This is a genomic window from Hydrogenophaga sp. OTU3427 (genome assembly GCF_038440225.1).
Classification (GTDB): domain Bacteria; phylum Pseudomonadota; class Gammaproteobacteria; order Burkholderiales; family Burkholderiaceae_C; genus Hydrogenophaga.
Genome location: NZ_JASATI010000002.1, coordinates 1 through 56,372, shown reverse-complemented (window position 1 = coordinate 56,372; position 56,372 = coordinate 1). Strand labels below are relative to the sequence as shown.

The 56,372-nt window shown below is 66.0% G+C and carries 50 protein-coding genes and 2 pseudogenes (1 of these 52 running past the window's edge); 25 read left to right on the top strand and 27 right to left on the bottom strand.

Annotation, left to right across the window (positions count from 1 at the left end):
- The 5 genes and pseudogenes from AAHB17_RS01430 to AAHB17_RS01410 all read left to right on the top strand — a co-directional run.
- Positions 1–81, top strand: a pseudogene (locus AAHB17_RS01430) (ABC transporter ATP-binding protein) (its annotated part extends 627 nt beyond the left edge of the window); the annotation flags it as partial.
- A gap of 33 nt (positions 82–114) precedes the next feature.
- Positions 115–1,569, top strand: a complete 1,455-nt coding sequence (locus tag AAHB17_RS01425; protein WP_342128636.1) for an aldehyde dehydrogenase — start codon at positions 115–117, stop codon at positions 1,567–1,569.
- Between the two features lie 293 nt (positions 1,570–1,862).
- Positions 1,863–2,627, top strand: coding sequence for a dCTP deaminase (locus tag AAHB17_RS01420; protein WP_446719543.1), 765 nt, complete (start codon positions 1,863–1,865; stop codon positions 2,625–2,627).
- A 4-nt stretch (positions 2,628–2,631) separates the two neighbouring features.
- Complete coding sequence (locus AAHB17_RS01415) at positions 2,632–2,988, top strand: hypothetical protein (RefSeq protein WP_342128634.1); 357 nt, start codon at positions 2,632–2,634, stop codon at positions 2,986–2,988.
- Positions 2,966–3,955 (top strand): oxidoreductase, encoded by a 990-nt coding sequence (locus AAHB17_RS01410; RefSeq protein WP_342128633.1) that lies wholly within the window; start codon positions 2,966–2,968, stop codon positions 3,953–3,955. The genes AAHB17_RS01415 and AAHB17_RS01410 overlap by 23 nt, the downstream gene beginning before the upstream one ends.
- 465 nt (positions 3,956–4,420) lie before the next feature.
- On the opposite strand, the gene AAHB17_RS01405 is transcribed toward AAHB17_RS01410, so the two are convergent.
- Complete coding sequence (locus AAHB17_RS01405) at positions 4,421–5,233, bottom strand: hypothetical protein (RefSeq protein WP_342128632.1); 813 nt, start codon at positions 5,231–5,233, stop codon at positions 4,421–4,423.
- Between the two features lie 20 nt (positions 5,234–5,253).
- On the bottom strand, positions 5,254–6,924 hold the full coding sequence (locus AAHB17_RS01400; RefSeq protein WP_342128631.1) for a hypothetical protein: 1,671 nt from the start codon (positions 6,922–6,924) through the stop codon (positions 5,254–5,256).
- A 532-nt stretch (positions 6,925–7,456) separates the two neighbouring features.
- On the opposite strand from AAHB17_RS01400, the gene AAHB17_RS01395 reads away from it, so the two are divergent.
- A complete protein-coding gene (locus AAHB17_RS01395) occupies positions 7,457–7,933 on the top strand; it encodes a CreA family protein (RefSeq protein WP_342128630.1) in 477 nt (158 codons plus the stop codon).
- Positions 7,934–7,957: 24 nt separating this feature from the next.
- On the top strand, positions 7,958–8,974 hold the full coding sequence (locus AAHB17_RS01390) for a methionine synthase (protein ID WP_342128629.1): 1,017 nt from the start codon (positions 7,958–7,960) through the stop codon (positions 8,972–8,974).
- Positions 8,975–9,065: 91 nt separating this feature from the next.
- Here the strand turns inward: AAHB17_RS01390 and AAHB17_RS01385 are convergent, their stop codons facing one another.
- Positions 9,066–11,006, bottom strand: coding sequence for a methyl-accepting chemotaxis protein (locus AAHB17_RS01385; protein ID WP_342128628.1), 1,941 nt, complete (start codon positions 11,004–11,006; stop codon positions 9,066–9,068).
- Between the two features lie 118 nt (positions 11,007–11,124).
- Positions 11,125–13,446 carry a YgiQ family radical SAM protein gene (locus AAHB17_RS01380; RefSeq protein WP_342128627.1) on the bottom strand — a complete coding sequence of 774 codons (2,322 nt, stop codon included), beginning with the start codon at positions 13,444–13,446 and terminating at the stop codon, positions 11,125–11,127.
- 74 nt (positions 13,447–13,520) lie between these two features.
- Here AAHB17_RS01380 and AAHB17_RS01375 point away from each other — a divergent pair, with 74 nt between their 5' ends.
- The 3 genes from AAHB17_RS01375 (at position 13,521) to AAHB17_RS01365 (ending at position 17,209) form a co-directional block, all read left to right on the top strand.
- The gene (locus AAHB17_RS01375; protein WP_342128626.1) at positions 13,521–13,925 is read left to right on the top strand and encodes a DUF2784 domain-containing protein; all 405 of its coding nucleotides are present in this window, start codon (positions 13,521–13,523) and stop codon (positions 13,923–13,925) included.
- A gap of 27 nt (positions 13,926–13,952) precedes the next feature.
- Positions 13,953–14,870, top strand: coding sequence for a crotonase/enoyl-CoA hydratase family protein (locus tag AAHB17_RS01370; RefSeq protein WP_342128625.1), 918 nt, complete (start codon positions 13,953–13,955; stop codon positions 14,868–14,870).
- A gap of 206 nt (positions 14,871–15,076) precedes the next feature.
- Positions 15,077–17,209 (top strand): putative bifunctional diguanylate cyclase/phosphodiesterase, encoded by a 2,133-nt coding sequence (locus AAHB17_RS01365; RefSeq protein ID WP_342128624.1) that lies wholly within the window; start codon positions 15,077–15,079, stop codon positions 17,207–17,209.
- Between the two features lie 2 nt (positions 17,210–17,211).
- On the opposite strand, the gene AAHB17_RS01360 is transcribed toward AAHB17_RS01365, so the two are convergent.
- The gene (locus tag AAHB17_RS01360) at positions 17,212–18,165 is read right to left on the bottom strand and encodes an alpha/beta hydrolase (RefSeq protein WP_342128623.1); all 954 of its coding nucleotides are present in this window, start codon (positions 18,163–18,165) and stop codon (positions 17,212–17,214) included.
- An 82-nt stretch (positions 18,166–18,247) separates the two neighbouring features.
- Between AAHB17_RS01360 and AAHB17_RS01355 the strand changes: the two genes are divergently transcribed.
- Entirely contained in the window at positions 18,248–19,384 is a 1,137-nt protein-coding gene (locus AAHB17_RS01355; RefSeq protein WP_342128622.1) for an iron-containing alcohol dehydrogenase, read from the top strand.
- Between the two features lie 25 nt (positions 19,385–19,409).
- Here the strand turns inward: AAHB17_RS01355 and AAHB17_RS01350 are convergent, their stop codons facing one another.
- The 3 genes from AAHB17_RS01350 to trhO form a co-directional block, all read right to left on the bottom strand.
- Complete coding sequence (locus AAHB17_RS01350; protein WP_342128621.1) at positions 19,410–19,946, bottom strand: SRPBCC family protein; 537 nt, start codon at positions 19,944–19,946, stop codon at positions 19,410–19,412.
- Positions 19,943–20,329, bottom strand: a complete 387-nt coding sequence (locus AAHB17_RS01345) for an ArsR/SmtB family transcription factor (protein ID WP_446719542.1) — start codon at positions 20,327–20,329, stop codon at positions 19,943–19,945. Before AAHB17_RS01345 ends, AAHB17_RS01350 begins: the two co-directional genes overlap by 4 nt.
- Before the next feature lie 65 nt (positions 20,330–20,394).
- Positions 20,395–21,405, bottom strand: a complete 1,011-nt coding sequence (gene trhO, locus AAHB17_RS01340; RefSeq protein WP_342128620.1) for an oxygen-dependent tRNA uridine(34) hydroxylase TrhO — start codon at positions 21,403–21,405, stop codon at positions 20,395–20,397.
- Positions 21,406–21,568: 163 nt separating this feature from the next.
- Between trhO and AAHB17_RS01335 the strand changes: the two genes are divergently transcribed.
- Complete coding sequence (locus tag AAHB17_RS01335) at positions 21,569–22,330, top strand: class I SAM-dependent DNA methyltransferase (protein ID WP_342128619.1); 762 nt, start codon at positions 21,569–21,571, stop codon at positions 22,328–22,330.
- Positions 22,331–22,424: 94 nt separating this feature from the next.
- On the opposite strand, the pseudogene AAHB17_RS01330 reads toward AAHB17_RS01335, so the two are convergent.
- The 4 genes and pseudogenes from AAHB17_RS01330 to AAHB17_RS01315 all read right to left on the bottom strand — a co-directional run bounded on the left by AAHB17_RS01330 (position 22,425) and on the right by AAHB17_RS01315 (position 27,680).
- Positions 22,425–23,497: pseudogene (locus AAHB17_RS01330) on the bottom strand (patatin-like phospholipase family protein).
- 24 nt (positions 23,498–23,521) lie between these two features.
- Complete coding sequence (locus AAHB17_RS01325) at positions 23,522–24,352, bottom strand: HDOD domain-containing protein (RefSeq protein ID WP_342128618.1); 831 nt, start codon at positions 24,350–24,352, stop codon at positions 23,522–23,524.
- 95 nt (positions 24,353–24,447) lie between these two features.
- Positions 24,448–25,275: an HDOD domain-containing protein gene (locus AAHB17_RS01320; RefSeq protein ID WP_342128617.1), complete on the bottom strand. Its 828-nt coding sequence runs from the start codon at positions 25,273–25,275 to the stop codon at positions 24,448–24,450.
- A 65-nt stretch (positions 25,276–25,340) separates the two neighbouring features.
- Positions 25,341–27,680 (bottom strand): Tex family protein, encoded by a 2,340-nt coding sequence (locus tag AAHB17_RS01315; protein ID WP_342128616.1) that lies wholly within the window; start codon positions 27,678–27,680, stop codon positions 25,341–25,343.
- A gap of 194 nt (positions 27,681–27,874) precedes the next feature.
- On the opposite strand from AAHB17_RS01315, the gene AAHB17_RS01310 reads away from it, so the two are divergent.
- Positions 27,875–28,204: a hypothetical protein gene (locus AAHB17_RS01310; protein ID WP_342128615.1), complete on the top strand. Its 330-nt coding sequence runs from the start codon at positions 27,875–27,877 to the stop codon at positions 28,202–28,204.
- A 393-nt stretch (positions 28,205–28,597) separates the two neighbouring features.
- Here AAHB17_RS01310 and ppsA read toward each other — a convergent pair whose 3' ends face one another.
- Entirely contained in the window at positions 28,598–30,988 is a 2,391-nt protein-coding gene (gene ppsA, locus AAHB17_RS01305) for a phosphoenolpyruvate synthase (protein WP_342128614.1), read from the bottom strand.
- Positions 30,989–31,164: 176 nt separating this feature from the next.
- Here ppsA and ppsR point away from each other — a divergent pair, with 176 nt between their 5' ends.
- Both ppsR and AAHB17_RS01295 read left to right on the top strand, forming a co-directional pair.
- Complete coding sequence (gene ppsR, locus AAHB17_RS01300) at positions 31,165–31,986, top strand: posphoenolpyruvate synthetase regulatory kinase/phosphorylase PpsR (RefSeq protein ID WP_342128613.1); 822 nt, start codon at positions 31,165–31,167, stop codon at positions 31,984–31,986.
- 170 nt (positions 31,987–32,156) lie between these two features.
- Positions 32,157–32,747 (top strand): lysophospholipid acyltransferase family protein, encoded by a 591-nt coding sequence (locus AAHB17_RS01295; RefSeq protein WP_342128612.1) that lies wholly within the window; start codon positions 32,157–32,159, stop codon positions 32,745–32,747.
- 15 nt (positions 32,748–32,762) lie between these two features.
- Here the strand turns inward: AAHB17_RS01295 and AAHB17_RS01290 are convergent, their stop codons facing one another.
- The 9 genes from AAHB17_RS01290 to AAHB17_RS01250 form a co-directional block, all read right to left on the bottom strand.
- The gene (locus AAHB17_RS01290) at positions 32,763–33,668 is read right to left on the bottom strand and encodes an SDR family oxidoreductase (RefSeq protein WP_342128611.1); all 906 of its coding nucleotides are present in this window, start codon (positions 33,666–33,668) and stop codon (positions 32,763–32,765) included.
- Positions 33,658–34,143, bottom strand: coding sequence for a GNAT family N-acetyltransferase (locus AAHB17_RS01285; RefSeq protein ID WP_342128610.1), 486 nt, complete (start codon positions 34,141–34,143; stop codon positions 33,658–33,660). The genes AAHB17_RS01290 and AAHB17_RS01285 overlap by 11 nt, the downstream gene beginning before the upstream one ends.
- Complete coding sequence (locus tag AAHB17_RS01280; protein ID WP_342128609.1) at positions 34,140–35,072, bottom strand: glutathione S-transferase family protein; 933 nt, start codon at positions 35,070–35,072, stop codon at positions 34,140–34,142. Before AAHB17_RS01280 ends, AAHB17_RS01285 begins: the two co-directional genes overlap by 4 nt.
- 133 nt (positions 35,073–35,205) lie before the next feature.
- On the bottom strand, positions 35,206–36,219 hold the full coding sequence (locus AAHB17_RS01275) for an NADP-dependent oxidoreductase (protein ID WP_342128608.1): 1,014 nt from the start codon (positions 36,217–36,219) through the stop codon (positions 35,206–35,208).
- A gap of 25 nt (positions 36,220–36,244) precedes the next feature.
- Positions 36,245–36,664 carry a PaaI family thioesterase gene (locus AAHB17_RS01270; RefSeq protein WP_446719545.1) on the bottom strand — a complete coding sequence of 140 codons (420 nt, stop codon included), beginning with the start codon at positions 36,662–36,664 and terminating at the stop codon, positions 36,245–36,247.
- A gap of 8 nt (positions 36,665–36,672) precedes the next feature.
- Positions 36,673–37,461 (bottom strand): SDR family oxidoreductase, encoded by a 789-nt coding sequence (locus AAHB17_RS01265; protein WP_342128606.1) that lies wholly within the window; start codon positions 37,459–37,461, stop codon positions 36,673–36,675.
- A gap of 20 nt (positions 37,462–37,481) precedes the next feature.
- A complete protein-coding gene (locus tag AAHB17_RS01260) occupies positions 37,482–37,784 on the bottom strand; it encodes a Dabb family protein (RefSeq protein ID WP_342128605.1) in 303 nt (100 codons plus the stop codon).
- Complete coding sequence (locus tag AAHB17_RS01255; RefSeq protein ID WP_342128604.1) at positions 37,784–39,616, bottom strand: acyl-CoA dehydrogenase; 1,833 nt, start codon at positions 39,614–39,616, stop codon at positions 37,784–37,786. The genes AAHB17_RS01260 and AAHB17_RS01255 overlap by 1 nt, the downstream gene beginning before the upstream one ends.
- A gap of 37 nt (positions 39,617–39,653) precedes the next feature.
- The gene (locus AAHB17_RS01250) at positions 39,654–40,685 is read right to left on the bottom strand and encodes an AraC-like ligand-binding domain-containing protein (protein WP_342128603.1); all 1,032 of its coding nucleotides are present in this window, start codon (positions 40,683–40,685) and stop codon (positions 39,654–39,656) included.
- 196 nt (positions 40,686–40,881) lie between these two features.
- Here AAHB17_RS01250 and AAHB17_RS01245 point away from each other — a divergent pair, with 196 nt between their 5' ends.
- The 4 genes from AAHB17_RS01245 to AAHB17_RS01230 are packed head-to-tail and all read left to right on the top strand — an operon-like array spanning position 40,882 to position 44,742.
- Positions 40,882–41,685, top strand: coding sequence for an SDR family oxidoreductase (locus AAHB17_RS01245; RefSeq protein ID WP_342128602.1), 804 nt, complete (start codon positions 40,882–40,884; stop codon positions 41,683–41,685).
- 35 nt (positions 41,686–41,720) lie between these two features.
- The gene (locus AAHB17_RS01240) at positions 41,721–42,953 is read left to right on the top strand and encodes a styrene monooxygenase/indole monooxygenase family protein (RefSeq protein ID WP_342128601.1); all 1,233 of its coding nucleotides are present in this window, start codon (positions 41,721–41,723) and stop codon (positions 42,951–42,953) included.
- On the top strand, positions 42,950–43,507 hold the full coding sequence (locus tag AAHB17_RS01235) for a flavin reductase family protein (protein WP_342128600.1): 558 nt from the start codon (positions 42,950–42,952) through the stop codon (positions 43,505–43,507). Before AAHB17_RS01240 ends, AAHB17_RS01235 begins: the two co-directional genes overlap by 4 nt.
- Positions 43,504–44,742, top strand: a complete 1,239-nt coding sequence (locus tag AAHB17_RS01230) for a dienelactone hydrolase family protein (RefSeq protein ID WP_342128599.1) — start codon at positions 43,504–43,506, stop codon at positions 44,740–44,742. Before AAHB17_RS01235 ends, AAHB17_RS01230 begins: the two co-directional genes overlap by 4 nt.
- 58 nt (positions 44,743–44,800) lie before the next feature.
- On the opposite strand, the gene AAHB17_RS01225 is transcribed toward AAHB17_RS01230, so the two are convergent.
- The 5 genes from AAHB17_RS01225 to AAHB17_RS01205 form a co-directional block, all read right to left on the bottom strand.
- Entirely contained in the window at positions 44,801–45,247 is a 447-nt protein-coding gene (locus AAHB17_RS01225) for a PaaI family thioesterase (protein WP_342128598.1), read from the bottom strand.
- A gap of 2 nt (positions 45,248–45,249) precedes the next feature.
- Positions 45,250–46,425 carry an acetyl-CoA C-acyltransferase gene (locus AAHB17_RS01220; protein WP_342128597.1) on the bottom strand — a complete coding sequence of 392 codons (1,176 nt, stop codon included), beginning with the start codon at positions 46,423–46,425 and terminating at the stop codon, positions 45,250–45,252.
- A 31-nt stretch (positions 46,426–46,456) separates the two neighbouring features.
- Entirely contained in the window at positions 46,457–48,556 is a 2,100-nt protein-coding gene (locus tag AAHB17_RS01215) for a 3-hydroxyacyl-CoA dehydrogenase NAD-binding domain-containing protein (RefSeq protein WP_342128596.1), read from the bottom strand.
- 134 nt (positions 48,557–48,690) lie between these two features.
- Entirely contained in the window at positions 48,691–49,932 is a 1,242-nt protein-coding gene (locus AAHB17_RS01210) for a branched-chain amino acid ABC transporter substrate-binding protein (RefSeq protein ID WP_342128595.1), read from the bottom strand.
- Positions 49,933–49,945: 13 nt separating this feature from the next.
- Positions 49,946–51,589, bottom strand: coding sequence for a 3-(methylthio)propionyl-CoA ligase (locus AAHB17_RS01205; protein WP_342128594.1), 1,644 nt, complete (start codon positions 51,587–51,589; stop codon positions 49,946–49,948).
- 122 nt (positions 51,590–51,711) lie between these two features.
- Between AAHB17_RS01205 and AAHB17_RS01200 the strand changes: the two genes are divergently transcribed.
- From AAHB17_RS01200 to AAHB17_RS01175, 6 genes are all read left to right on the top strand, one after another.
- The gene (locus tag AAHB17_RS01200) at positions 51,712–53,181 is read left to right on the top strand and encodes a protein adenylyltransferase SelO (protein WP_342128593.1); all 1,470 of its coding nucleotides are present in this window, start codon (positions 51,712–51,714) and stop codon (positions 53,179–53,181) included.
- A gap of 18 nt (positions 53,182–53,199) precedes the next feature.
- On the top strand, positions 53,200–53,607 hold the full coding sequence (gene msrB / locus AAHB17_RS01195; protein WP_342128591.1) for a peptide-methionine (R)-S-oxide reductase MsrB: 408 nt from the start codon (positions 53,200–53,202) through the stop codon (positions 53,605–53,607).
- A 31-nt stretch (positions 53,608–53,638) separates the two neighbouring features.
- Entirely contained in the window at positions 53,639–54,205 is a 567-nt protein-coding gene (locus tag AAHB17_RS01190) for a septation protein A (protein ID WP_342128590.1), read from the top strand.
- A 4-nt stretch (positions 54,206–54,209) separates the two neighbouring features.
- Positions 54,210–54,503, top strand: coding sequence for a BolA family protein (locus tag AAHB17_RS01185; protein WP_446719541.1), 294 nt, complete (start codon positions 54,210–54,212; stop codon positions 54,501–54,503).
- An 81-nt stretch (positions 54,504–54,584) separates the two neighbouring features.
- A complete protein-coding gene (locus tag AAHB17_RS01180; RefSeq protein WP_342128588.1) occupies positions 54,585–55,364 on the top strand; it encodes a peptidylprolyl isomerase in 780 nt (259 codons plus the stop codon).
- A gap of 162 nt (positions 55,365–55,526) precedes the next feature.
- The coding region (locus tag AAHB17_RS01175) for an MCP four helix bundle domain-containing protein (RefSeq protein WP_342128586.1) at positions 55,527–56,372 on the top strand (846 nt) is incomplete at its 3' end.

The window sequence follows — 56,372 nt, the reverse complement described above, 5'->3', positions numbered from 1 at the left end:
GCCGACAAGGACCCCGCCACCGGCACCACCAACGCCGCCGACGCCGTGGCCCGGCGCAAGAAAACCGTGGCCACCGCCTGAACCTCTCTATCGACACAAGCCAAGGAGAACCCCATGTCCGACATGTCCATGCTCATCAACGGCCTCAAGGTCACCGCCGAAAAAGGCGCCACGTTCGAGCGCCGCAACCCGCTCGACGGCAGCGTGGCCACCCGCGCGCCCGCCGCCTCGCCCGCCGACGCCGTCATGGCCGTGGAAGCCGCCGCCGAAGCCTTCAAGACCTGGAGCGAAACCGGCCCAGGCGTTCGCCGCGCCCTGCTGCTCAAGGCCGCCGACGCGCTCGAAGCCAAGACGCCCAAGTTCATCGAAGCCGTGGCCGCCGAGACCGGCGCCACCGGCATGTGGGCCGGCTTCAACGTCTTCCTGGCCGCCGGCATGATCCGCGAGGCTGCGGCGCTGACCACCCAGATCAGCGGCGAGGTCATCCCGTCCGACGTGCCCGGCAGCCTGGCCATGGGCGTGCGCCAGCCCGCCGGCGTGGTGCTCGGCATCGCGCCGTGGAACGCGCCCGTCATCCTCGGCGTGCGCGCCATCTGCGTGCCGCTGGCCTGCGGCAACACCGTCATCTTCAAGGGCAGCGAAAACTGCCCCCGCACCCACCAGCTCATCGTCGAAGCGTTTGAAGACGCGGGCTTCCCCGCCGGCGTGGTGAACTACATCACCAACGCCCCGGCCGACGCCGGCGCCGTGGTCGAAGCCATCGTGGCCCACCCGGCCGTGCGCCGCGTCAACTTCACCGGCAGCACCCGCGTGGGCAAGGTCATTGCCATGACCTGCGCCAAATACCTCAAGCCCGTGGTGCTGGAGCTGGGCGGCAAGGCCCCGCTGGTGGTGCTGGACGACGCCGACATCGAAGACGCCGTCAACGGCGCCGCCTTCGGCTGCTTCGCCAACAGCGGCCAGATCTGCATGAGCACCGAACGCCTCATCGTGGACCAGAAGATCGCCGACGAATTCGTGAAGAAGTTCGCCGACAAGGCCAAGAACCTGCCCCTGGGCGACCCCCGCAAACCCGAGCCCGTGGTGCTCGGCTCCGTCATCGGCCAGGGCACCGTGGACCACTGCAACGCCCTCATCGACGACGCCCTGGCCAAAGGCGCCAAGCTGGTGTGCGGCGAAAAGGCCACCAGCACCCTCATGCCCGCGACCGTGCTCGACTTTGTGACGCCGCAGATGCGCATCTACCACGAGGAAACCTTCGGCCCCGTCAAGTGCATCGTCCGCGTGAAGAACACCGAAGAAGCCATCGCCTGCGCCAACGACAACGAATACGGTCTCAGCGCCGCCGTCTTCGGCAAAGACATCGCCCGCGCCTTCAACGTCGCCCGCAAGATCGACAGCGGCATCTGCCACGTCAACGGCCCCACCGTGCACGACGAGGCGCAGATGCCGTTTGGTGGCGTCAAAGGCTCAGGCATCGGCCGCTTCGGCGGCAAGGCCGGCATCGCCGAGTTCACCGAGCTGCGCTGGATCACGGTGCAGACGACGCCGCGGCATTACCCGTTCTGAGATTCTCTGAATGACAGCCAAGCCTTGAAGGTTAATTGTCCGGGGTTTGGCTGTGTCGGCGGTCGGCCATAAGCAGCCAGTAACCAGCGACTGCCTTCAGTGAGATAAACGTGGGCCTGAACACTGTTTACAAAACGACCATTGGGCTAGAAAAGCAGCATCGAGTGCTTGACTAGCAGGCTACCGCTTACGCATCGAACGGCCGAGTAGACTAGAAGCTCTCATTCTCTACATGCACGTTTGGAGTCTAGCCAACAGGGCAGGTAGAAATCATATTAAAACGAAAACACCCGATGACAACATTATCTGACTTCGAAATAGAGGCCCGCATGGCAAAGGGCGAGCTCGTGCGAAACGGGGTCGCTCGACAACTCGGGCCGGCTTGCTACGAGCTTCGCATGGGCACCGTGTACTACGACTTGACTGAGGGGGACAGGCGAATTGACGTAACGGCGAATGGTACTGTCCTTATTAAGCCTGGTCACCGCGTCGTCCTAATTAGTTTTGAGGAGTTGGTTATTCCGCATGACGTGATCGCGCGCGTCACCAGTAAGGGGTCACTTTTTAGCATCGGACTAAGTCCAGTTAGCACATACGCCGATCCTGGCTTTTCAGGACGTATGGGCATAGTTACGCAAAACTTGAGCGAAAAATTTATCGAATTGCCTGTAGGCGAGTCCATCGCGAAAGTCGATTTTTCGATGCTTTCCAGCGCTGCAAGAAAGCCTTACTGCGGGCAGCATGGTTTTCAGACACAAATCTGGCCGATCAGGCACCAGCTTCAAAAGACGTATGAGGAACTCAAGAACGATCCGCGAGTAGACAGCGAGGAAGTAGAGGCATACAAAATACTTCCAAGTGCTACCGTCAGCGCACTGCGACAGATACAGCGAAGACAGCGCCGCATCGACTGGGCGATTCTAGGCGCCATATTCCTAAATGCTCTGGTCCTTTCTGCGGTGACAAATAAGTGGTTCGAAATAGCGGTCGCAATATGGACTAACCTTATTTCAACCGCACTCGTCGCAATCTTCGTTTGGGTTCGTGACAAGGAGTAAGATGATGGAGCTGAATAAAATAGTAGAAATGCAAATAAAAATGGATGAATCGCACGGATTTCCTGTGCACTTCCCTACAATACAAGAGAAATACCGGCAGCTCACTAAAGACCTCGTCGGATTGTTTGGAGAGATCGGTGAATTCTCAAATATTGTCAAGAAGGTCAATATCAAACTTGATCGGCCCAACGAATATCCATTCGAGTTGCCAGAGGCCGAAAATCACTTGAAGGAGGAATTGGTTGATAGCTTAATATATATCATTCGCATTGGTGCCATCTTAGGCATTGACCTCCAGGCTGAAACCTTGGAAAAAATGCGCAAAAACGAGTCACGTTATGCGCAGTTGCGTCGAAACTAGGAAGTACTTCTTCCTTGCGGTGAACACCGGATTTGCCGTTGGAGGGGAGCCCGACTCAAGATGTCGAGATTTTTATCGTAGCCGCAGTGGAAACGGACTTCACTGTGCAATTGTGGGAAACGTAGTCACACCACTAGGAATCGGAAGCAATGATGTTTGCGCTGAGATTTCTGACTCGGGGTCATGGCAAGAGCTCGCTGAAACAATTTCAGAACAAGGTGCGTTAGCGGGTGTTCAGCTCAGTTCAGCGTGGCGCAACTACATCGGAATGAAGCAATTTGTCCCCCGCGCGGGAAGGGACCCACTGAGCGAGTACAAAACGCTCGGAGCGTCTATTTCGGCAACGGCTGCAAGAGCAGCGTTCGACGAGCTATTTCGCGGCACAGAACTCGCAATCAAAGCTGGCTTCCGGCACATTCAACTTCACGCTGCACACGGTTATTTGTTCAACGTTCTGGTGGATCGTCGTCTGTCTTCCCACGCCGACTTTGCGTTTCGGTCTATCTGTCGTTGGGTGGATGAATTGGCCTCAAGCCATATTGAGACTTCGGTTCGGTTTTCAATGTGGGCCGGTCATCCAGTACTAGATCAAGATCGGGCCTCACAGTTCGCGGATGAGATAGCGGCCTTGCCTGTTAACTACATTGATGTGTCTGCAGGCTTTTATAACGTCAACAAGCGTCTGATCTATCCCTCCACACCTGCGATCTTGTCGAAACGCGAAAAGGCAACACTGGACATTGCGGCACGCCATCCATTAAAGAGTTTTGTTATGTCTGGTCGATCAACTGGCGCTTGGGATGATTCGGTGCCTTCAAACGTGCACATCGGAATTTGTAGAGACCTGATCGCGAACCCGAACTACTTAGCTGACCGAACTGGCGGATGTAATACCTGCATGAAGTGCCACTACTATTCTCGTGGTGAATCTCACATAACCTGCGGGAAATGGCTGCCTGACGATTGACTAGAGGTGTCAATCAGTTATGCTCCGTGGCTTATAGCGCTGGATATCTTCTCTCGATATACAGAATGCAGTAGCGCGAGGAGTTTAATGGTAATAACAGCACATTTGTTAAGCTACGGAGGCCCTTGCGTTTGATCGAATGCTTTCAATAGACTAGGCTGATCGGCGTAAATGTCGCTGATGGGTCGTCTGCAGACGCTGCTTTCGGACAAAAACGGAGACAGGAAAGAATCAGTCGAGTTACCGCTCAGGCTCACTGCGTTCAGCTGGTTTGAGCCACCCGATGACGTTGGTGAGCTATACCTGACATTGGCAAACGTGATCGGCGAGGAACCGCTGTAGGTGGACGCTGACTAGGCTGGTGCGAGAATCACGCGGCCTGTCTTGTTCCCTTGAAGCCAAGCGCAGCAGTTCTATAGTACGGAAGCCTATTCCAGCGATTGGCGGATAAGGAACGTAGAGCAGCTAAAGGTTGAATTCAGCTCGAACATCAGATTCAAACTGATTAGTCTTGCTTGCTCCCGTGATCGTCTTGTTCGCACCGTCTCTCTTGGACAGGAATGCGGCACGGATTGCACGGAGCAACTTGACTTCGTTGGCGGGCGTCCATGATGGAAGATTGCGCCAAGTTGTCGCCCATCGGACAACAAGTGCCTCGAAAAGCTCTGTATTGGCCGCCTGCACTAACGCCGTACACACGCTGCCGGCAGCCTGCAGTTCGGCGTAGCCCAGCTTCACCTTAAGGGGAATCGCACTTCTTCTCAGGCCTAATTTGATTGCGTTCTTCCCGGCCACAATGTGTCCAGAGTGGACGACTGCATGCCGCAACTCGCACAGTTTATCGTACTCATTTAGCATCAAAGCAAATGTACCATTGGTTCGAACTTGATAGTTAGTAAAGTTCTGAATTGCCTTCCGGATACTCTCAGCACTAGAGAATGCATGAAATTCGAAAGCAGAACGATTCTGCAGCGAACCTTCTGCCCAGAGCAGTGAGCCAAGCTGGACTTTCTCATCCGAAGAATAAGCTTGTGCAACAGGGCAGATGGTTAGTGTGAACCCAAGAATGTCTCTGAAATAATTTTCGGTCGAAGAGATTAAGCCGACAAACAGCAGGCCCACAACGTCATCGCCATAGCTAGATATGAAATTTGGATCAACTCTTGTAAGCGCGGTGCTTGTGGATGCATAGAAATCATCAATAGCCGAAGGGCGCTTCCGGCCCATCGGAGTCACCAGAGAGTTTGCGTCGGGGCAGGGAACTCTGCCTATGGACATGCAAGCCGAGGTCCTCCAAGTCATTCAACGAACTCCTCTGCCAAAGCAACGATTCTTGCTGCCCAATAGCTACCGATTCGATCGACCCCGAGTAAAGCCCGGTGCTCTTGGTCATATAGGATGTCTTTTATTTTACGAATCGAAGACTGTTCCTTGATTTTGTTAATTCTCGTCCTCGTGAGTGGCAACTTGTCGATATCCGCATTCATGAGAGCCAGATACGTTGAAGGGGCAGTCAGTGGACTGCCGCAGCTGGCGCAAAATTTAGCGTCCTCGAAAACTCGCGGTGTCTGGCACACGATGCAGGGAGGAAGCGATAGTGCAAACGGGTCCCTCGCAGCACCAGTCAGACTTGCTGCTTTCGTGCGCGTGAATTCATGGGCGTTCCGCTTCGAAAATGCAGTAATATACTCAGAAACACTTAGCGATTTCGAACCGATCAGCGCGTTGGCATCAACTAGCGCAGCATAGTGCAGAGCGAAAATCTGAAATCGACCTTTCTCGCCTCGGCTCACGAGCTCTTCCCTCGGTATACAGAGGCCAGCATACTGAAACAGCGAGAAAACCTTCGATAACTCATGGGTAAGCTCTTCAGTGGCCAATGCGATCGAAACACTCTGCCGTTCTGTTGGCTTTCCTTTGTTGTATGCCTTCACCAACGCCACAGAGTTCGTAAGGATCAACTCCCCTGTATCTATGAAGGTTCTGTAAACGGGGAGCTTGGCAGAAAGAGACGTGAAAAGCTTCTTAGTGTTCGAGAATGACTGCTTGATCACTCTGAGCACCTCCGTTCGATTCAGATTGATCCCAACGAGCTCACCTTCCTTCTCGATGGCGAGTTCGTGAAGCATGTTTAGTAGAGTCCGAGGTACTCCGAACGAAGCAAAGCTGAGTAGGTCTAGTGACTCTGAGCTAAACATGGTCGCAGCGAGTGCGGGCGGAAAGCGCGTTGCGACAAACGACCGCATGAACCCGAGATATTCCTCCCTGTCCGGCTTGATCCAGACATCGATCTGCTCCGCATCGTGGCCGACGTGAAAGGATGATGAGTAGTTCGTTACACCGGGATAGACGGCTGCTTTAGGAGAGATATACTGGGATTTGATTTGCCTGAAAAAATCGAAGAAATCTCGCTGCTGGTCCACTGAGAATGCGTGTGCAGCGTCGTCTAGCAACAGCACGCACCGAGAGCGTCTCATTTTTTCCGTAGCCCTCAACAGGTCTTCTTCCAGAGATGGGACCGACAGAGGGCGGAGGCTAACCTGCGAAGCATTGGACATCTCCAGTAATGAGGCGGCTTTGCTAGCTTCCTCTTGGGATATGGACAATTCAAGGTCGCTCCCCAAGCGTCTCAAGGTGTCGTATACGCCAAGGTAAAGCTTCAACAGTACCCACTGGTTGAACCAGTAAGTGCCGTCTGTTCCACTCTTGTAGATAGGCTCGATGGAAAGAGAGCGCTTGTAGTTTACGTAAACAGGGAAGGCAGCGTCCGAGCTCGATAGCATCGAGTGAAAGCCTTTTAGCATGAGGGTGGTCTTACCGCACCCACGCGGTCCTGAGATTAACTTCGCTCCCCCTTGAGTTAGTTTGCGGAGAATCTTGCTTTCGTCTGGGTGCTGTGCATGCCATTCATTGAAGGACTTATCCTCCAGATACTCTGCTTGCTCGACGAAGACTTGTTCGAGTGACATTTGGTTCCAAATACGTTGGCTATTGCAGCATAGTAGCGCTGAATTGCGGGCTTTCGAGCCCCTTGTGTGAAGAAGGAGCGATTTCCGGCCCTCCAGAGAGCTGATGCGCGCTCACTTTTCATGGTTGCGGCGCTGCACGGGGCAACCTAAGTTAAGAGCAGATACCATCAATCGTATGACCAAGTGTGATGATCGAACAGTTAGCTTGTACTACCCGATACAGTGCGATTACTGCGGCTGCTTTCTACACACACCGCCGCCGTTCGTCCAAATGTTCACGGATGCTCGAAGGTTGCCTTGGCGCCAGCTAGAACGGTGAACCCGGCTTGCAGTGGCATGTTGACTGGAATCGGTGCACTGCCGACGCTGGGCCAGAAACCCTGAACGGCTCCTTAGGGTCGTTTTCCGCCTCTCGAGCACCAACTGGACCAAGCCTACCCGGCGAGCACAGCCCAGCCAGCACTGGGGCCACCCGGCCCACGTGCTGCTAAGGTGTCGACCATCGTCTGCCACACCACGAAAGCCCCACCCCATGTCCCGCCTCATTCCAACCCTGGCCTTGTTGCTCGCCGCCACCGCCGCCTGTTCCGCCAACACCGAGGAAATCGGCGCGGTCGACACGGTGTTCAAGCTCATCGGCCCCGACCACAAGATCGTGGTGGAGGCCTACGACGACCCGGGCGTCAACGGTGTCACCTGCTACGTCTCGCGCGCCAGGACCGGCGGGGTCAAGGGCGCGCTGGGGCTGGCGGAGGACAAGTCGGAAGCCTCCATCGCCTGCCGGCAGGTGGGGCCCATCGGCGTGCCCAAGCCGATCCGGCAGCAGGAGGAAATCTTCAGCGAGCGGACCAGCCTGGTGTTCAAGCGCCTGCGCATCGTGCGCATGGTCGACGCCAAGCGCCACGCGCTGGTCTACCTGACCTATTCCGACCGCGTGATCGAGGGCTCGCCGCAGAATTCGGTGACGGCGGTGCCGGTGGACGCGGCCACGCCGATTCCCCTGCGTTGAACCCCCTCACAAGGAGACCAGCCGATGTTCCCCACCGCCATCGCCGGCAGCCTGCCCAAACCCGCCTGGCTCGCCGAAACCGAAAAACTCTGGCCGCAGTGGAAGGCCCAGGGCCCTGAGCTGCAGCAGGCCAAGGCCGACGCAACGCTGCTGTGGATCAAGGCCCAGGAGGACGCGGGCCTGGACGTCATTGGCGATGGCGAGCAGGCGCGCCAGCACTTCGTGCACGGTTTCCTGGAGCAGGTCGAGGGCATCGACTTCGAGCACAAGGTGGAGATGGGCATACGCAACGACCGCTACAAGGCCATGGTGCCGCAGGTGGTGGCGCCGCTGCGGCTCAAGGGCCGGGTGCACGCCTTCGAGGCCCAGCTGGCGCGCGCCCACACCACGCGCCGGCTCAAGTTCACCCTGCCCGGCCCCATGACCATCGTCGACACCGTGGTCGACCGCTTCTACGGCGACCGCGTGAAGATGGCCTTTGCCTTCGCCGAGCTGCTGAACCAGGAGGCGCTGGCGCTGCAGGCCGACGGGGTGGACATCGTCCAGTTCGACGAGCCGGCCTTCAATGTCTACATGGCCGAGGCGGCCGACTGGGGCGTGCGGGCGCTGGAGCGCGCGGCCCAGGGCCTGAGCTGCACCACCGCCGTCCACATCTGCTACGGCTACGGCATCCAGGCCAACGTGGACTGGAAGGCCACCCTGGGCGAGCAGTGGCGGCAATACGAACAGGTGTTCCCGGCGCTGGCGAAAAGCAGCATCCACCAGGTCAGCCTGGAGTGCTACCACTCGCACGTGCCGCCCGAGCTGATGGCCCTGCTGGCGGGCAAGGACGTGATGGTGGGCGTGATCGACGTCGCCAGCGACGAAGTGGAAACACCCGAGCAGGTGGCCGAGACCATAGGCCGGGCGCTGCAGTTCGTGCCCAGGGAGCGGCTCATCCCTTGCACCAACTGCGGCATGGCCCCCATGAAGCGCGAGGTGGCGCTGAAGAAGCTGGAGGCCCTGGTGAAGGGCGCGGCGCTGGCGCGCAGCCGCTGCTGAGCACGGCGCCGCAGCCCCGGGGCGTGCGCGCTGGCCTGGCTCGGTGCGCCGGTGCCTCGGCCTGCTGCTCTGCGGCGCGGCGGCGCCCGCCTCACCCCCCGGTGCGGAAGGCCTTCAGCACCTCGTTCAGGGCGCGCGTCTGCTCCTGCATGCTGCTGGCGGCGGCGGCGCTTTCCTCCACCAGCGCGGCGTTCTGCTGCGTCATCTGATCGAGCTGGATGACCGCGCTGTTGACCTGGGCGATGCCGTCGCGCTGTTCGGTGGTGGCGGCCTGCATCTCGGCCATGATGTCGCTCACGCGCTGCACGCTGCTGACGATTTCGCTCATGGTGCTGCCGGCCTGCTCCACCAGCGCGCTGCCCGCCTGCACGCGGGTGACGCTGCTGTTGATCAGGTCCTTGATCTCGCGCGCGGCCTGGGCGCTGCGCTGGGCCAGGGTGCGCACCTCGCCGGCCACCACGGCAAAACCACGCCCCTGCTCGCCCGCCCGGGCGGCCTCCACGGCGGCGTTCAGCGCCAGGATGTTGGTCTGGAAGGCGATGCCGTCGATGACCGAGATGATGTCGGCAATGCGCTGGCTGCTCTGGTTGATCTCGCTCATGGTGCTGACCACCTCGCCCACCACCTGGCCGCCCCGGTGCGCCACGCTGGCGGCGCTGCTGGCGAGCTGGTTGGCCTGCTGGGCCGCCTCGGCGCTGTGGCGCACGGTGGCGGTCAGGGTGTCCAGGCTGCTGGCGGTTTCCTCCAGGCTGGCGGCGGCCGACTCGGTGCGCGCGCTCAGGTCGTGGTTGCCGCTGGCAATCTCGGCGCTGGCCGTGCCCAGGCTCCCGGCCACCTCGCGGATCTGCGACAGGCTGCCCACCCAGTGCAGGCGCACCGACTCCAGCGCGGCCAGCACGCGGCCGACCTCGTCCTGGCTGCTCGGCGCCAGCGGCTGGCTCAGGTCGTTGCGGGCCAGGTTCTCGGCCGCGGCCAAAGCCTGCTGCAGCGGCCGCGTGACCATGCGGCGGATGGCGTAGGCGACCAGCGCCCCCGCGAGGGACAGGCCGAGGAACACCACACCCAGCAGCGTCAGCACGCCCCGGCGGGCCAGCGCCGTGCTGTCGCTGTCGCGCTCGGCCTTGACAACCACCCAGTTCCACTGCGGGTAGTAGGACCAGGCGAGGTTGACGTCGTCGCCCTGCAGCCCGGCAAAGGCCAGGGTCTGCATCGGGATCACGCCCTTGGTCTTGCCGGCGGCCACCTCGTCGCGCCAGCGCTTGAGCAACGGCGAATCGGCCTCGATGGCCGGAACCTGGGTCTGTCCCAGCAGGGCCCCGCTGCCCAGGTCGAGCGAGAAGACGCGGTTGTGCTCGCGCGCGAACAGCTGCATGGTCTGCGTCAGCGACTTGAACTGCGGTGTCATGTCCAGGCCCACGGCCAGGATGCCGACGGAGCGCCCGTCCTTGAGCACCGGCTCGTAGCGGCCCATGTAGGTCTTGCCGAACAGCACCTCGCGGCCCACAAAAGGCTTGCCCTGCTGGATCAGGGCGTAGGCCGGGTGCTGGCGGTCCATCAGGGTGTCGAAGGCGCGGCTGCCGTCCTGCTTTTTCAGGCTGGTTGCGATGCGCCGGTAGTCGTCGCCGTCGCGCACGTACACCGTCGCGATGCCGCCCCCGGTCTGGCGTTGGAAGTGGTCCATCGTGGTCTCGTTGCCCATCACGTCGACACCGGCGTTGATGAGGGTGGGCTTGCCATTGCGCTCGGCCGGCTCGAACAGCGACATCGCCATCTGGTCGGCCACCAGGGGAAAGGACTGGTTGGCCGAGGCCATGCCCGCTTCATGCACCTGGGCCAGCATGGACGCGACCGCGGCCGTGTTGTCCTGCATCTCGCCAAACGCGCGCTCGCGCGAATTGAGGAAGGTCACCCAGCCGATCAGCGCCAGCGCCGCCAGCAGGAGGGCGGCCACGCCGGCGAACAGCAGCAGCAGGCGCACGGACAGGCTGGCGCCCAGGCCCGCCAGCTTGGCGGGGTTGGGAGATGGGGACATGGAGGCTCCTCGGTGTTGTGCCGACAGGCCGGATGGCCCGCCGATTTGTGGAGCAAATGTAAAACAGAAGCCCACCCCCTTTTTAGGGGCGCGCCCCAGTCTGGGGCACCCAGGCGACTCAGCGCGGCGGCTTGGTCTTGCCTGCAGCACGACCGGCCGCGGTGCCCGCGCGCGGCGGCAGTCCGGTGTGCTGGGTCAGCAGGCTGCCCTTGCGCGGCGTGGCGCCGGCACGGCTGGCCGGCGCGGCGGTCTTGCCCACGGGCGTGCTGTTCTTGCGCCGCGCACTCTGGTAGCCGCCATCGGTGAGCGGCTGGAAGGTCGGGATCAGGTGCTGCTTGCCGTTGCCGATCAGGTCGGCGCGGCCCATGGCCTTGAGGGCCTCGCGCAGCAGCGGCCAGTTGTTGGGGTCGTGGTAGCGCAGGAAGGCCTTGTGCAGGCGGCGGCGCTTTTCGCCGCGCACGATGTCGACCTTTTCCCCACGCTCGTCGCGGTGCACGCCCTTGAGGGTGTTGATGCCCGAGTGGTACATGGCCGTGGCGGTGGCCATGGGGCTGGGGTAGAAGGTCTGCACCTGGTCGGCGCGGAAGCCATTGCGCTTGAGCCACAGCGCCAGGTTCATCATGTCCTCGTCGCTGGTGCCCGGGTGGGCGGCGATGAAGTAGGGAATCAGGAACTGCTTCTTGCCGGCCTCTTCGCTGTATTTCTCGAACAGCTGCTTGAACTTGTCGTAGCTGCCGATGCCCGGCTTCATCATCTTGGACAGCGGGCCACTCTCGGTGTGCTCGGGCGCGATCTTGAGGTAGCCACCCACGTGGTGCTGCACCAGCTCCTTGACGTACTCGGGGCTCTTGACGGCCAGGTCGTAGCGCAGGCCGGAGCCGATCAGCACCTTCTTGACGCCCCGCAGCTCGCGCGCGCGGCGGTAGATCTTGATCAGCGGGCCGTGGTCGGTGGTGAGGTTCTGGCAGATGCCGGGGTAGACGCAGCTGGGCTTGCGGCAGGCGGCTTCGATCTCGGGTGTGCGGCAGCCCAGGCGGTACATGTTGGCGGTGGGGCCACCGAGGTCGGAGATCACGCCGGTGAAGCCCTCGACCTTGTCGCGGATGTCCTCCACCTCCTTGATGATGGATTCCTCCGACCGGCTCTGGATGATGCGGCCCTCGTGCTCGGTGATGGAGCAGAAGGTGCAGCCGCCAAAACAGCCGCGCATGATGTTCACGCTGAAACGGATCATTTCCCAGGCGGGAATCTTGGTCGCGCCATCGTGGCGGCCGTGCTCGTCGGCGTAGGCCGGGTGCGGGCTGCGGGCGTAAGGCAGGTCGAAGACGTGGTCCATCTCAGCCGTGGTCAGCGGGATGGGCGGCGGGTTGATCCACACATCGCGCGCGGTCGTGCCCTCGCCGTGGGCCTGCACCAGCGCGCGGGCGTTGCCCGGGTTGGCCTCGACGTGCAGCACGCGGTTGGCGTGGGCATACAGCACAGCGTCGCTCTTGACCTGCTCGTAGCTGGGCAGGCGGATCACGGTGCGCTCGCGCGGCGTGCGCTGGCGCGGCATGAAGGTCAGCGGCTTGATCGACGTATCGATGGCGGGGCCGTCGCCCTCTTCCTTGGCGCAGCTCTGGCCCTGGGCCTGAGCCTGTTCGCTGGTGGTGAGGTAGGGGTTGATGTGCTCGTCCACGCGGCCGGGCGTGTCGACCTCGCTGGAATCCAGCTCGAACCAGCCTTCGCTGCTGGGGTCCTGCGGGCGGCGGACGAAGGCGGTGCCACGCACGTCTGTGATCTGCTCGATGGGTTCACGCGCGGCGATGCGGTGGGCCACCTCCACCAGGGCACGCTCGGCGTTGCCGTAGAGCAGCAGGTCGCACTTGGCGTCCACCACGATGGAGCGGCGCACCTTGTCGCTCCAGTAGTCGTAATGGGCGATGCGGCGCAGGCTGCCTTCGATGCCGCCGAGCACGATGGGCACGTCCTTGTAGGCCTCGCGGCAGCGCTGGCTGTAGACGATGGCGGCGCGGTCCGGGCGCTTGCCACCGATGTCGCCCGGGGTGTAGGCGTCGTCGCTGCGGATTTTCCGATCGGCCGTGTAGCGGTTGATCATGGAATCCATGTTGCCCGCCGTCACGCCCCAGAACAGGTTGGGCTTGCCCAGCGCCTTGAAGGGCTCGGCGCTCTGCCAGTCGGGCTGGGCGATGATGCCGACCCGGAAGCCCTGCGCCTCCAGCACCCGACCCACCACGGCCATACCAAAGCTGGGGTGGTCCACGTAGGCATCACCCGTCACCAGGATGATGTCGCACGAGTCCCAGCCCAGGCGCTCCATCTCGGTGCGGTTCATGGGCAGGAAAGGCGCGGTGCCAAAGCGCTTCGCCCAATAAGGACGGTAGCTGGTGATGGGCTTGGCGGCGCGCGCGAAAAAGGAAACGTCGACGGGGGCGTTCATGGGGGGCCTGGTGGATAACCCGTGATTTTAGTTGGCCGAGGTGTTTTTGCGGCCCCGCAGGGACAATCGGGCCCATGTGGCCCCTTTCCCCTGCCCTCGCGGCCGTGCTGGCCGACGCCTTGCTCGCGCTGCACGTGGGCGTAGTGGCCTTCGTGGTGCTGGGCGAGGCGGCGGTGCTGCTTGGCGCCCGCCTGGGCTGGCACGGGGTGCGGCGGCGCGGCTGGCGGCTAACGCACCTGCTGCTCATGGTGTTCATCGCCGCGCAGGCCGCGCTCGGGCGGCTGTGCCCGCTGACGGTGTGGGAGCAGGAACTGCGCACCCTGGCCGGACAGGCCGCCTATGGCGGCAGTTTCATTGCCCACTGGCTGGGCCGCCTGCTCTACTGGGACCTGCCGTGGTGGGTGTTCGTGGCCGCCTACGCGGCTTTCGCGCTGCTGGTGTCGCTCACGTGGCGCTGGGTGCCACCGCTGCGCCGCTAGCATGGGTCTTTCGACAGAGGAGACTCCATGCCCAGCTACAACACCCTGACGATAGACAAGGACCCGCGCAACCCCCGCGTGGCCCGCCTGCTGCTCAACCGCCCCGAACGCCTCAACGCCATCACCGACGACACACCACGCGACATCCGCGCCGCGGTGGACTGGGCCAACGCCGATGACGAGGTGCACGTGATCGTGGTGGCCGGCGCCGGCAAGGGCTTCTGCGGCGGCTACGACCTGGCCGACACCGCCCAGAGCCAGATCGAGCACCCCTGCCAACAGGAAAAGACGCCCTGGGACCCGATGGTCGACTACGCCTACATGAAACGCAACACCGAGGACTTCATGAGCCTGTGGCGCAGCCCCAAGCCCACCATCGCCCAGGTGCACGGCGCGGCCGTGGCCGGTGGCAGCGACATCGCCCTGTGCTGCGACCTGCTGGTGATGGCCGACGACGCCCGCATCGGTTACATGCCCACCCGTGTGTGGGGCTGCCCCACCACCGCCATGTGGAGCTTTCGCCTCGGCCCGGCGCGGGCCAAGCAGCTCATGTTCACCGGCGACGTGCTCTCGGGCCGCCAGGCCGCCGACTGGGGCCTGGCCAACCTGGCGGTGCCGGCCGATCAGTTGGATGCCGAGACCTTCAAGCTGGCCGAACGCATCGCCGGCGTGCCACGCGGCCACCTGGCCATGCACAAGATGGTGGTCAACCAGACCATGCTGAGCGCCGGCCTGGAGCAGACCCAGATGATGGCCACCGTGTTCGACGGCATCACCCGCCACAACCCCGAAGGCATGTGGTTCCGCCGCTACGCGCAGGCCGAGGGCTTCAAGGCCGCCATCGCGTGGCGCGACGGCGGCCAACCGATCCCGGAAGGCGACGAGGCCCGCGCACGGATCCGGCAGATGGAACAGAGCGCCAGCCGCCCCGGCGACGCACGCTGATCGCCAAACGTCGCGCACGCCCGACACCCGGCGTGCCAGCACATGGCGAGACATGCACAAGAATGTAAACAAAGGTTATTCTTGCGTTGACTTTACGCATCTTCATGGTCGAGCACTTGTTTAACCCGCCCCCCCGCGCACGCCTGAGCCCTGGCCGTGCATGGGCGCGACGGCGCTGAAACCCCGGCGCCCCACCCCACCCGCCCATGCCTCCTGACGCCCTGTCCCCCTGGCTGGCCCGGCTGGTGCCCGGTTTGCTCGCCCTGCTGTGCTCCCACGTGATGCTGGAATGCCGTGCCCGCTTGGCCGAATCGGTGCGCGCGGGCGATGCGGACCGCTGGCAGTGGCTGGCCGGGGCCGCGCTGGCCATGGGCACCGGAGCCTGGTCGCTGCACATCAACCACGTCATGCTGCAGCCGCTGGATTTCGCGGTGCATTACGACACCGCTTGGCTGACGGTGGCCTGGGCCGCCAGCGTGGCCCTGGCGGCGCTGGGGGTCTGGGCCTCGGTGGTGCTGCCGGGGGCGGCGCTGGCCTGGGGCGCCGGCGCCCTGCTGACCACCGCCGCCGCGCTGCTGGCGTCCATCATCGCGCTGCTGGCCGTCCGTTTCCAGCCGGGCCTGCCGTGGGCGCCGGGCGGACTGGGCCTGGCCGCCCTGAGCATGGCGCTGCCCGTGGCCCTGGCCCTGTGGCTGCGCGACCGCCGGGCCCACGGCTGGACCGACACCGGCCTGCGCCTGGCCAGCTCGCTGCTGCTGGCCACCGGGCTGTGGCTGGCCGAATCGCAGCTGGTGGCCTCGGCCTCGCTGCCGCAACAGACGGGCAGCGCCGTGGCCAACGGCGTCTCGCTCAACGCGCTGGGCCTGCTGGCCAAGCTGGGCACGCTGGTGCTGCTGCTGATGACCCTGGTGATCTCGCGGCGCGAGACGTCCATGCGGGCCTCGCTGGTGCAGGCCCGCCACGACGTTGAACGCGAGTCGCTGACCGACCCGCTGACGCGCCTGCCCAACCGCCAGGCCTTCGAACACCGGCTGCGCGAACAGGCCGCCGACACGGAACGCGACCGAAGCTCGATGGCGCTGCTGTTCATCGACATCGATGGCTTCAAACCCATCAACGAATCCTTTGGCCACGCCAGCGGCGACTGGCTGCTCAACGCGGTGGGCCAGCGGCTGGGCCAGGATCTGCAGGCGCCCGAGTTCCTGGCGCGCTGGGGGGCCGACCAGTTCCTGCTGCTGCTGCCGGCGACGCGCTCGCGCGAGGTCCTGGCCGCGCGGGCACGGGCGCTGCTGCAGGCCATCGCGGAGCCCATGGAGGTGCAGGGCCGCGAACTGCCGGTGCAGGCCTCCATCGGCCTGGCACTGTGCCCGGACGATGGCGCCGCCGCCATGCTGGTGGCCCACGCCGACGCGGCCACCCATGCGGCCAAGGCGGCCGGTGGTGGCACCTTCTGCTTCTTCGAGCCCCACATGCTGACCGACTCGCGCGAGCAGATGGAGCTGCTGCGCGACCTGCGCAAGGCCATCGACGAACAAGAGCTGGAGTTGTATTTCCAGCCCAAGATCCATGCGCCCAGCGGCGAGATCACCGGCGCCGAGGCCCTGATTCGCTGGAACCACCCCAGCAAGGGCCTGATCAGCCCGGCCGCCTTCATTCCGGTGGCCGAGCGCTTCGGGCTGATCGGCGCCGTGGGCAACTGGGTGATCGACCAGGCCTGCCGCCAGATTCACGAATGGCGCGAGGGTGGCCTGCGCATGCGCGTGGCCATCAACCTGTCGGTGCACCAGCTGCGCCAGGACGACCTCGCCGAACGCATCGCCGCGGCGCTCAAGCGCTACGAGGTCAACCCCACGCTGTTGACCTGCGAAATCACCGAATCGGTGGCCATGGAGAACAACGCCACCAGCAAGGCCTTCTTCGACAAGCTCGAAGGCATCGGGGTGCACATCTCCATCGACGATTTCGGCACCGGCTATTCCAGCCTGGCCTACCTGCGGCAGCTGCCGGCAGAGGAACTCAAGATCGATGCCGGTTTCGTGAAGGATCTGGAATTCAGCAACGACGCCCGCACCGTGGTCGAGGCGGTGGTGAAGCTGGGACTGGCGCTGGGCCTGAAAGTGGTGGCCGAAGGCGTGGAGACCGATGTGCAGCGCGATATCCTGCGCCAGCTGGGTTGCAACGAACTGCAGGGTTTCCTGTTCGCCAAGCCCATGGCGGCCAAGCGCCTCTACCTCTGGGCCATGAGCGACGACGGTCCGGCGAACATCGATTTCCGCCAGTCGCTGTTCGGCGACACCCAGATTCCCGACGACCTGGCCGGCGAAGCCTCAGCGCGCTGAGTTCAGGCGAAGGCTTGCCGCAGCGCCCGCGCGGCGTCCTCGTGCGCCTGCCGCGCCTCGGGAATGGCGCGGCCCATCTTGATGAACTCGTGCACCACGCCGCGGTAGATTTCCAGGTCCACCGGCACGCCGGCCAGGCGCAGCTTATCGGCGTACATCACGCCCTCGTCCACCAGCGGATCGCATTCGGCCAGGCCGATCCAGGCCGGCGCCACGCCGTCCAAGTCGTCCGCATACAGCGGGGCAAAGCGCCAGTCGTCGCGGTCGGCCGGGGTTCGCACGCAATGGTTGAAGAAATAGCTGATGTGCGGCTCCTCCAGCACGAAGCCCTGGGCGAAGTGCCGGTGCGAGGGGGTGTCCTGGTGGCCCGTGGTGCCGGGATAGAACAGCATCTGCAGGGCCAGCGGCAGGCCGGCATCCCGGGCCTCGATGGCGCACACCGCGGCCAGCGTGCCGCCGGCGCTGTCACCGCCCACCGCCAGGCGGGTGGTGTCCAGTCCCAGCGCCGCGCCCTGGCCGGCCAGCCATTGCAGGGCGTCCCAGGCGTCGTTGGCGGCGGTGGGAAACTTGTGCTCGGGCGCCAGCCGGTAGTCCAGCGAGACCACGGCGCAGTGCGCCAGGTGGGCCAGGTGGCGGCACAGGCTGTCGTGGGTGGCCACGCTGCCGATGGTGAAGCCGCCGCCGTGGGTGTAGAACAGCACCGGCAACGGCTCATGGGTCGGCGCCACCAGACGCGCGGGCAGGCTGGTGCCGTCGCGGGTGGGCACCTGCAGCGCCTCCACGCGGGCCATCTTGTGCGGTGCCAGGTCCAGCACGCCGGCGCCGGCTTCGTAGTGGGCGCGGGCCTGCTGGGCGGTGAGCGCGTGCATGGGCGGGTGGCCGAGCCGCGCCATGCGGTCGATCACGCCGCGCATCTGCGGGGTCAGCAGCGCGCGGGGGTTGTGCGGGTGGTTCATGGCGTGAATGGTAGCTGTCGCGGGCTGGTCATTTTTACCAGCCTGCCGGCCGTATAGTTAGGGAAATACCACGGAGACAAACATGGCCAACATCCTCTACATCACCAACATCCAGATCGACTTCGGCGCCATCCGGCTGCTGCCGGCCGAGTGCGAACGCAGCGGCATCACGCGCCCGCTGATCGTCACCGACGCGGGTGTGAAAGCGGTCGGCATCCTGCAGAAGGCGCTGGACGCCCTGCCCGGCCTGCCCAGCGCCGTGTTCGACCAGACACCGTCCAACCCCACCGAGGCGGCGGTGCGCGCGGCCGCCGCCATCTACCAGGCGCAGGGCTGCGATGGCCTGATCGCCCTGGGCGGCGGCAGCGCCATCGACTGCGCCAAGGGGGTGGCCATCGCCGTGGCGCACGAAGGCCCGCTCAAGACCTACGCGACCATCGAAGGCGGCTCGCCCAAAATCACCGAACGTGTGCCGCCGCTGATCGCCGTGCCCACCACCGCCGGCACCGGCAGCGAGGTGGCGCGGGGCGCCATCCTCATCGTCGACGACGGCCGCAAACTGGGCTTCCACAGCTGGCACCTGGTGCCCAAGACCGCTCTGCTCGACCCTGAACTCACGCTGGGCCTGCCCCCCATGCTGACGGCGGCCACCGGCATGGACGCCATCGCCCACAACATGGAAACCTTCATGGCCCCGGCCTTCAACCCGCCGGCCGACGGCATCGCGCTGGAGGGCTTGCGCCGCGGCTGGGCCCACATCGAGGCGGCCACGCGCAATGGCAGCGACCGCGACGCGCGCATGAACATGATGGTGTCCAGCATGCACGGCGCCATGGCCTTCCAGAAAGGCCTGGGCTGCGTGCACAGCCTCAGCCACAGCCTGGGTGGCGTCAACCCGCGCCTGCACCACGGCACCCTCAACGCCATGTTCCTGCCCGCCGTGGTGCGCTTCAACGCCGCCGCCGAAACGGTGCAAAAGGAAGACCGCCTGAACCGCATGGCCCAGGCCATGGGCCTGCGCTCCGGCAGCGACATCCCGACCGCCCTCGCCGACATGAACGCCCGCCTGGGCCTGCCCACCGGCCTGGCGGCCATGGGCGTGACCGAGGACCTGTTCGACAAGGTCATCACCGGCGCGCTGGCCGACCACTGCCACAAGACCAACCCGCGCCTTGCGTCTGCGGATGAATACCGGGGGATGCTGGTCGAGGCGATGTGAGGCCGGCGGGCCCGTCAACCGGCGTTCACACCGGCTGGAAGCGTTGGTCGTAAGCCACGCGCAGTGCCACCCAGTTGTCCCAATGGGGCGCGGGCGTGTCACCGCCCAGGCGGGCCGACAACACATCGAGGTGGGCATGCCAGCCGGCGCTCACGTTGAGCAGCACGTCGCGGTTGGGTGCGCCTTGGTGGACGATGGTGAGCCGCACCTGCTGGCCCACGGTCTCCAGCTCGAAACACACATGGCTGGCCTCGCCCCAGGTGAAGCCCAGACGGTGCGGTGCTTTCACGTGGGTGATGCGGCTGCGCATGCGGTGCTCTTCGCCAAAGCCCTCGGGCCGTTGGCCGGGCGGATCGGTCAGTTCGTCGTTGCGCCAGACCAGCTCGAATTCGGCGCCCTCGCGCAGCTCCATGACGCCAGCGGCCAGCCAGCGGCGGCGCAGGTCGCTGTCGGTCAGCCAGTCCCAGACCCGTTCGATGGGGCCGGGCAGCAGGCGCTCCAGGCGCAATTCGGCCTGGGGGCCCAGGCTGCCAAAGAGGTTGTGCACATGCGTGGCGTTCATGGTGTGTCCTTGGTGGTGGGGGGCATTGGGTGCGCGTCTTCGGCGCGCAGGAGGGTGTCGAGCGCATCGAGCCGCGAGGTCCAGAACCGCTCGTAGTGCGCCAGCCAGGTGTAGGCCTGGGCCAGGGTGCCGGCGTTCAGGTGACAGTGGTGGGTGCGCCAGCGCACCTCGCGGCGCAGCAGACCGGCTTGTTCCAGCACCTTGATGTGTTTGGACGCGGCGGCCAGGCTCATGTCAAACGGCGCGGCCAGCTCGGACACGGTGCGCGGCCCTTGCGACAGGGACGCCACCATCCCGCGCCGGGTGGCATCGCCGAGCGCGTGGAAGATGTCGTTCAGCTGAGGCGATTCTGATTCAACCATGTGGCTGAATGTAATCGCCATTCACAATTCATTCAACCAAAAAGTTGAATTGACTGACCAACGGGATCGGCCGCTGGCCGGGCAGCTCAGCCCCCGAAACCACCACCCTCGACAACGCGGACGGTGTCCCGCCCATTGGAGTCCAGCGGTTGAGCCACGCCATCGGCCTGTGGCCGTGCCAGCCGCGCGCCCACGTGCCGCTCCCCCCTTGCCTGAGCCAGCTCCACCTGTCGCTGGCGCTCGGCCAACCGGGTTTTTTCTTCTTCACTGCGCTGGCCGTGGCAATGGGGGCAGCTCACGCCCTGAACGTAATGCGGCGAGGCCTTGTCCTGGGGGCCCAGGGGCCAGCGGCAGGACCGGCACAGCTCGTAAGGGCCAGGCACCAGGCCGTGGCCCACGCTCACGCGCTCGTCGAACACAAAACACTCGCCTTCCCAGGTGCTGTCTTGCGGCGGGACCTCCTCCAGGTACTTGAGGATGCCGCCCTCGAGGTGGTAGACCTCGTCGAAGCCCTTCATCTTCATGAGCGCGGTGGACTTCTCGCAGCGGATGCCGCCGGTGCAGAACATGGCCACCTTGGGCTTTTTGGCGCCCTGCAGCGCGGGCTGGGCGTCTATCCACGCCGGCAGTTCGGTGAAGGTCTTGATGTCGGGGTTGATGGCGCCTTTGAACGTGCCGATCTTGACCTCGTAGTCGTTGCGGGTGTCGATCAAGACCACCTCGGGATCGGCCAGCAAGGCGTTCCAGTCCTGCGGCTTGACGTACTGGCCCACGGTCTTGTTCGGGTCGAGCTCGGGCACCCGCAAGGTGACTATTTCCTTCTTGAGTCGCACCTTCATGCGCAGAAAAGGCGGCTTGCTGGACCACGACTCCTTGTGCGGCAGCTGCGCCAGGCCGGGGATCGCCCGCAGGTGGGCCAGCACGGCGCGCACACCCGCCTCGGGCCCGGCGATGGTGCCATTGACGCCTTCACGCGCCAGCAGCAGGGTGCCTTTCACCGCGTGCGCGTCACAGCAGCGCTGCAGCGGTTCGCGCAGGGCCACGAAGTCGGGCAGGTCGACGAACTGGTAGAGGGCGGCGGTCAGAAAGGCATCCATGGCCCCGATTATCCCTGCGCACCGGCAGTGGGCACCGGGACACAGCGCCACGACTTGACCCAGATCAGGCCGTTCAACCCCAGACCATGCGTAGCATTTATGTCAGAATCAAGGCGGGCGAAAGCCCAGGGACGTCATTAAGAACTACTTGATTCCGAGCAATATGGAACACTCGACCGCACACAATGAACTTGACAGGGACCACCACAACGTTATTGCCAAGCACTACGATCGATTGATCGTACAACCGCGCAAGACCATCAACGACCGTGCATTCAGATTCATCAAAACATATCTGAAACATCCCGCATTGGCCATGCTCGACCTTGGAGCCGGTACAGGCCACATGAGCGTCAGATTTGGGTCGAACTTCAGGACCATCACCCTGGTTGATCACTCGGAAGGCATGCTTGAAAAGGCAAAAACAAATACGTCTCACATCAAGGCAAACAAGCACTTTGAAACGTGTGAGGCCTTTGAATTTCTGAAAAAATCAAACCAGCAATTTGATTTGATCACCTGCGTTGGCTTCCTGCACCACCTTGAACCGCACGAGCTGAACGAGCTGTTTGGTCTTCTGCACAATGCCTTGTCCGCCAAGGGGAAAATCATCTTGGCCGAACCTGTCGCCACCGCGGCCATTGAACCATCTGCGGTGCGTTGGTGGAACAAGGCCATGCGCCCCAAAATCGAGGAATACTTGTCCCTGGCCCCCACACCAGATGAAGCGCCATTGAATCTGGGCAACCTGAAACAAGCCTATGCAGATCAAGGATTCAGCCTGATCGCGGAACGGCGAGGCTGGGAGATATTCGCACGATTCAACAACAACATGGTTGATCAATTGGCGATCAATGTCCTGGACCGTTTGTTCAACAAAGATGGGGTTGTGTGGATTGCCGTGATTGGTCCTGCAAACGCATGACGCCAATGATCGTGCCTGCGGTTGGGTGTATTGCCTCATCAAGAATGCCCTAGGCCGATGGCGGCACCCGAAATAAGGCACGGCAAGCCGCCCGTCAAAGCGCCGAGACTTGACCCAGATCAGGCCGTTCCAGCCAGGCGGCGAATTCATCCGCCAGTTGCCGGCTGGCGGACACGGCGCCGTTCCAGGCGGCCATGCGGCCGGCCAGGTCGTTGCCGTAGCGGGTGAAATCGGTGCGGTCGGGCAGCTTGCCGTTGGGCAGGCGGCGCACCCACTCGGGGTCGGGCGCCAGCACCAGCATGGCGTCCAGGAAGTGGCTGGCCCGGTGGCGCCAGGTCCAGGGCTTGTCCAGCCAGCCAGGCACCACCTGCTTCTGGAAATGGGGGTAGAGCACGATGCCGTCGCCAGCGCGGTAGTCCAGGTGCAGGTGGTAGTCGGTGATGCCGCCGTCCCAGTAGGCGCCCGGCGGGGCGCCGGCAATGCGCTGAGCACAAAGGGAATGGAGCAGCTGGCCTGCAGCGCGTCCATGAAGTTGGCCTCGGTCAGCGCGATCTGGCGGGTGCGGTAGTCGTGGGTGGCAAAGGGCAGCGGTGCCACCGCGCCTTCTTGCACCGAGGAAAACACCACCCGCTCCAGCCAGGCGCCCATGGCCTTGCGGTGCACGGCGTTGCTCAACAGCGCGCCCAGGTAGCCCAGCGGCGCGCGCAGGCCAGCCTCGCGCCGCATGAGGTGGCGGCCGCGCGAGGTGACGATGTGCAGCCGGTAGCGGGGATGGTTCAGCACCTCGGCCACGCGCCCGCCGTAGAAGGCCTGCAGGCTGCGGCCAAACACCTCGCTGATGTGTTCCGGGCGGTGGCGTTTCTGGCCCGGCGGCAATTCGTAATGCTGGGCGATGTAGTCGCGCTCCAGGCGCTCGAAGGCGGGCACCGGGTCGTGCAGGCAGGCCGTGGCCATGCGCCAGGCACCGATGGAGGCGCCGATCAGGTCGATGGGCTGCTTCGACCGCGGCAGCCAGTGGCCAAACAGAAAGCGGTCCAGTGGCCCCAGCGTCAGGCCCTTGGGCCCGCCTGCCGCCGCGGGGATGGCGCGCACGTCGGCGGGCTGCAGGCCCTGGCGCCGCAGGTGGCGCAGCGCGGCTGGTCCGGCGTACAGGCGCAGGGCGCGCATGGTTTCAGGTGCAACGTGTGGCCATCACGCCGCGGCGTCCAGCTCGCGCAGCGGCCCCAGGTCCTCGGTCACCAGCACGTCGGGGTCCAGCCCCATGGCCAGGCCCACGGCGTCGGGGTAGGTGTGGATCAGGCGGTCGGGCTCGCCCGCCGTGCCGTGGATGCAGGCGCGCCAGACGGCCAGGTGCAGCAGCGCGGCCAGCGGCTCGGGCTGCGGCGCCTCCAGGGGCGCCACGTGTTGCGCCAGGGCATCCACCAGGCGCTGCGGGAAACGCCAGCGCCGCGCCAGTTCGGCCCCGGCATCCGCGTGGCTGAAGCCCAGCATCTGCAGTTGCACAGGGGCGCGCTGCGGGTCCAGCAGATCCACCTGGCGGTCGATCTCGGTCATGGCTTCGGGCAGGCCCGCGTGCAGCACCAGCTCGCCGATGGCGTGCAGCAATCCGGCGGTGAAGGCCAGGTTCTCGTCCATCTGCAGCGGGTAGGCGATGTGGCGTGCCAGCGTGGCGGTGACCAGGCTGTGGCGCCAGTAGCGGTCGAGGTTGAGCGTGCCCACGGCATGAAAGCAGTCGTTCAGCGCCGTGCTGATGACCAGGGCCCGGACCTTGTTCAGGCCCAGCACCATCAGCGCCTCACGCGCCGTCGACACCGGGCGCAGCAGGCGGAAAAAGGCCGAGTTGGCGCGCTGCATCACCTTGGCGGCCAGCACCGGGTCGCGGTCGATGTCGCGGGCGATGCTGCCCAGGTCCACATCCTCGTTGTTGAAGGTCGCGATCAGCCGCGCCGCCACCTCGGGTGCCGCCGGCAAGGCCTGCGGCTGCTTGAACAGGGCTTCGAGTCGGGGATGGGTGGATGGCATAGGCATTCAGGCCGCCGCGCCGGGCCGCCCCAAGCAAGGCCGCACCCCCATGGGGGGCAGCGAATACACGACGTGGTGAGCGTGGGGGCCCATGTTCAGCTGATGAAAGCGGAAAGCTCGCCGGCCGACGTCCATTCGCTCGGGTCCTTGTCCAGCACCTGCTCCAGGTCGAGGCCCAACAGGATGGCCACGACGTCGGGGAAGGTCTTGGTCAGGCCCTCGCGGTCCATGTTCATTTCCTGACAACGCGCGCGCCAGGATGCCATGTGCACCACGCCCGCCATGGGTTCGTGGGTGTCGCCTTCAAAGGGCAGCAGCTGGTGCTGCAAGGCCTTGACGATGGTGTCCGGAAAGTCCCACTTCTTGGCGAACCCGGCGCTCACGTCGGCGTAGGTGTAGCCCAGGTGGGCGCGTTCGGCGTCGGCGCGCTTGAGGTCCAGCGGCGCGACGCTGAAGTCGATCTTGGCCACCACCTCGGGCATGCCGATGTGCATGACCAGGTCCCCCACCGCGTGCACCAGGCCGGCCGTGAAGGCGGCGCCGTCGTTGAGTCGCAGGCCCGGGGCGAGCGCGCGGCAGGCCTTGGCGGTGTTGAGGCTGTAGCGCCAGAACTGCTCCAGGTTGACGCCGGGCACGGCCTTGAAGCTGCTGGACAGCGCCACCGCCGTGACCAGGGTGCGCACGTGCGAGAAGCCGAGGATGCCCACCGCGTCGTCCACGCTGCTGATCTGGCGGGTGACGTTGAAGAAGGCCGAGTTGGCCAGCTTGAGCATGCGCGCCGTCAGTGCCGGATCGGTGGCGACCAGCTGGCCGATCTTGCGCGGGCTCGGGTCGTCCGCGTCCAGTTCGGACAAGACCTCGGAGACCACCCGCGGGATGCTGGGCAAGGCGTTCGACTTGGCGAGCAGCGCTTGAAGTTCCATGGAAGAAATGTGTGGGCTGGCGTAAAGGATTCAGTATAGGTGAGCGCCTTGATCAACAAACAATGTCAGCGCTTCAGTCCCTGCAACTTGGCGAAAGCCGACGCCATGGCGCTCCCCTGCGGCAGCGCATCACGCCCGCGCTGCACCTGCTGGCCTCGGCCGGCGCCTTCGAAGCGGTTGTCGCGCGGGCCGTCCTTGCGGGCGGGCGCTGCGTCCAGCTTCATGGACAGGCCGATGCGCTTGCGCGCCACATCGACCTCCATCACCTTGACCTTGACGATGTCCCCGGTCTTGACCACCTCGCGCGCGTCGTTGACGAACTTGTGGCTGAGCTGGCTCACGTGCACCAGGCCGTCCTGGTGCACGCCGAGGTCGATGAAGGCGCCGAACTGGGCCACATTGCTCACCGTGCCCTCCAGGATCATGCCTTCGACCAGGTCCTTGATGTCTTCCACGCCGTCGTTGAAGCGGGCCACCTTGAAGTCCGGGCGCGGGTCGCGGCCCGGCTTTTCCAGCTCGCCCAGGATGTCCTTGACGGTGATGACACCGAATTTCTCGTTGGCGAACAGCTCGGGCCGCAAGGCCTTGAGCATGTCGGCACGGCCCATGAGCTCGGCCACCGGCTTGCCGGTCTTGTCGATGATGGCCTCCACCACCGGGTAGGTCTCGGGGTGCACGCCGGTCATGTCCAGCGGGTTGTCGCCGCCGCGTATGCGCAGGAAGCCCGCGCTCAGCTCGAAGGTCTTGGCGCCCAGGCCGCTCACGTCCAGCAGCTGCTTGCGGCTCTTGAAGGCGCCGTTGGCCTCGCGCCAGCGCACCACGGCCTTGGCCACGCTGGCACTCAGGCCCGACACGCGCGACAGCAGCGGCACGCTGGCGGTGTTGAGGTCCACGCCGACGCCGTTCACGCAATCCTCCACCACGGCTTCCAGCGTGCGGGCCAGTTCGCTCTGGTTGACGTCGTGCTGGTACTGGCCCACGCCGATGCTCTTGGGGTCGATCTTGACCAGCTCGGCCAACGGGTCCTGCAGGCGGCGCGCGATGCTGGCCGCCCCGCGCAGGCTCACGTCCACGTCGGGCATTTCCTGGGATGCGAATTCGCTGGCCGAATAGACCGAGGCGCCGGCCTCGCTGACCACCACCTTCTCGATCACCCGTTCGGCCTTGGCCATGAGCTTGATCAGCTCGCCGGCCAGCTTGTCGGTCTCGCGGCTGGCGGTGCCGTTGCCGATGGCGATCAGGTTGACGCCGTGCTTGTCGCACAGGCGGGCCAGGGTGTGCAGCGAGCCGTCCCAGTCGCGCCGGGGCTCGTGCGGATAGACGGTGGAGGTGTCGACCAGCTTGCCGGTGGCATCGACCACGGCCACCTTGACGCCGGTGCGGATGCCCGGGTCCAGGCCCATGACCACACGCGGGCCGGCCGGCGCGGCCAGCAGCAGGTCGCGCAGGTTGTCGGCAAACACCTTGATGGCGACCTTCTCGGCCTCTTCGCGCAGGCGGGCGAACAGGTCGCGTTCGGTGGACAGGCTGAGCTTGACGCGCCAGGTCCAGGCCACACACTTGCGCAGCAGGTCGTCGCTGGGCCGGCCCTTGTGGCCCCAGCCCAGGTGCAGCGCAATTTTTCCCTCTGCGATGCTGGGTTTGCCGGGCTCGGGCACCTCGGGCAGCGCCAGCTTGGCGTCCAGCAGCTCCAGCGTGCGGCCACGGAACACCGCCAACGCGCGGTGCGAGGGCACGCGGCCAATGGGCTCGTCGTAGTCGAAGTAGTCGCGGAACTTGGCGATTTCCGGGTCGTTCTCGTTCTTGCCGGCGGCCAGTTTGCTGGTGAACAGGCCCTCGGCCCACAGCCACTCGCGCAGCTTCTGCACCAGCACGGCGTCCTCGGCCCAGCGCTCGGACAGGATGTCGCGCACACCGTCAAGCACGGCGGCGGCGGTCGTGAAATCGGCGCCCTCGACCTGCCCGGCCGGCACCAGGAAGGCCTGGGCCTCCACCGCCGGGTCCAGCGTCGGGTCGGCAAACAACTTGTCGGCCAGCGGCTCGATGCCCGCCTCGCGGGCGATCATGCCCTTGGTGCGGCGCTTGGGCTTGTAGGGCAGGTAGAGGTCTTCCAGTTCCTGCTTGGTGGGCGCAGCTTCGATGGCGGCCCGCAGTTCGGGGCTGAGCTTGCCCTGTTCGGCGATGCTCTTGAGTACGGCCTCGCGGCGGTCCTCAAGCTCGCGCAGGTAACCCAGGCGGGCCTCGAGTTCACGCAGCTGGATGTCGTCGAGGCCATCCGTGACCTCCTTGCGGTAGCGGGCGATGAAGGGCACCGTGGCCCCGCCGTCGAGCAGTTCCACGGCGGCCAGCACCTGGCGTGGCTGGACTTTGATCTCCTGCGCGATCTGCGCGATGATTTTTTGCATGTCGAAAAACGGTGGGCCGGTCCCTGAACCGGTCTCTGGCTGTCTGGAAAGTGGGGGAGTTTGCCACAGGGTCCCGGTGCCCCAGGGGGCTCGACAGCCACCCAGCGAACCCATGAGCGTAATCAGCCGGTAAAGAGCGGTCACAGTCTGTGCCAGAGCCACCTTTCTCGGTCTGACCGCAGTAAATTGCCAGCATGAACACCCTGCACCCGTTTCGCTGCATGGCGGCCAGCGCGCTGGCCGCAGCCACGCTCAGTGCCTGCGTCGTGGCCCCCCTGTACCCGCCCGAACCCGCCGTTGTCGTGCCGCAGCAGCCTCCCCAACCCTATGCCGAGGTGGTTCCCGTGGCGCCGTACACCGGGGCGATCTGGATCAACGGCTACTGGGGATGGTCGCGCAACCGCTACGAGTGGGTGCCGGGACGCTACGACCGCCCTCGCCCCGGCTACCGCTGGCAACCCCATCACTGGCGCCAGCAGCCGCGAGGCGGCTGGTCGCTGGAGGGCGGTGTGTGGACCCGTTGACCTGATGGCCGGCCTCCCGCGCTGTCACAAGACGCCCCTAGTGGACGAACCGTAGGCGATGCTGCGCACCGCGCCTTCGCTGGACAAGGCCACGGCGTGGCTGGCTCCGTTCGTGTCCCCCGGGCGCTGCGTGCCTCCTCCTTGACCTCACTGCGCCAGCCACGCCGCGTCCTCGTCTCGCCAACATTCAGGCATGCCCACGCTGGAACACAAACGCTGTTTTAGATCGGGGTGGCAGGGTGCCCTGTGCAGCGAAGTCAAGGAGGAGAACCGGCGCAGCCGGTTCGGGGGACATGAGCGGAACAGGGCACCCTGCCGCCCCGATACCGCCCACAAAGCAGGCATGAAAAAGGCCGCACAAAGCGGCCTCTCTCAACAAGAACGGGCAAAAACTCAACCCGCCAGCAGCTTCCAGGTGTCGATCACCGAATCCGGGTTCAGGGAAATCGACGAGATGCCTTCGTCGCGCAGCCACTGGGCGAAGTCGGGGTGGTCGCTGGGGCCCTGGCCGCAGATACCGACGTACTTGCCGTCGGCCTTGCAGGCGCCGATCGCCATGGACAGCAGGGCCTTGACGGCCGGGTCGCGCTCGTCGAAGTCGTGCGCCAGCAACTCCAGGCCGGAATCGCGGTCCAGGCCCAGGGTCAGCTGGGTCAGGTCGTTGGAGCCGATGGAGAAGCCGTCGAAGTAGGACAGGAACTGCTTGGCCAGCACCGCGTTGCTCGGAATCTCGCACATCATGATGAGCTTGAGGTCGTTCTCGCCGCGCTTGAGGCCGTGTTTGGCCAGCAGGTTGACCACACGCTCGGCCTGGCCCAGGGTGCGCACGAAGGGCACCATCACCTGCACGTTGGTCAGGCCCATGTCCTCGCGCACGCGCTTCAGCGCCTCGCACTCCATGGCGAAGGCCTCGCCGAAATCTTCGCTGATGTAGCGCGCCGCACCGCGGAAGCCCAGCATGGGGTTCTCTTCCTCGGGTTCGTAGCGGCTGCCGCCGACCAGCTTGCGGTACTCGTTGGACTTGAAGTCCGACAGGCGCACGATCACCGGCTTGGGCCAGAAGGCAGCGGCAATGGTGGCCACGCCTTCGGCCACTTTGTCGACATAGAAGGCGCGCGGTGAGGCGTGGCCGCGCGCCACGGATTCCACCGCCTTCTTCAGGTCCGCGTCGATCTGTGGATAGTCCAGGATGGCCTTGGGGTGCACGCCGATGTTGTTGTTGATGATGAACTCCAGGCGGGCCAGGCCCACGCCGCTGTTGGGCAGCTGGGCGAAGTCGAAGGCCAGCTGGGGGTTGCCCACGTTCATCATGATCTTGACGTCCACCTCGGGCATCGTGCCACGCTGGACCTCGGTCACCTCGGTTTCCAGCAGGCCGTCGTAGATGTGGCCGGTATCGCCCTCGGCGCAACTGACCGTGACCAGGGTGCCGTCCTTGAGGTGGTCCGTGGCGTCACCACAGCCCACCACGGCCGGGATGCCCAGCTCGCGCGCGATGATGGCGGCGTGGCAGGTGCGTCCGCCCCGGTTGGTGACGATGGCGCTGGCGCGTTTCATCACCGGCTCCCAGTTGGGGTCGGTCATGTCCGTCACCAGCACATCGCCGGGCTGGACCTTGTCCATCTCGCTGATGTTGTGCACCAGGCGCACCGGGCCGGTGCCCACCTTCTGGCCGATGGCGCGGCCGCTGGACAGCACCGTGCCCTTGCCCTTGAGCTTGTACCGGTATTCGACCTGGTTGCCGGCCTGGCTCTTCACCGTCTCGGGGCGGGCCTGCAGGATGTAGAGCTGGCCGTCGGTGCCGTCCTTGCCCCACTCGATGTCCATGGCGCGGCCGTAGTGCTGTTCGATCACCAGCGCGTACTTCGCGAGCTGTTCGACCTCGTCGCTGGTCAGGCTGTAGCGGTTGCGCTGCTCGACCGGCACGTCCACGGTCTTGACCAGCTTGCCGCTGGCGGCCTTTTCTTCCGCGCTGCTGAACACCATCTCGATCAGCTTGGAACCCAGGTTGCGGCGGATCACGGCCTTCTTGCCGGCCTTGAGCATGGGCTTGTGGACGTAGAACTCGTCCGGGTTCACCGCGCCCTGCACCACCGTTTCACCCAGGCCGTAGCTGGAAGTGATGAAAACGACATCCTCGAAACCACTTTCGGTGTCGATCGTGAACATCACGCCGGCGGCGCCCAGGTCGGAGCGCACCATGCGCTGCACACCGGCGCTCAAGGCCACGTCGGCGTGGGCAAAGCCCTTGTGCACGCGGTAGCTGATGGCACGGTCGTTGTAGAGGCTGGCGAACACCTCCTTCATCTTGTGCAGCACGTCCTCGATGCCCACCACGTTGAGGAAGGTTTCCTGCTGGCCGGCGAAGCTGGCGTCGGGCAGGTCCTCGGCGGTGGCCGAGGAGCGCACGGCGAACGAGGCCTGCGGGTTGCCCGCGGACAGTTTGGCAAATGCGTCGCGGATCGCCTGTTCGAGATCGGCCGGGAAGGGCTGGGCCTCGACCATGGCGCGGATTTCGGCGCCGGCCTTGGCCAGGGCGCGCACATCCTCGGTGTCCAGCGCGTCGAGCTGGGCGTTGATGCGCTGGGTCAGGCCGTTGAATTGGAGGAATTCGCGGAAGGCGTGCGCCGTGGTGGCGAAGCCGGTGGGCACCCGCACGCCCTGGGGCAGCTGCGAGATCATTTCACCCAGGCTGGCATTCTTGCCACCCACGACCTCCACATCGGTCATTCGCAATTGCTCGAAGGGCACCACCAAGGCGGTTGCACTGAAGCGTTCAGACATAAGAGACTCCACTCAAGTTAAAAAACCGGGGGGTCTGTACCGCACCGCACTTCCGTGCTGGCCTGTTGTGTTCTTCTGGGCGGGCGCCGCACACACCATCGCTGCCGCGATAATCCGCTGATTGTAGGTGGCCGGCCGGCCCCGCCGCCCCGCCCCGCCTTAACCCGCTGTTCCACATGCCCAACCGCACCGCCTTCTTCATCTCCGACGGCACCGGCATCACCGCCGAAACCTTTGGCAATGCCATCCTGGCCCAGTTCGAAGCCCAGCATCGGCGGGTGCGCCTGCCCTTCGTGGACAACGCCGACAAGGCCCACCAGGCGGTGCGCCAGATCAACCACGTGGCCCAGGTGGAAGGCAAACGCCCGCTGGTCTTCCTCACCGTGGTCAACATGGAAGTGCTGCAAGTGGTGAAAACGCACTGCAACGGCATGATCATGGACATGTTCGGCACCTTCGTGGAGCCGCTCGAAGCCGAGCTGGGCATCAAGAGCAACCACCGGGTCGGCCGTTTCTCCGACGCCTCCAAGAGCAAGGCCTACCACGACCGCATCGAGGCCATCAACTACTCGCTGGCCCACGACGACGGCCAGAGCCACGTCGACCTGGAGGGCTCGGACGTCATCCTGGTGGGCGTGAGCCGCAGCGGCAAAACGCCCACCAGCCTCTACCTGGCCATGCAATACGGCGTCAAGGCGTCCAACTACCCGCTGATCCCGGAGGACTTCGAGCGCCGCCAGCTGCCGCCGGCCCTGGTGCCGCACCGCAAGAAGCTGTTCGGCCTGACCATCAACCCCGAGCGCCTGAGCGAGATCCGCAACGAGCGGCGGCCCAACTCCAAGTACGCCAGTCTCGAGAACTGCCGCCACGAGGTCAACGAGGCCGAAAGCATGATGCGCCGCGCCGGCGTGCGCTGGCTGTCGACCACCACCAAGTCGATCGAGGAAATCGCCACCACCATCCTGCAGGAAGTGCGGCCAGAGCGGCTGGAATACTAAGAAGGTGTGAACGAATCCTTCATGCCCGCCTTGACCGCCAAAACCCACCCGCTCTGCGTTGCAAATGCGCGCCGTAGCCCGAGCTACGGCTGTGCTTTGCGCCTGGATCGGGCGGGTTTTGGCGGCCCTTTCGGGCACGCCCGATTCATTCACACCTTCTGAAGGCGCGGATGCACCGCACGATTTTCACGACGCCCGTCGTCAACACGCTGCTGCGTGTGTTGTCGGTCGGGGTCCTGCGGCTCGCCGGCTGGCGTGTCGAAGGCGCCCTGCCCACCCACGCCGGCAAGGCCGTGCTGATCGCCGCGCCCCACACCAGCAACTGGGACCTGCCCTACACCCTGATGGTGGCCTTTGCCCTGCGCCTGAACGTGTACTGGATGGGCAAGCAGAGCATCTTCCGCCCGCCGTTCCGGGGCCTGATGCGCTGGCTCGGCGGCATACCGGTCAACCGCGAACAGTCCACCAACCTGGTGGCGGCCTCGGTGGCGGCCCTGCGCGCGGCCGACGGCCCGCTGCAGCTCATCGTGCCGCCCGAGGGCACCCGCAGCCGCACCCGCTACTGGAAAACGGGCTTCTACCACATCGCCGTGGGCGCGCAGGTGCCCATCGTCATGGCCTACATGGACTACCACGACAAGCGCAGCGGCCTGGGCCCGGTGTTCGAGCCCAGCGGCGACGTGGCGGCCGACATGGCCGCGATCAAGGCCTTCTACGCCCCCTTCAAGGGCCGGAACGCGACGCAGTTCGAGGCCGAGTGAGCGCGCGTGCGGGGATCAACCCGCGCGCAGCGCCGCCTTCAGCCGCGCCCCCACCTCGGGCCGTTCGGCGAAGGGATCGGTCGGGTTGCGCTGGCCCACGATGTCGTCCAGGCGGGTCTTCACGTTGCCCAGCGCGTGCGGGTGGCTGAAGATGTAGAAGTGGTCGGCCTCCAGCGCGGCGAACACCTTGTTCGCCACGTCCACCGCCGTCACCTTGCCGCTGCCCACGGCCTTGCCAATCATGGCCTGGCCAATGAGCTGGCTCTGGGTCGGCTTGTCGGCCGGCATGTCCTGCGGGCGGTTGCGTTCGCTCTGGTGGATGCCGGTGGGCACGAAGTACGGGCACAACACGCTGGCGCCGATCTGGTCGGTGACCAGGCGCAGGTCCTGGTAGAGCGTTTCGCTCAGGCTCACCACCGCGTGTTTGCTCACGTTGTAGATGCCCATGTTGGGCGGCGCCAGCAGGCCGGCCATGCTGGCGGTGTTGACGATGTGGCCGCGCCAGGCGGGGTCGGCCTGGGCGGCGGCCAGCATCATGGGCGTGAACAGGCGCACGCCGTGGATCACGCCCCACAGGTTGACCCCCAGCACCCACTCCCAGTCCTTGACCGTGTTCTCCCACACCAGTCCGCCCGCGCCCACGCCGGCGTTGTTGAAGACGAAGTGCGGCGCGCCGAAACGGGCGAACACCGCCTGCGCCAGCGCCTCCATCGCTTCGGCGCTGGACACGTCCACCCGCTGCGCCAGCACCTGGGCGCCAGCGGCCTCCAGCTCGGCGCGGGCGCGGTCCAGCGCGTCCTGCTGCACGTCCAGCAGCGCCAGCCGCATGCCGCGGGCGGCGGCGATGCGCGCCACCTCCAGGCCAAAACCCGAACCGGCGCCGGTGATGACGGCCGTCTTGTCCTTGAACTCATTCAGCATGGGGTTCTCCGTGTGTCGCTGGACACAGCATCTCGATGTGCGGGATGCCGTCTTCGATGTAAGGCTCGCCGCTCTGGGCAAAGCCATGTTGTTCGTAAAAGGCCTGGAGGCGGGCCTGGGCGCCGATGCGTATGGGCACGCGGCCCCAGTGGCCGTACAGGGCCCGGCGGGCCTCGCGCATGAGTTCGTGGCCCAGGCCGCCGCCCCGCGCGTCGGGGGCGGTGACCACACGGCCAATGCTGGCCTCGGCGTACTTCACGCCCGGTCCGAAGCAGCGCGCCGCGGCCACCAGCCCGGTCGAACCGGCGCTGTCGCGCCAGCCCAGCAGGTGCCTGGCATCCTGATCGCTGTTGTCCAGGTCCAGAAAGAGACACTGCTGCTCGACCACGAACACCTCGCTGCGCAGGCGCAGCAGGGCGTAGAGCCCATGCACCTTGAGCGCGTCGAACGGCTGGAAGGTCCAGCGCAAGCTCATTTCACGGCACGCAGCACAAACCCGACGCGCGGGAAATGCACGTGCACGGTGCCGGCGCGTTCGTCGGTGCGGCGCAGGGTGAACTGGGTGCGGGTGGCCGAGATCAGCTCGCCCTCGGTCGGCTCGGGGCCGAAGCTCTCGGCGGTGATGCTCACGTGGCTGCCCAGCGCGATGCCGTGTTCGTCCTGGAAGTACTCGTCGTGCAGGGCGGCGGGCGTGCTGGCCCGGGCCAGCGCGATGGCGTCGGTCGATGACAGACGCTCGGACTGCCCATGGCCCAGCGCGGCCATGCGGTCCATCCACTCGAGCACCACCGGCGTGGCGTGGAAGATGTCGGCCATCACCGGCGTGCGCTCGCGGGTGAACCACAGCGGGTGGTAGACGGCGAAGTCGGCCACGCAGGGCGCGTCCCCGAGCAGGAAGGGGTTCTGGTCCAGCATGTGGGCGATGCGGCGCAGGTAGCTCTTGTAGGCCGCCGTGGCGTCGGCCGGACGCAGGCGGGTCATGCCCTGCGACATGGCGCCGCGGTCGGCGGCAAAGGCCTTGAGCGCCTCGGGCGGCATACCCTCGAACATGCTGGCCGCGCCCTTGGGTTGCAGGTTGTGGGCCATGGCGGCCCAGAACAGCGTGCTGTCGGCCCACTGCGCCACGATGCGCGCCAGGCCTTTTTCGGCCGCCGGGTAGAGCGAGGGCAAGGGCTGGCGGTGCTCCAGCACATCGCAGATCAGCGCGGTGTCGCAGTAGATGTCGGCGCCGACCTGCAGGAAGGGCGTGCGCCGGTAGCCGCCGGTCAGGGCCAGCACGTCCGGCTTGGGCATGACCATCGGGATGTGGACCGATTTCCAGGCCAGCTTCTTCGCCCCCAGGATCAGGCGCACCTTCTCCGAGAAGGGCGAGCTGGGATAGTGGTGCAGGATCAGGTCGGACATGGCGCGTCTCCTTGAGAATCGAGGTCAACAAGGCCGCATGCAACGCCGTGCCCCACCGGGGACACCGCCGGGCCGGCTTGGCCGGACGGCTGGTGTCGCCCCTTGAGGGGTGACGCGAAGCGGCGCGGGGTGGTCACAGTTTCACCAGCTGCTTGCCGAAGTTCTTGCCCTTGAGCAGCCCGAGGAAAGCCTCGGGCGCGCTTTCGATGCCCTGCGCCACGCTCTCGCGCGGACGCAGCTGGCCGCTGCCCACCAGCGCGCCCAGCTCCTTCAAGGCCTCGGGCCACACCTCCATGTGCTCGCTGACGATGAAGCCCTGGATCTTCATGCGGTTGACCAGGATCAGCGCCGGGTTCTGCAGTGGCAGCGGGGCGCCGTCGTAGCCGGCGATCATGCCGCACACGGCGATGCGCGCGAAGGCGTTGGCGCGCAGCAGCACGGCGTCCAGGATGTGGCCGCCGACGTTCTCGAAGTAGCCGTCGATGCCGTTCGGGCAGGCGGCCTTGAGTGCCTGGCTCATGGACTTGAGGTCGGGGTGCTGGCGGTGGTCGATGGCGGCGTCGAAACCCAGCTCATCGGTGAGGTAGCGGCACTTGTCCGGCCCGCCCGCGATGCCCACCACGCGGCAGCCACGCGCCTTGGCCAGGGCCCCGAAGGCGCTGCCCACGGCACCGCTGGCGGCGCTCACCACCAGGGTCTCGCCCACCTTGGGCTCGATGATCTTGACCAGGCCATACCAGGCCGTCACGCCCGGCATGCCGACCGCGCCCAGGTAGTGGCTCAGGGGCACGTGGGTGGTGTCGACCTTGCGCAGCGCGCCAGGCTCGCCGGCATCGACCACGCTGTACTGCTGCCAGCCGCCCATGCCCACCACCAGGTCGCCCGGCTGGTACTTGGGGTGGCGCGACTCGACCACCTCGCCGGCCGTGCCGCCGATCATGACTTCGCCCAGCGGCTGCGAGGCCGCGTAGCTCTTGCTGTCGTTCATGCGCCCGCGCATGTAGGGGTCCAGGCTCAGGTAGTGGTGGCGCACCAGCACCTGGCCATCGGCCAGGGCCGGCGTGTCGGTGGTGACGGTCTTGAAGTTGCTGGCCGTGGCCTCGCCGGTGGGGCGGTTGTCGAGCAGGATCTGGGTGTTCTGGGGCATGTCGGTCTCCTTGGAAGGTGAGGAATCAGTCGGTGGGCACCTGGGCCGCGGGCGCGGCCGATGCGCCCCAGCCCGGCACGTACTTGAAGGTGCCGGTGGCGTGCGAGCAGGCCACGCCGTCGGCGTCGAAAATGGTGGCCTCGGTGAAGGCCATGCTCTTGGTGCGGTGGATCAGTCGGCCCTCGGCGCGCAGCGGCGCCTTGGCCGCCCGCATGAAGCTGGTCTTCATCTCGATGGTGATGGCGCCCAGGCCTTCGGTGGCGCTGCGGGCGGCCGCGGCCATCGTCACGTCGTGCAGGGTCATGAGCACCCCGCCGTGCACCACCGCGAAGGCGTTGAGGTGTTCGGGCCGGGGCGCCAGGGTGATTTCGGAGCGGCCGCCGCCGAACACCTGCAGCTCGCAGCCCAGCAGTTCGATGAAGGGAATGGACGTGCCAAAGGGAATCGCCACCGTCAGCCCCCCACCACGGCCGAGGCGCCGCCGTCCACCGCCAGGTGCTGGCCGGTGATGTGCTTGCCGGCGTCGCTGGCCAGCAGCAGGGTCAGGCCCTTGAGGCCCTCGTCGTCGCCCAGGCGGCCCAGCGGCGTGCCGTGCAGGATCTTCTGGCCCATCACCTCCAGCAGGCCGGCGCTCATCTTGCTCGGGAAGAAACCCGGGCAGATGGCGTTGACGCGCAGCCCCTGCGGGCCCCACTCGGCCGCCAGCGCGCGGGTGAAATTGATCACCGCCGCCTTGGAGGTGTTGTAGGCGATGGTCTTCATCTCGATCGGGTTGCCGCCCAGCCCGGCCACGCTGGCCAGGTTGATGATGCTGCCGCTGCGGCGCGCCAGCATGCTGCGCTTGGCCACCGCCTGGCTCAGCAGGAAGTAGCCGCGGATGTTGAGGTTCATCACCTTGTCCCAGGCCTCGATCGGGTAGTCCTCGGCCGGCGCGCCCCAGGTGGCGCCGGCGTTGTTGATGAGGATGTCGATGTCGCCCATGCGCTCCAGGGTGTCGCCCACCAGGCGCTGGATGTCGGCCTCCTTGGCGCAATCGGCCGCCACCCAGCGGGCGTCGATGCCCTGGTCTTGCAGCGTGGCCACGGCCTCTTCCAGATCGGCCGCCTTGCGCGAACTGAGCATGATGCGGGCGCCAGCCTCGCCCAGCGCCTGGGCCATCTGTAGGCCCAGGCCCCGCGAGCCCCCGGTGACGAGGGCGGTCTTGCCCTGGAGGTCGAACAACTGTTGTACGGTGCGTGCCATGTGTGTCCTCGTGCGGGGGGTCAGATCTCGTAGTCCATGCAGTGGCGTCCTTGCACCACCTCGCTCATGAAGGGCTTGATGGCCGCGTGCTCGGGGTGCTTCTGGTAGGCCTCCAGCGCGGCGCGGTCGGCGAAGGCGCTGTTGAGCATGAGGTCGCCGTTGAAGGTCAGGCCGGCCTGGGGCGTGGCCACCTCGAACTGCAGGATGCCGGGCGTGAGGCCGGCAAAGCTCAACAGCGCGGCCTGGGCGCGCGCGACGTTGGCGGCCTTGTCGGCACCGCCCGCCTGGTCCTTGAACGACCAGATCACGATATGTCTCAGCATCAGAAAGCCTCCTCGGGCAGTTCGGCACAGGTGGGGTCGCGGCCCTCGACCACAGGCAACCAGCCAGCGATCTTGGGCAGCTCGTAATGGAAAAAATAACGCGTGGCCGCGATCCGGCCGACGGTGGCGGCTTGCGCCTGCCCGGCATCGTGCGCCAGCGCGCTCAAGGCCACGTCCAGCCAGATCCAGGCCAGCACGGTGTGGCCAAAGGCCTGCATGTAGGGCACGGCATTGGCAAGGGCCTCGGCCGGATTGCCGTTGGCCCAGGCGGCCCGGGTGGCCGCGCCCACGCGCTGCAGCGCCGCGGCCAGGGCGTTGGCGTGGGCCGCCAGCGCGGGTTGCTGGAGGGCGCGCGACACCGTGTCGTTGATGCGTCCGGCCAGCAGTTGCAGGCCCCGCCCCTCCTCCATCAGCACCTTGCGGCCCAGCAGGTCGGTGGCCTGGATGCCGTGGGTGCCTTCGTGGATCATGTTGAGGCGGTTGTCGCGCCAGTACTGCTCGACCGGGAAGTCGCGCGTGTAGCCGTAGCCACCGTGCACCTGGATGGCCAGGCTGTTGGCCTCCAGGCACCATTCGCTGGGCCAGCTCTTGGCGATGGGCGTGAGCACCTCCAGCAGCAGGCGGGCGTCGTCGGCGGCCTCGGGCGTGCCGGTGTGCTGTTCGTCCACCAGGCGGGCGCAGTAGAGCTCCAACGCGAGCGCGCCTTCGCAGTAGGCCTTCTGCGCCAGCAGCATGCGCTTGACGTCGGCGTGTTCGATGATGCGGACCTGTGGCTGGGCCGGGTCCTTGCCGGCGGGTCCCACCGCCCTGCCCTGTGGCCGCTGTTTGGCGTAGTCGAGGCTGGCGTGGTAGCCGGCCAGGCCGAGCATGGTGGCGGCCATGCCCACGCCGATGCGGGCTTCGTTCATCATGTGGAACATGCACTGCAGGCCCCGTCCGGGCTGGCCCACCAGGTAGCCCACGGCACCGGCCTGGCCGCGCACCGGGTATTTGCCCTCCCCGAAGTTGAGCAAGGTGTTGGTGGTGCCGCGCCAGCCACACTTGTGGTTGAGGCCGGCCAGGGCGACGTCGTTGCGCTCGCCGGTGAGCCGGCCTTCGGTGTCCACCAGCTGCTTGGGCACGATGAACAGCGAGATGCCGCGCGTGCCGGCAATGAGCTTGCCGTTTTCGTCGGGGATCTTGGCCAGCACCAGGTGGACGATGTTCTCGGTCAGCTCGTGTTCGCCGGCCGATATCCACATCTTGTTGCCAGTGAGACGGTAACGCGGCCCCAGCGGGTCGGCCTCGAAGCCCTCGCCATCCGGCACGGCACGTGTCACCACGTCGCTCAAGGACGAGCCGGCCTGCGGCTCGGAAAGGCACATGGTGCCCGACCAGCGGCCCGAGAACTCGTTGAGCGCGAACACCTGCTTCTGCAAGGCCGTGCCGTGCTTCATCAGCAGGTTGGCGTTGCCGGTGGTCAGCATCCCGGAGCCGATGCTGACCGAGGCCATGGCAAAAAAGGCGTTGCCCGAGGCCTCCACCGTGTAGGGCAGCTGCATGCCGCCTATATCGTGGTCCTGAGCGGCGCTGAGCATGCCACTGTCGGCGTAGGCCTTGTGCGCGTCGTGGGTGGCCTGCGGCAAGATGACCCGTTCGCCGTCGAAATGGGGCTCCTGGGTGTCCACCAGGCGGTTGAACGGCGCGTACTTCTCACGCGCGATGCGCTCGCAGGTATCGAGCACGGCATCGAAAGTCTCGCGGCTGTGGTCGGCGAAACGTTCGCGCGACGGCAGCGACTCGACACCGAGCCACTGGTAGAGCAAAAAATCAAGGGTGGGACGCAGACTCATGGGGCTCCTCGACCAGGGAGCGCCAACTGTAATGCGCTCAGGCGCGCGGGCTTGACCCCTGCATGACAGCCGGTGACGATTTCAGGGTTTCCACGGGGCGTTCGCCGAATCGGCGCTGGTACTGCGCCGCGAAGTGACCCATGTGCAGGAAACCGTGGTCTTCCGCCACCCGTGTCACCGATGCCCCGGCCGATGCCTGGCTGGCGGCACGGCGCAGCGCCTCGCGCACCTTGTCCAGGCGCAGGTTGCGCCAATAGACCATGGGCGACTCACCGGTGTGGTCCACGAAGGCCTGCTGCAGGCTGCGCGCGCTGACGTGCAGGTGATCGCACAGGTCGGCCAGCGTCAGCGGCCGTTGCACGTTGGCCTGCATGAAGTCCTGCGCCCGGCGCACCACACGCGGCAGCAGCGGGCGGCGGCCGTCGCCACGCAATGCCTCGCTGTAGTTGTGCGGCGCCTGCAGCAGCAGCATGCTGAGCAGGTAGGCCTCGGCCTGCTGCGCCAGCAAGGAACCGGCGAATCCGGCGTCCACCTCCAGGGTGTCGGCCAAATAGCGCACAAAGCCGGCCAGCGGCGCCAGCGCCGGCGTGTCCATGGCCAGGCCCAGCCCGAACACCAGCGGCCGGTGCACCGCCGTCTGCGCCAGTTGCTCCACCTGCCGCACCACCGCGCCCTGTGACAGGCGCAGGATCAGGTGCGGGCTGTCGTCGGCCCAGCGCATCTTGAGGTGCTCGGTGGGCGACGGCAGGGAGGCCATGCCTTGCCCCACGGTGGCCCGCTGGCTCCCGCAAGACACCTCGGCGCTCCCCCGCAAGGGCATCTGCAGCAAGTAGAAACTGCCGAGCTGCCCGGGTTCGATGTCGACCGCCGGGCCGTACTGCACGTAGTTGAGGCTGACATCGCGAAACACCGGCGCGCTGTGGTGGCGCGCGTCCAGCGACCGCCGGGCGCCGCAGGGGTTGAGCACATGCGGGCAGAACACGCGCGCCACCGCCTCGCGGGCCTGATCGACATCCCGGGTGTGAAACAGCGCGTGGCTGGCCAGCGGGTAACGGTGGGGCGACAACATGGCGCAGAAATTAGCAAATCCCACGCCCGGCCGCCACGGGATTTGCCCGCAAGCCGGGGCGCTGGACAGCCCCGGCCGACGAATCTCTCGCTTTTGGGACTGCGGCTGCGCAAACGGGATGCCGACGGCCACGGCGCCTTCCTACATTGGCCCCAGGCGCCGCGTCCGGCGCTTTTCAAGACCAGGAGACCCCGTCATGCCCCCCGCCCACTTTCTTGGATTGTCCGGAAAAACCGCCATCGTCACCGGCGGCGCCACCCTGATCGGCGCCGCCGTGGTGCAGGCCCTGCACGCCCAGGGCGTGCGCGTCACGCTCGCCGACATCGACAGCACCGGCGGCCAGGCCGTGGCCGACGGCTGCGGCGACGGCGTGTGGTTCCGCGCCACCGACATCACCGACGACGCCCAGGTGCAGGCCTGCGCCGATGAGACCGCCGCGCGCTTCGGCGGCGTGGATTTCCTGGTCAACCTGGCCTGCTCGTATGTGGACGACGGCCTGGCCTCGGGCCGCACCGACTGGCACAAGGCCCTGGACGTGAACGTGGCCAGCGCCGTCATGATGCTCAAGGCGGTGCTGCCCCACATGCGGCGAGCCGGCGGCGGCGCGGTAGTGAACTTCACCAGCATCTCTTCCGGCGTGGCCCAGACCGGCCGCTGGCTCTACCCGGTCAGCAAGGCCGCGCTGGTGCAGCTCACGCGCAACATGGCCATGGACCTGGCGCCTGAGCACATCCGGGTCAACAGCGTGTCGCCGGGCTGGACCTGGTCGGCCATCATGAACCAGCTGACCCACGGCGACCGCGCCAAGACCGACGCCGTCGCCGCACCCTTCCACCTGCTCAGGCGCGTCGGCGACCCCGCCGAAGTGGCCCAGGTGGTGCTGTTCCTCTGCTCCGGCCACGCCAGCTTCGTCACCGGCGCCGACTACGCGGTCGACGGTGGCTACTCGGCCATGGGCCCCGAATCCCATGAACCGGCCATCCCCAAGCTGATGGCCTGAACCCGATTTCCACCCCCACCCAAGGAGACCTCACCATGCGCAACATCATGATCGTCGGCGCCGGCCAGGCCGGACTGCAGCTGGGCATCGGCCTGCTCCAGCGCGGCTACCGCGTCAGCATCACCAGCAACCGCACCCCCGAGGACCTGCGCGCCGGCAAGGTGCTGTCCAGCCAGTGCATGTTCCACGACAGCCTGCAGCTCGAACGCGACCGCGGACTGAACATCTGGGAAGCCGATTGCCCACCGGTCGAGGGCATCTCGTTCACCGTGCCCCACCCCGAACTGCCGGGCGAAAAGGCCCTGGCCTGGAGCCACCGGCTGGACCACAAGGCGCAGTCGGTGGACCAGCGGGTGAAGGTGCCGGGCTGGATGGCCGAGTTCAGCCGCCTGGGCGGCGAGCTGCTGATGCACGAGGCCAACATCGACGACCTCGAACGATGGACCCAGAGCCACGACCTGGTGATCGTGGCCGCCGGCAAGGGCGCCATCGCGCAGATGTTCGAGCGCGACACCAGCCGCAGCCCCCACGACAAGCCGCAGCGCGCCCTGGCGCTGACCTACGTGCACGGCATGGCGCCACGCGCCGAGCACTCGGCGGTCAACTTCAACCTCATCCCAGGCATCGGCGAGTACTTCGTGTTCCCGGCGCTGACCGTCAGCGGGCCCTGCGAGATCATGGTGTTTGAGGGTGTGCCCGGCGGCCCCATGGACTGCTGGGCCGACGTGGCCACGCCGGCCCAGCACCTGGCTCGCTCCAAGGAGATCCTTGACCGTTACCTGCCCTGGGAAGCGGCGCGCTGCGCTCAGGTGGAACTGACCGACGCCAACGGCATCCTGGCCGGGCGTTTTGTCCCCACGGTCCGCAAGCCCGTGGGCCAGTTGCCCAGCGGCCGGGTGGTGCTGGGCATGGCCGACGCCGTGCTGCTCAACGACCCCATCACCGGCCAGGGCTCCAACAACGCCGCCAAGTTCGCCCACGCGGTCGAGCTGGCCATCGTGGCACACGGCGACCAACCCTTCGACGCCGGCTTCATGTCGCAGACCTTCGAGGCCTTCTGGACCGGCTATGGCCGCTTCGCCACCGAATGGACCAACGCCATGCTGTCACCGCCGCCACCGCACGTGCTCAAGCTGCTGGGTGCGGCCGGCGGCGAACCCCGCGTGGCGCGGCGCATCGTCAACGGCTTCAACAACCCGACCGACTTCGTGAACTTCTTCATGACGCCGGACAAGGTGGATGCCTTCCTCGACGCGGTGCCCGCATGACCGCCGCGGATCTGGGCACCCTGCCCCCCTTGCAGGCCCTGCGACACAGTGCCAGCCTGCCGCTGTCCGACTTCCGCCTGGCCATGCGCCGCCTGACCGGCGCGGTCACCCTGGTGGCCACCCACGACGGCCAGACCCTGGCGGGCCTCACCGCCACCGCCGTCACCTCGTTTTCGGCCGAACCGGCTCGACTGCTCGCCTGCGTCAACCTCAAGGGCTCGACCTTCCGCGCCATCGCGGAAAGCCGACGGATGAGCGTGAACCTGTTGGCCTACCGCCACCTCGACCTGGCGCAACAGTTCGGCGGCGCGCCTTCTCCATCGCAGCAGCGCTTTGAGCCGGGCCGTTGGGGAACGCTGGCCACCGGCGCGCCGGTGCTGCTGGATGCGCTGGCCGTGTTCGACTGCGTCGTCGACGAAATGATGGTGGCCCACAGCCACGCCGCCATGATCGGCGAGATCAAGGCGGTGCTGCTGAGCCCCCGCAACGAAGCGCCGCTGCTCTACGCAGACGGTCAATACACCACCCTGGCCGACATTGGAGAAACCGCATGACACCCGCCACCGACACCATCCACATCGATGCCCGTGATGGCAGCGGCCGCTTCGCCGCCTACCTGGCCCTGCCCCCATCGGGGCGTGGACCCGGCCTCGTGCTGGCGCAGGAGATATTCGGCGTCAACGCCACCATGCGCCAGGTGGCCGACCAATACGCCGCAGAAGGTTATGTGGTGCTGGTGCCCGACCTGTTCTGGCGCCAGCAGCCCGGCATCGAACTGGGCTACACCGAGGCCGACTTCCAGCGCGCCTTCGGCCTCTACCAGGGCTTTGACGAGGCCCGAGGTGTCGAGGACATCCAGACCTGCCTGGACGCCCTGCGCCAGCGACCGGAGTGTGATGGACAAGCCGGCGTGCTGGGATTCTGCCTGGGCGGCAAGCTGGCCTACCTGGCGGCCTGCCGCACCAACGCCGACGTGGCCGTGGGCTACTACGGCGTGGGCATTGAAAAGGCGCTGGACGAAGCCCGCGAACGAAAAAGCCGGCTGGTCCTGCACATCGCCGAGAACGACGCCTTCTGCCCGCCCGAGGCACGCGCTGCCATCGTGGCGGCCCTGTCCGGCCGCGCGCAGACCGAGCTGTATGTGTACCCCGGCGTGGACCACGCGTTCGCACGCCTGGGCGGCGATCACTTTCACAAACCGTCGGCGCTCATGGCGCACGAGCGCAGCATCGCGGCCCTCAAAACCGTGATGGGCCCGCACCCCGATTTCTCGGCCTTGTGGGACACCCACTGTGAACATGAGTTCGCCACCCGCGACGTGGCCGCCACCATGGCCACCATGGTGGAGCAGCCTTATGTGAACCACATTCCCACCATGACCGGCGGCGTGGGCCACACCATGCTGTCGCGCTTCTACCAGCACCACTTCGTCAACAGCAACCCGCCCGATACCCGCCTGGTGCCGATTTCGCGCACCATCGGCGCGACCCAGATCGTCGACGAGCTGCTGTTCTGCTTCACCCACACCTGCGAGATCGACTGGATGCTGCCTGGCATCGCACCCACCGGCAAACGGGTCGAAATCCCGCTGGTGGCCATCGTCAAGTTCCGGGGCGACAAGCTCTACCACGAGCACATCTACTGGGACCAGGCCAGCGTGCTGGTGCAGATCGGCAAGCTGGACCCGGCCGGCCTGCCGGTGGCCGGCGGGGAGACGGCGCGCAAGCTGCTGGACGAACACCTGCCCTCCAACACCTTGATGGCGAACTGGGCCCGGTCGGCGCCCTGAGAACGTGTTTACGACCTACATGGAGTCGCGTTGGAACGCAAACACGTTCTGATCCAGTTCAGCGGGCGGTCTTGTCCGGCAGTGCCGCGATGGTCCCCTGGGCCACGGCGCAAAGCTTTTCCACGCCGTCCTTGAGCACGAACACGTCGCACCGGCACACCGCCTGCGATGTGCCGGTGTGCACCGCTTCGGCGCGTGCGATCAGGCGCTCGCCGATGGCCGGGCGCAGGTAGTTGATCTTGAACTCCGAGGTCACCACCGGCACCCGCAGGGCGGTCCCGCCAGCGTAGGTCAGCGCGTTGTCGGCGGCGTAGCTGAGCACGCCGCCGTGGACAAAACCGTGCTGCTGCTTGACCGATTCGCCGACCGGCACGTGCAGCTCGCAGCGCCCTGGCGAGAGCGCCACCAGCTCGGCACCGATGAGCCTGGAAAAGGGTTGCGAGGCCAGGACCTCGCGTCCCATGGCCAGGAACACCTCGGGGCTGACGGTGACCGGATCGCCCATGCTCAGAGCACCTCGAACACGCCGGCCGCGCCCATGCCTCCACCGATGCACATCGTCACGCAAACGCGTTTGGCGCCTCGGCGCTTGCCCTCGATCAGCGCGTGGCCCGTCAGGCGCTGGCCCGACACACCGTAAGGGTGGCCCACGGCGATGGCACCGCCGTTGACGTTGAGGCGATCGGCCGGGATGCCCAGCTTGTCGCGGCAGTAGATCACCTGCACGGCGAAGGCTTCGTTGAGTTCCCACAGGTCGATGTCGTTGACCGTGAGGCCCAGCTTCTTCAGGACCTTGGGCACGGCGAACACCGGGCCGATGCCCATCTCGTCGGGCTCGCAGCCGGCCACCGCGAAGCCGAGGAAACGACCCAGGGGTTTCAGGCCACGCTGGCTGACCAGCTTTTCGTCCATCAGCACGCAAGCGCCGCCGCCGTCCGAGAACTGGCTGGCATTGCCGGCCGACACCAGGCCTCCCGGCAGCGCCGAGCGCAGGCCATGGATGCCCTCGAAGGTGGTGCCGGCACGGATGCCTTCGTCGTTCTCGACCGTGACCTGCCTGGTGGTCAGGCCCATCACCTTGTCGACCACGCCAGCGGTCACGGTGATGGGTGCGATCTCGTCCTTGAACAGACCGGCTTCCAGCGCGGCCGTGGCCTTTTGCTGGCTGGCCGCGCCGTACTCGTCCATCGCGTCGCGTCCGATGTGGTAACGCTGGGCCACCTGCTCGGCGGTCTGCAGCATGTTCCAGTAGATCTCGGGCTTCTTCTTGTTCAGCGCCAGATCGCGCAGCATGTGCTGGTTCATCTCCTGCTGCACGCAGGAAATGCTCTCCACGCCACCGGCCACGAAGACGTCGCCTTCGCCAGCGACGATGCGCTGCGCGGCCAGGGCAATGGTCTGCAGGCCCGAGGAGCAGAAGCGGTTGACGGTCATGCCCGAAACGGTGATGGGGCAGTCGGCCATCAGCGCGATCTGGCGCGCCACGTTGGCGCCGGTGGCGCCTTCGGGCGTGGCGCAGCCCATGATCACGTCCTCCACCTCGGCGGCATCGATGCCGGCGCGGGCAATGGCGTGCCGGACCGCGTGGCCACCCAGCGTGGCGCCATGGGTCATGTTGAAGGCCCCCTTCCAGCTCTTGGCCAAGGGGGTGCGGGCGGTCGATACGATCAGTGCGGAAGTCATGGCGATGTCCTTGTCTCTGGTGTGCTGTGCATCAATTGAAGGTCTTGCCTTCGGCGGCCAGGCGGGCCAGCAGCGGGGCCGGTTGCCAGAACTTGGCATCGTCCAGCGGGTTCTGCGCAAAACGCTTCATGGCCTGCACGACGTTGAACAGGCCGACCTCGTCGGCGTATTTCAGCGGGCCGCCACGGTGCACCGGGAAGCCGTAGCCAAAGATGTAGACCACATCGATGTCGCTGGCCTTGTTGGCGATACCCTCTTCCAGGATGTGCGCGGCTTCGTTGACCAGCGAGAACACCAGGCGCTGCACGATTTCCTCGTCGGAGATCTTGCGCGGCGTGATGCCCAGCGACGCACGGTGCTCCTCGATCATCTTGACGACCTCGGCGTTGGGGATGGCGTCGCGTTTGCCGGGCACGTAGTCGTACCAGCCGGCACCGGTCTTCTGGCCAAAGCGGCCCTTCTCGCACAGCAGGTCGGCGGTCTTGCTGTACTTCATGTCAGGCTTTTCGGTGTAGCGGCGCTTGCGGATGGCCCAGCCGATGTCGTTGCCGGCCAGGTCGCCCATGCGGAACGGGCCCATGGCGAAGCCGAACTTCTCGATCGCCTTGTCCACCTGTTCGGGTGTGCAGCCTTCGTCAAGCAGGAAACCGCCCTGTCGGCCGTACTGCTCGATCATGCGGTTGCCGATGAAGCCGTCGCACACGCCCGACACCACGGCCGTCTTCTTGATCTTCTTGGCCACCGACATCACGGTCGCCATCACGTCCTTGGCGGTGGCGTCGCCACGCACCACTTCGAGCAGCTTCATGACGTTGGCCGGGCTGAAGAAGTGCAGGCCCACCACGTCCTGCGGGCGCAGGGTGAAGTGAGCAATTTTGTTGACGTCCAGCGTCGAGGTGTTGGAGGCCAGGATGGCGCCGGGCTTCATCACGCGGTCGAGTTCCTTGAACACCTTTTCCTTGACGCCGATCTCCTCGAACACAGCCTCGATCACCAGGTCGGCCGCGCCGATCTCGTCGTAGCTCAGCGTGGTGCTGAGCAAGGCCATGCGCTGCTCGTACTTGTCCTGCTTGAGTTTGCCCTTCTTGACCTGGGCCTCGTAGTTCTTGCGGATGGTGGCGATGCCGCGGTCCAGCGCCTCCTGCTTCATTTCCAGGATCTTGACCGGGATGCCGGCGTTGAGGAAATTCATGCTGATGCCGCCGCCCATGGTGCCGGCGCCGATGACGGCGACCGAGGCGATGTTGCGCTTGGGCGTGTCTTCCGGCACGTCGGGGATCTTGCTGGCGGCGCGTTCGGCGGTGAACAGGTGGCGCAGCGCGCGGCACTCGGACGTCCACATCAGGTTGATGAAGATTTCGCGCTCGAAGGCCATGCCTTCGTCGAACTTTTTCTTGGTGGCGGCTTCCACGGCGTCCACACACTTGGCGGGCGCGGGGAAATGCTTGCTCATGCCCTTGACCATGTTGCGCGCGAACTGGAAGTAGGCGTCGCCCTGGGGGTGTTTGGCGGGCAGGTCGCGCACGCGGGGCAAGGGGCGGGCATCGGCCACGCTGCGGGCAAAGGCCAGGGCCTCGTCCATCAACGCCTCCGGCGAGGCGGCCAGCTTGTCGAACAGCTTCTGGCCCGGCACGCCGGCCAGCATCTCGCTGTTGACGGCCTCGCCGCTGACGATCATGTTGAGTGCGGCCTCCACGCCCAGCACACGCGGCAGGCGCTGGGTGCCACCGGCGCCGGGGATCAGGCCCAGCTTGACCTCGGGCAGGGCCACCTTGCAGCCGGGCGCGGCCACACGGTAGTGGCAACCCAGTGACAGCTCCAGGCCGCCACCCATGCAGACCGAGTGCACCGCCGCCACGATGGGCTTGCTGCAGTTCTCCAGCGCCAGGATCACGCTCAGCAGGTTGGGGTCCTGCAGCGCCTTCGGGCTGCCGAACTCACGGATGTCGGCCCCCCCCGAGAAGGCCTTGCCGGCGCCGGTCAACACGATGGCGCGGACGGCCGCGTCGGACTGCGCCTGCTCCAGCGCGGCCACGATGCCCTGGCGCGTGCTCAGGCCCAGGCCGTTGACGGGTGGGTTGTCCAGCGTGATGACGGCCACGTCGCCGTGGGTCTGGTAATGCGCGGTCATGAGGTCTCCTTGGGTTGACGGTGAATGACGGAAAAAAAGAACGATCGTTCGTTTTTTCTGGATTGTAGGGAATTTGGGAAACGTTCCAAGGCGGGGGTGTCGCCAGTTTGTCTGTGGTAAGGCCTTTGGCGGCGTCAGCGCTTGGGCATGTTGCAGCGCGAAGGCTGCGCCAGGGTGGCCCCCGTCAGGTGTTGCAGCGGCACGAAGGTGTGGCGCGTGCCTTCGGCGCCCAGCGGGTAACGCGTGTCCACCGGCGACCAGCGCGAGACGAACAGTCCCTGCAACAGCTGGTGGTCGTCTGCGCGCAGGGTGGCGTGCCCCCCCAGGACGGCGATGCCCAGGCCTTCCATTGCCTCGGCCACGCGCCGGGTGTCGGTGCTGCCGGCACGGGCCATGGCCTCGCCCAGCAGCGTGATGCCGGTGTGGGTGGCAAAAACGACAAAGTCCTCCTGGTGGCGGCGGCGGAACTCGGCGGCCAGCCGACCCAGCTCGCCCGGCGGGTTGCTGTGGTGGTAGGCCACCTGGTAGACCGGGAACAGCGTGTGGCCCTTGGCCAGCGCGGAGGGCGCGCCGCTGAGCGCGGCGTAGTATGTGAACAGCGGCAGTCGCATCTGCGCGGTCTGCATCATCTCGATGAAGGCGGTCAGGTCTTCGCCCCAGTTGCCGGTCACCACGGCCTGCGCGCCCGACTGGTGGATGCGCTGGATCTGGGGCTGGAAATCGCGCATCTGGAACGGCGGGTGCAGCTCGTCGCCCACGATCTGCAACTCGGGCAGGCGCTCGGCCACCGCCTCCCTGAAGTGGCGCGCCACCTGCTGGCCGTGGGCGTAGTCCTGGTTGAGCAGGTAGACCTTGCGCAGCTCGGGCTGGCCGGCGAGGAAATCGACCAGCGCGCGCACCTTCATGGCGGTGTCTGCCTCGACCCGGAAATGCCAGTAGCTGCAACGTTCACCGGTCAGGGCGGGGTCGGTGGCGGCGTAGTTGAGGTAGAGCACCGGGCGGTCGGGGCGGCGTGCGTTGTGGCGGGCGATGGCGTCGGCCAGCACGTGCGCCACCCCCGAGCCGTTGCCCTGCACGACGTAGCGGAAACCCTGGTCGATGGCGGCCTTGAGCGCGTTCAGGCTTTCCTGCGGCGAACCCTTGTTGTCAAACGGGGCGATCACAAAACGCACGCCGGCCGGGTTGCCGGCGCCGCCCTTTCGCTCGGCCACAAACTGCCAGCTGCGCAGGCTGTTGCGGCCGATGTCGGCCACCGGGCCGGTCAAGGGGTCGATGAAAGCGATGCGCACGGTCTCGCCAGCCTGCGCGAACACCCCTGCGGCCGACACGGCCAGGCCGGCCACCAGCAGCCACCGCACCCAGGCGAGCCAACGCATGGTGGTGGCCGCGTCAGACGCCCGGCAGGCGGTAGCCCTTGAGTTGCGCGCGCAGCGTCATCTTCTGCATCTTGCCGGTGGCGCCCAGCGGAATCGCCTCGACAAACACGACATCGTCCGGCACCTGCCATTTGGCGATCTTGCCCTCGTAGAAGGCCAGCAGCGCTTCGCGGGTGAGTTCGGCGCCGGGCTTCTTCACCACCACCACGATGGGGCGTTCGTCCCACTTCGGGTGGGGCATGCCGACGCAGGCGGCCATGGCCACGGCCGGGTGGGCCATGGCGATGTTCTCGACGTCGATGGAACTGATCCATTCACCGCCGGACTTGATCACGTCCTTGCTGCGGTCGGTGATCTGCATGAAGCCGTCGGCGTCGATGGTAGCCACGTCGCCGGTGGGGAACCAGCCCTTGCCGGCGGCGTCGTAGCTCAGCGGGTCGCCGCCCTCGCCCTTGAAGTAGCTGGCGATGATCCAGGGCCCGCGCACCAGCAGGTCGCCATAGGCCTTGCCGTCCCAGGGCAGTTCCTCGCCCAGTTCGTTGACGATCTTCATGTCGACACCGAACACGGCGCGGCCCTGCTTGAGGCGCACCTTCATCTGCTCCTCGGGCGGCAGCGCGAGCTGCGCGTTCTTCAGGGTGCAGACCGTGCCCAGCGGCGACATCTCGGTCATGCCCCAGGCATGCAGCACATCGACGCCGTACTGGTCGTTGAAGGCGTTGATCATGGCCGGCGGGCAGGCCGAGCCACCGATCACGGTGCGCTTGACGGTGCTGAAGCGCAGCCCGTTGGCCTGCATGTGGGCCAGCAGCATCTGCCAGACCGTGGGCACACCCGCCGCCATGGTGACCTTCTCGGCCTCCAGCAGCTCGTAGATCGACTTGCCGTCCATCGCCGGGCCGGGAAACACCAGCTTGCAGCCGGTGGCGGCGGCCGAATACGGGATGCCCCAGGCGTTGACGTGGAACATGGGCACCACCGGCAGCACGCTGTCGCGCGAGCTCAGGCACATGGAATCGGGCAGCGCCGCGCCAAAGGCGTGCAGCAGCGTGGAGCGGTGCGAATACAGCGCCGCCTTGGGGTTGCCCGTGGTGCCGCTGGTGTAGCACATGCTCGACGCGCTGTTCTCGTCCAGCTCGGGCCAGGTGTAGGTGTCGTCGTGCGCGCCCACCCAGGCTTCGTAGCTGGTCAGACCGGGAATGCCGCTGTCGGCCGGCAGCCTGTCGGCGTCGCACAGCGCGATCCAGTGCCTGACCCCGGCACATTTGCCCGCCACCGCCTGCACCAGCGGCAGGAAGCTCATGTCGAAGCACACGGCGCGGTCGTCGGCGTGGTTGATGATCCAGGCCAGTTGGTCAGGGTGCAGGCGCGGGTTGAGGGTGTGCAGCACGCGGCCGCTGCCGCTGACACCGAAATACAGCTCCAGGTGGCGGTAGCCGTTCCAGGCCAGGGTGGCGACGCGGTCACCGGCCGCCAGATGCAGGCCGTCCAGCGCGTTGGCGATCTGGCGCGCGCGGCGCGACACCTGGCCCCAGGTGGTGCGGTGGATGTCGCCCTCCACCCGGCGCGAGACGATTTCACCCGACGCGTGGTGGCGTTCGGCGTGCACGATGAGGGACGAAATCAGCAGCGCCTGGCTTTGCATCTGACCCAGCATGGGAATCTCCTTCGTTGGTTTTGTGGGCCGCATCATGCCTCAACTGCGGCCCGGTTTTGAGCGCCGCCGGGCGCATGTCCCGCCATGGGACAGGTTCAAGTCAAGCGCGCGACAATCACCTCATGACGCTTGCCACCCCGCTTGACGCGCCGACCCGCTGGGCCTCGCGCTTCGCCGCCCTCGGCCCCGCCTTTGGCACCGCCCTGCCGCCCACCCCCCTGCCCGCCCCGTACTGGGTCGGCCGCAACCCGGCCTTGGCGCAAGGGCTGGGCCTGAACCCGGACTGGATGGATTCGGACGAGGCCTTGTCGGTCTTCACCGGCAACCACGTGCCCGACGGCGCCCGGCCCATGGCCAGCGTCTACAGCGGCCACCAGTTCGGCGTCTGGGCCGGCCAGTTGGGCGACGGACGGGCCTTGTTGCTGGGCGAATGGGACACGCCGCTGGGGCCGCAGGAGGTGCAGCTCAAGGGCGCCGGGCGCACGCCCTACTCCCGCATGGGCGACGGCCGAGCGGTGCTGCGCAGCTCCATCCGCGAATTCCTCTGCAGCGAGGCCATGCACGCCCTGGGCGTGCCGACCACGCGGGCGCTGTGCGTGACCGGCTCCGACGCGCCGGTGCGCCGCGAAACCATGGAAACCGCCGCCGTGGTGACCCGTGTGGCCCCCAGTTTCATCCGTTTCGGCCATTTCGAGCATTTCAGCCACCACGACCAGCATGCCGAGCTGCGCCGCCTGGCCGATTTTGTGATCGAACACTTCTACCCCGAGTGCGCGCAGGCCCAGGGCAACCCCTACGCGGCCTTGCTGCAGGCGGTGAGCGAGCGCACGGCGGTGCTGCTGTCGCACTGGCAGGCGGTGGGCTTTTGCCACGGGGTGATGAACACCGACAACATGAGCATCCTGGGCCTGACCATCGACTACGGCCCCTTTCAGTTCCTCGACGCCTACGTGCCCGGCCACATCTGCAACCACTCCGACAGCAGTGGCCGCTACGCCTACAGCCGCCAGCCCAACATCGCCTACTGGAACCTGTTCTGCCTGGGGCAGGCCCTCCTGCCACTGATGGACGAGCAGCAGCAGGCGCTGGATGCGCTCGAGTCCTACAAGGCGGTGTATCCCGAGCAGCTGTTTGCCCGCCTGGGCGCCAAGCTGGGCCTGGCCGAGGTGACCCCGGGCGATCGCGAGCTGTGCGAAAACCTGCTGCGCCTGCTGGCCCAGGACAAGGTGGACCACACCCACTTCTGGCGCCGGCTCTCGCACGCGGTCGCCCGGGGCGATTTCGAGCCGGTGCGCGACCTGTTCCTGGACCGCCCCGCGCTGGACACCTGGCTGGCGGGCTACCGCGAGCGGATCGGAGGACAATCGGCGGAACCGACAGGCACGCGCATGCTCCAAACCAATCCCAAGTTCGTGTTGCGCAACCACCTGGGCGAACTGGCCATACGGGCGGCGCAGGCCAAGGATTTTTCCGCCGTCTCGACCCTGTTCACCTTGATCAGCCAACCGTTCGACGAGCATCCCGGCCACGAGGAACAGGCCGGTTTTCCACCGGACTGGGCCAGCCAGATCGAGATCAGCTGCTCTTCCTGACCCATTGAGAGGCCCGCCATGACCGCCAAGATCCACAGAACCGACGACGAGTGGCGCGAACTGCTGCGCAAGAAGGGCGCCGAACCCCTGGCCTTCGAGGTCACGCGCCACGCCGCCACCGAGCGCGCCTTCACCGGCAAGTACGAACACGTCTGGGCCGACGGCAGCTACCACTGCATCTGCTGCGGCGCCAAGCTGTTCGAGGCCGACGCCAAGTTCGACTCGGGCTGCGGCTGGCCCAGCTTCAGCGAGGCCCTGCCCGGCGCCATCACCGAAAAGGTGGACCGCAGCCACGGCATGATGCGGGTGGAAACCGTCTGCAGCCAGTGCGACGCCCACCTGGGCCACGTGTTCGAGGACGGCCCGGCCCCCACCGGCCTGCGCTACTGCATGAACTCGGCCTCGCTCGAACACAAGCCCAAATAGGCCGCCCTCGGCCCGACCCGATAATCCCGCCATGCGCCTGCTGATCGACTTTTTTCCCATCGCCCTCTTCTTCGGCGCCTACAAGTTCTACGACATCTACGTTGCCACCGGGGTGCTGATGGCCGCCACCCTGGTGCAGACCGGCCTGATCTACGCCATCGACCGCCGGCTGCAGACCATGCACAAGGTCACGCTGGTGCTGGTGGTCGTCTTCGGCATGCTGACCCTGCTGCTGCACGACGAGCGCTTCATCAAGTGGAAACCCACCGTGCTCTACGGCAGCATGGCCCTGGTGCTGGGTGCGGCCCTGTGGGGCTGGGGCAAGAATTTCCTGCAGATGCTGCTGGGCAGCCAGCTGCAGCTGCCGGCGGCGGTGTGGTCGCGCCTGACGGTGATCTGGATCGGCTATTTCGTCTTCATGGCCGCCATCAACGCCTACGTGGCCGCCTACTACTCCACCGAGGACTGGGTCAACTTCAAGCTCTGGGGCTATGTCTTCCCGGTCATCTTCATCGTTGGCCAGGGTCTGTACATCGCGCGCTACCTGAGCGCGCAGGACAACAACCCCGACACCACGCCCGAACCACCCCATGAGTGACCCGATGACCATCCCCGTGGCCTGCACCGCCGAGGCCATCGAGGCCCACCTGCGCCGCACGCTGTCGCCCACCGCACTGGAGGTGATCGACGAAAGCGCCGCCCACCTGGGCCATGCCGGCAGCAACGGCACCGGCTTCGGCACCCATTTCCGGGTGCGCATCGCGGCCCCCGGCTTTACCGGGCGTACACGCGTGGCCAGCCACCGCCTTGTGTATGATGCGCTGCGACCGTTTCTGGACGCCGGGCTGCATGCCCTGGCCATCGAGATTCAGCCCTCTTCCGCCGCCAGCGCCTGAGCCAGCGACGGATGTCCCAACTCAACGATCCGCTTTGACCCACGGCCCGATCAGCGGGCCTTTTTCCGGAAACCCCTGACCATGAAACCCATGCTCCGCACCCTGGCTGCAGGCGCCGTGTTGGCCCTCGCCGCACCCGCTTTCGCGCAAAACGTCGCCATCGTCAACGGCAAGCCCGTGCCCAGCGCACGGGTGGACGCGCTGCTGGAGCAGGTCACCCGCTCCGGCCGCCCGGTGGACGATGCGCTCAAGGCGCAGGTGAAGGACGAAATCATCGCCCGCGAGGTGTTCTCGCAGGAAGCCGAGAAGCGTGGCATCAAGGCCAGCAAGGAATACAAGGCCCAGGTCGAACTGGCCGCGCAGACCATCCTGATCCGCGAGCTGTTCGCCGACTACCAGAAGAAGAACCCCGTCACCGACGCCGAGATCAAGGCCGAGTACGACAAGTTCGCCGCCGCCAACGCCGGCCAGGAATACCGCGCCCGCCACATCCTGGTGGAAAAGGAAGACGAGGCCAAGGCCATCATCGCTTCGCTGCAAAAGGGCGGCAACTTCGAAGAAATCGCCAAGAAGCAGTCCAAGGACCCGGGATCGGGCGCCAACGGTGGCGACCTCGACTGGGCCAACGCCTCCAGCTACGTGCCCGAGTTCTCGGACGCCATGACCAAGCTCAAGAAGGGCGAGCTGACGGCAGCGCCGGTCAAGAGCCAGTTCGGCTTCCACATCATCCGCCTGGACGACGTGCGCCAGGCCCAGCTGCCGCCCCTGGAAGAACTGCGCCCGCAAATTTCCCAGCAGATGGCCCAGCAGCGCCTGGCCAGCTTCCAGGAAGAGCTGCGCAAGAAGGCCAAGATCAAGTAAGGGCACCTGGCGCGCGCCGCGCCTGCTACGCACCCAGCGCACCCCTCCCGGGTGCGTTTTTTTTCGCCCAACGGTCCGGCAAATGCCGCCCACCGCTCGAGAAAGGTCAATTGTTATTTACGATTGACACTTGAGACATCAACACGGACACAACCACACACCATGAACCTTTCCCAATTCCGCATCACCACCAAGCTGGTCGCTGCCTTCGTGGTCGTGGCGCTGATCGGCGCCGCGCTGGGGCTGTTTGCCACCGGCAGCATGGGCAAACTCAACGATGCCGACACCGATCTGTATGAAAGAGAAACCGTGGGCCTGTCACTGGTCAAGGAAGCCAACCTGCAGCGCTATGCGGGCGTGGTTGCCCTGCGCGACGCGCTGATCGCCACCAACCTGGGCGAACGCAAGGCCGCTCTCCAACGCATCGAGGCCGGCCGCGCCAAGAGCCTGGAGCTGCTCGCCAAGGCCAAGGCCAATGTGCATGACAGCCAGTCGCTGGCCGCTTTTGGCAAGGTCGAGGAGACCTGGAAAGCCGATCAGCAGGCGCTGGAAGGCGTGCTCAAGCTGCTGGCGCAGTCCGAAATGCAGCCGGACCTGCCGGTGCTGCAGTACCTGCGCGAGAGCGTGGTGCAGCCCAGCATCCAGGCCGGGGCGGCGATGAGCGAGCTGTCCCAACGCTTCGAAGCCAACGCCAAGCGGGTGGCGGACGACAACACGGTGCTGTACGAGAACAGCCGCAACATCACGCTGCTGCTGATCGCGGTGAGTGTGGTGGTGGGCATCGGCCTGGGCGTCGTGATCAGCCGCAGCGTGACGCGCCCGCTGGCCCAGGCGGTGGACGGCGCCACCCGCATGAGCAAGGGCGACATGTCCATGCCCCTCTCCGCTCAGGGCCGGGACGAAGTGGCCCAGCTGATGCAGGCGCTGGAACACATGCGCGGCCAGTTCGCGACCATCGTCAGCCGCATCCGCCAAGGCTCCGAATCGGTGTCCACCGCCAGCAGCGAG

Bases quoted from the DNA above. Each gene is read 5' to 3' on its own strand.
- AAHB17_RS01255 (WP_342128604.1), bottom strand. From the start codon at position 39,616: ATGAGTCTGCGTCCCACCCTTGATTTTTTGCTCTACCAGTGGCTCGGT.
- AAHB17_RS01220 (WP_342128597.1), bottom strand. From the start codon at position 46,425: ATGACTTCCGCACTGATCGTATCGACCGCCCGCACCCCCTTGGCCAAG.
- ppsR (WP_342128613.1), top strand. From the start codon at position 31,165: ATGCCCAACCGCACCGCCTTCTTCATCTCCGACGGCACCGGCATCACC.
- AAHB17_RS01335 (WP_342128619.1), top strand. From the start codon at position 21,569: ATGGAACACTCGACCGCACACAATGAACTTGACAGGGACCACCACAAC.
- AAHB17_RS01370 (WP_342128625.1), top strand. From the start codon at position 13,953: ATGCCCAGCTACAACACCCTGACGATAGACAAGGACCCGCGCAACCCC.
- AAHB17_RS01355 (WP_342128622.1), top strand. From the start codon at position 18,248: ATGGCCAACATCCTCTACATCACCAACATCCAGATCGACTTCGGCGCC.
- AAHB17_RS01375 (WP_342128626.1), top strand. From the start codon at position 13,521: ATGTGGCCCCTTTCCCCTGCCCTCGCGGCCGTGCTGGCCGACGCCTTG.
- AAHB17_RS01275 (WP_342128608.1), bottom strand. From the start codon at position 36,219: ATGCCCCAGAACACCCAGATCCTGCTCGACAACCGCCCCACCGGCGAG.
- AAHB17_RS01215 (WP_342128596.1), bottom strand. From the start codon at position 48,556: ATGACCGCGCATTACCAGACCCACGGCGACGTGGCCGTCATCACGCTG.
- AAHB17_RS01385 (WP_342128628.1), bottom strand. From the start codon at position 11,006: ATGTCCCCATCTCCCAACCCCGCCAAGCTGGCGGGCCTGGGCGCCAGC.
- AAHB17_RS01210 (WP_342128595.1), bottom strand. From the start codon at position 49,932: ATGCGTTGGCTCGCCTGGGTGCGGTGGCTGCTGGTGGCCGGCCTGGCC.
- AAHB17_RS01180 (WP_342128588.1), top strand. From the start codon at position 54,585: ATGAAACCCATGCTCCGCACCCTGGCTGCAGGCGCCGTGTTGGCCCTC.
- AAHB17_RS01295 (WP_342128612.1), top strand. From the start codon at position 32,157: ATGCACCGCACGATTTTCACGACGCCCGTCGTCAACACGCTGCTGCGT.
- AAHB17_RS01390 (WP_342128629.1), top strand. From the start codon at position 7,958: ATGTTCCCCACCGCCATCGCCGGCAGCCTGCCCAAACCCGCCTGGCTC.
- AAHB17_RS01265 (WP_342128606.1), bottom strand. From the start codon at position 37,461: ATGGCACGCACCGTACAACAGTTGTTCGACCTCCAGGGCAAGACCGCC.
- AAHB17_RS01400 (WP_342128631.1), bottom strand. From the start codon at position 6,924: ATGTCACTCGAACAAGTCTTCGTCGAGCAAGCAGAGTATCTGGAGGAT.
- AAHB17_RS01290 (WP_342128611.1), bottom strand. From the start codon at position 33,668: ATGCTGAATGAGTTCAAGGACAAGACGGCCGTCATCACCGGCGCCGGT.
- AAHB17_RS01315 (WP_342128616.1), bottom strand. From the start codon at position 27,680: ATGCAAAAAATCATCGCGCAGATCGCGCAGGAGATCAAAGTCCAGCCA.
- AAHB17_RS01245 (WP_342128602.1), top strand. From the start codon at position 40,882: ATGCCCCCCGCCCACTTTCTTGGATTGTCCGGAAAAACCGCCATCGTC.
- AAHB17_RS01280 (WP_342128609.1), bottom strand. From the start codon at position 35,072: ATGTCCGACCTGATCCTGCACCACTATCCCAGCTCGCCCTTCTCGGAG.
- AAHB17_RS01240 (WP_342128601.1), top strand. From the start codon at position 41,721: ATGCGCAACATCATGATCGTCGGCGCCGGCCAGGCCGGACTGCAGCTG.
- AAHB17_RS01320 (WP_342128617.1), bottom strand. From the start codon at position 25,275: ATGGAACTTCAAGCGCTGCTCGCCAAGTCGAACGCCTTGCCCAGCATC.
- trhO (WP_342128620.1), bottom strand. From the start codon at position 21,405: ATGGATGCCTTTCTGACCGCCGCCCTCTACCAGTTCGTCGACCTGCCC.
- AAHB17_RS01410 (WP_342128633.1), top strand. From the start codon at position 2,966: ATGCGCAGTTGCGTCGAAACTAGGAAGTACTTCTTCCTTGCGGTGAAC.
- AAHB17_RS01260 (WP_342128605.1), bottom strand. From the start codon at position 37,784: ATGCTGAGACATATCGTGATCTGGTCGTTCAAGGACCAGGCGGGCGGT.
- AAHB17_RS01365 (WP_342128624.1), top strand. From the start codon at position 15,077: ATGCCTCCTGACGCCCTGTCCCCCTGGCTGGCCCGGCTGGTGCCCGGT.
- AAHB17_RS01420 (WP_446719543.1), top strand. From the start codon at position 1,863: ATGACAACATTATCTGACTTCGAAATAGAGGCCCGCATGGCAAAGGGC.
- AAHB17_RS01405 (WP_342128632.1), bottom strand. From the start codon at position 5,233: ATGTCCATAGGCAGAGTTCCCTGCCCCGACGCAAACTCTCTGGTGACT.
- AAHB17_RS01415 (WP_342128634.1), top strand. From the start codon at position 2,632: ATGGAGCTGAATAAAATAGTAGAAATGCAAATAAAAATGGATGAATCG.
- AAHB17_RS01360 (WP_342128623.1), bottom strand. From the start codon at position 18,165: ATGAACCACCCGCACAACCCCCGCGCGCTGCTGACCCCGCAGATGCGC.
- AAHB17_RS01230 (WP_342128599.1), top strand. From the start codon at position 43,504: ATGACACCCGCCACCGACACCATCCACATCGATGCCCGTGATGGCAGC.
- AAHB17_RS01235 (WP_342128600.1), top strand. From the start codon at position 42,950: ATGACCGCCGCGGATCTGGGCACCCTGCCCCCCTTGCAGGCCCTGCGA.
- AAHB17_RS01285 (WP_342128610.1), bottom strand. From the start codon at position 34,143: ATGAGCTTGCGCTGGACCTTCCAGCCGTTCGACGCGCTCAAGGTGCAT.
- AAHB17_RS01200 (WP_342128593.1), top strand. From the start codon at position 51,712: ATGACGCTTGCCACCCCGCTTGACGCGCCGACCCGCTGGGCCTCGCGC.
- msrB (WP_342128591.1), top strand. From the start codon at position 53,200: ATGACCGCCAAGATCCACAGAACCGACGACGAGTGGCGCGAACTGCTG.
- AAHB17_RS01325 (WP_342128618.1), bottom strand. From the start codon at position 24,352: ATGCCATCCACCCATCCCCGACTCGAAGCCCTGTTCAAGCAGCCGCAG.
- AAHB17_RS01395 (WP_342128630.1), top strand. From the start codon at position 7,457: ATGTCCCGCCTCATTCCAACCCTGGCCTTGTTGCTCGCCGCCACCGCC.
- AAHB17_RS01250 (WP_342128603.1), bottom strand. From the start codon at position 40,685: ATGTTGTCGCCCCACCGTTACCCGCTGGCCAGCCACGCGCTGTTTCAC.
- ppsA (WP_342128614.1), bottom strand. From the start codon at position 30,988: ATGTCTGAACGCTTCAGTGCAACCGCCTTGGTGGTGCCCTTCGAGCAA.
- AAHB17_RS01380 (WP_342128627.1), bottom strand. From the start codon at position 13,446: ATGAACGCCCCCGTCGACGTTTCCTTTTTCGCGCGCGCCGCCAAGCCC.
- AAHB17_RS01205 (WP_342128594.1), bottom strand. From the start codon at position 51,589: ATGCTGGGTCAGATGCAAAGCCAGGCGCTGCTGATTTCGTCCCTCATC.
- AAHB17_RS01310 (WP_342128615.1), top strand. From the start codon at position 27,875: ATGAACACCCTGCACCCGTTTCGCTGCATGGCGGCCAGCGCGCTGGCC.
- AAHB17_RS01425 (WP_342128636.1), top strand. From the start codon at position 115: ATGTCCGACATGTCCATGCTCATCAACGGCCTCAAGGTCACCGCCGAA.
- AAHB17_RS01350 (WP_342128621.1), bottom strand. From the start codon at position 19,946: ATGAACGCCACGCATGTGCACAACCTCTTTGGCAGCCTGGGCCCCCAG.
- AAHB17_RS01185 (WP_446719541.1), top strand. From the start codon at position 54,210: ATGACCATCCCCGTGGCCTGCACCGCCGAGGCCATCGAGGCCCACCTG.
- AAHB17_RS01345 (WP_446719542.1), bottom strand. From the start codon at position 20,329: ATGGCGATTACATTCAGCCACATGGTTGAATCAGAATCGCCTCAGCTG.
- AAHB17_RS01190 (WP_342128590.1), top strand. From the start codon at position 53,639: ATGCGCCTGCTGATCGACTTTTTTCCCATCGCCCTCTTCTTCGGCGCC.
- AAHB17_RS01225 (WP_342128598.1), bottom strand. From the start codon at position 45,247: ATGGGCGATCCGGTCACCGTCAGCCCCGAGGTGTTCCTGGCCATGGGA.